Annotated in this window: 39 protein-coding genes and 1 pseudogene; 6 read left to right on the plus strand and 34 right to left on the minus strand. The window is 46.1% G+C overall.

Features of this window, described 5'->3' with window-relative positions; translation table 11 throughout:
* Positions 1 to 190: 190 nt before the first annotated feature.
* The 3 genes from GCU44_RS20285 to dnaK form a co-directional block, all read right to left on the minus strand.
* Positions 191 to 952 carry a DUF6733 family protein gene (locus GCU44_RS20285; protein ID WP_154859139.1) on the minus strand — a complete coding sequence of 254 codons (762 nt, stop codon included), beginning with the start codon at positions 950 to 952 and terminating at the stop codon, positions 191 to 193.
* A gap of 426 nt (positions 953 to 1378) precedes the next feature.
* Positions 1379 to 1753 (minus strand): co-chaperone GroES, encoded by a 375-nt coding sequence (locus GCU44_RS20290; protein WP_092174451.1) that lies wholly within the window; start codon positions 1751 to 1753, stop codon positions 1379 to 1381.
* Between the two features lie 111 nt (positions 1754 to 1864).
* Positions 1865 to 3796 (minus strand): molecular chaperone DnaK, encoded by a 1932-nt coding sequence (dnaK, locus tag GCU44_RS20295; RefSeq protein ID WP_154859141.1) that lies wholly within the window; start codon positions 3794 to 3796, stop codon positions 1865 to 1867.
* A gap of 195 nt (positions 3797 to 3991) precedes the next feature.
* On the opposite strand from dnaK, the gene GCU44_RS20300 reads away from it, so the two are divergent.
* Both GCU44_RS20300 and GCU44_RS20305 read left to right on the plus strand, forming a co-directional pair.
* On the plus strand, positions 3992 to 4792 hold the full coding sequence (locus GCU44_RS20300; protein ID WP_317175351.1) for an MOSC domain-containing protein: 801 nt from the start codon (positions 3992 to 3994) through the stop codon (positions 4790 to 4792).
* Between the two features lie 496 nt (positions 4793 to 5288).
* On the plus strand, positions 5289 to 9857 hold the full coding sequence (locus GCU44_RS20305) for a malectin domain-containing carbohydrate-binding protein (RefSeq protein ID WP_154859143.1): 4569 nt from the start codon (positions 5289 to 5291) through the stop codon (positions 9855 to 9857).
* A 99-nt stretch (positions 9858 to 9956) separates the two neighbouring features.
* Here GCU44_RS20305 and GCU44_RS20310 read toward each other — a convergent pair whose 3' ends face one another.
* The 6 genes from GCU44_RS20310 to GCU44_RS20335 all read right to left on the minus strand — a co-directional run bounded on the left by GCU44_RS20310 (position 9957) and on the right by GCU44_RS20335 (position 14029).
* Positions 9957 to 10286 (minus strand): nucleotide pyrophosphohydrolase, encoded by a 330-nt coding sequence (locus GCU44_RS20310; protein WP_092174443.1) that lies wholly within the window; start codon positions 10284 to 10286, stop codon positions 9957 to 9959.
* Between the two features lie 5 nt (positions 10287 to 10291).
* Positions 10292 to 11827, minus strand: a complete 1536-nt coding sequence (locus tag GCU44_RS20315) for an ATP-binding cassette domain-containing protein (RefSeq protein WP_154859145.1) — start codon at positions 11825 to 11827, stop codon at positions 10292 to 10294.
* 63 nt (positions 11828 to 11890) lie between these two features.
* A complete protein-coding gene (gene dtd, locus GCU44_RS20320; RefSeq protein ID WP_154859147.1) occupies positions 11891 to 12343 on the minus strand; it encodes a D-aminoacyl-tRNA deacylase in 453 nt (150 codons plus the stop codon).
* The gene (locus GCU44_RS20325; protein ID WP_154859149.1) at positions 12340 to 13062 is read right to left on the minus strand and encodes a Rossmann-fold NAD(P)-binding domain-containing protein; all 723 of its coding nucleotides are present in this window, start codon (positions 13060 to 13062) and stop codon (positions 12340 to 12342) included. The genes dtd and GCU44_RS20325 overlap by 4 nt, the downstream gene beginning before the upstream one ends.
* Positions 13059 to 13475, minus strand: coding sequence for a YkvA family protein (locus GCU44_RS20330; protein WP_092174433.1), 417 nt, complete (start codon positions 13473 to 13475; stop codon positions 13059 to 13061). Before GCU44_RS20330 ends, GCU44_RS20325 begins: the two co-directional genes overlap by 4 nt.
* 32 nt (positions 13476 to 13507) lie before the next feature.
* A complete protein-coding gene (locus GCU44_RS20335) occupies positions 13508 to 14029 on the minus strand; it encodes a DUF7935 family protein (RefSeq protein ID WP_154859151.1) in 522 nt (173 codons plus the stop codon).
* 110 nt (positions 14030 to 14139) lie between these two features.
* Between GCU44_RS20335 and GCU44_RS20340 the strand changes: the two genes are divergently transcribed.
* The gene (locus GCU44_RS20340) at positions 14140 to 14454 is read left to right on the plus strand and encodes a HesB/IscA family protein (RefSeq protein WP_154859153.1); all 315 of its coding nucleotides are present in this window, start codon (positions 14140 to 14142) and stop codon (positions 14452 to 14454) included.
* A gap of 31 nt (positions 14455 to 14485) precedes the next feature.
* Here GCU44_RS20340 and GCU44_RS20345 read toward each other — a convergent pair whose 3' ends face one another.
* Genes GCU44_RS20345 through GCU44_RS20360 form a run of 4 tightly spaced genes read right to left on the minus strand, consistent with a single transcriptional unit; the run spans position 14486 to position 17113 of the window.
* A complete protein-coding gene (locus GCU44_RS20345; RefSeq protein WP_092174425.1) occupies positions 14486 to 14947 on the minus strand; it encodes a DUF4268 domain-containing protein in 462 nt (153 codons plus the stop codon).
* A 12-nt stretch (positions 14948 to 14959) separates the two neighbouring features.
* Positions 14960 to 15325, minus strand: coding sequence for a dihydroneopterin aldolase (gene folB / locus GCU44_RS20350; protein ID WP_154859155.1), 366 nt, complete (start codon positions 15323 to 15325; stop codon positions 14960 to 14962).
* A complete protein-coding gene (locus GCU44_RS20355; RefSeq protein ID WP_154859157.1) occupies positions 15325 to 16161 on the minus strand; it encodes a DivIVA domain-containing protein in 837 nt (278 codons plus the stop codon). Before GCU44_RS20355 ends, folB begins: the two co-directional genes overlap by 1 nt.
* Positions 16162 to 16198: 37 nt before the next feature.
* Positions 16199 to 17113 carry a WD40 repeat domain-containing protein gene (locus tag GCU44_RS20360; protein WP_154859159.1) on the minus strand — a complete coding sequence of 305 codons (915 nt, stop codon included), beginning with the start codon at positions 17111 to 17113 and terminating at the stop codon, positions 16199 to 16201.
* Positions 17114 to 17156: 43 nt separating this feature from the next.
* Between GCU44_RS20360 and GCU44_RS20365 the strand changes: the two genes are divergently transcribed.
* Both GCU44_RS20365 and GCU44_RS20370 read left to right on the plus strand, forming a co-directional pair.
* Positions 17157 to 17786 carry a 4'-phosphopantetheinyl transferase family protein gene (locus GCU44_RS20365; protein ID WP_092174418.1) on the plus strand — a complete coding sequence of 210 codons (630 nt, stop codon included), beginning with the start codon at positions 17157 to 17159 and terminating at the stop codon, positions 17784 to 17786.
* A 39-nt stretch (positions 17787 to 17825) separates the two neighbouring features.
* Entirely contained in the window at positions 17826 to 18404 is a 579-nt protein-coding gene (locus GCU44_RS20370) for a redoxin family protein (protein WP_092174416.1), read from the plus strand.
* Here GCU44_RS20370 and GCU44_RS20375 read toward each other — a convergent pair.
* Together GCU44_RS20375 and GCU44_RS20380 are read right to left on the minus strand one after the other, a co-directional pair.
* A complete protein-coding gene (locus tag GCU44_RS20375; protein ID WP_092174413.1) occupies positions 18401 to 19249 on the minus strand; it encodes a transglutaminase-like domain-containing protein in 849 nt (282 codons plus the stop codon). The two genes, GCU44_RS20370 and GCU44_RS20375, sit on opposite strands and share 4 nt — an antisense overlap.
* A gap of 114 nt (positions 19250 to 19363) precedes the next feature.
* Positions 19364 to 20164 (minus strand): N-acetylmuramoyl-L-alanine amidase family protein, encoded by an 801-nt coding sequence (locus GCU44_RS20380; RefSeq protein ID WP_092174410.1) that lies wholly within the window; start codon positions 20162 to 20164, stop codon positions 19364 to 19366.
* 63 nt (positions 20165 to 20227) lie between these two features.
* Between GCU44_RS20380 and GCU44_RS20385 the strand changes: the two genes are divergently transcribed.
* A complete protein-coding gene (locus tag GCU44_RS20385) occupies positions 20228 to 22993 on the plus strand; it encodes a putative LPS assembly protein LptD (protein WP_394366504.1) in 2766 nt (921 codons plus the stop codon).
* A gap of 215 nt (positions 22994 to 23208) precedes the next feature.
* On the opposite strand, the gene GCU44_RS20390 is transcribed toward GCU44_RS20385, so the two are convergent.
* The 19 genes and pseudogenes from GCU44_RS20390 to GCU44_RS20480 all read right to left on the minus strand — a co-directional run bounded on the left by GCU44_RS20390 (position 23209) and on the right by GCU44_RS20480 (position 45104).
* Positions 23209 to 24426 carry an arginine deiminase gene (locus tag GCU44_RS20390; RefSeq protein WP_092174408.1) on the minus strand — a complete coding sequence of 406 codons (1218 nt, stop codon included), beginning with the start codon at positions 24424 to 24426 and terminating at the stop codon, positions 23209 to 23211.
* A 60-nt stretch (positions 24427 to 24486) separates the two neighbouring features.
* Entirely contained in the window at positions 24487 to 25335 is an 849-nt protein-coding gene (locus GCU44_RS20395; RefSeq protein ID WP_154859161.1) for a prephenate dehydrogenase, read from the minus strand.
* A gap of 1 nt (position 25336) precedes the next feature.
* Positions 25337 to 26491, minus strand: a complete 1155-nt coding sequence (locus GCU44_RS20400) for a pyridoxal phosphate-dependent aminotransferase (RefSeq protein ID WP_154859162.1) — start codon at positions 26489 to 26491, stop codon at positions 25337 to 25339.
* Positions 26488 to 27318, minus strand: coding sequence for a prephenate dehydratase (locus tag GCU44_RS20405; protein ID WP_154859164.1), 831 nt, complete (start codon positions 27316 to 27318; stop codon positions 26488 to 26490). The genes GCU44_RS20400 and GCU44_RS20405 overlap by 4 nt, the downstream gene beginning before the upstream one ends.
* Before the next feature lie 69 nt (positions 27319 to 27387).
* A complete protein-coding gene (locus GCU44_RS20410; RefSeq protein WP_154859166.1) occupies positions 27388 to 28626 on the minus strand; it encodes a 3-phosphoshikimate 1-carboxyvinyltransferase in 1239 nt (412 codons plus the stop codon).
* Positions 28627 to 28665: 39 nt separating this feature from the next.
* Positions 28666 to 29703 carry a 3-dehydroquinate synthase gene (gene aroB / locus GCU44_RS20415; RefSeq protein ID WP_154859168.1) on the minus strand — a complete coding sequence of 346 codons (1038 nt, stop codon included), beginning with the start codon at positions 29701 to 29703 and terminating at the stop codon, positions 28666 to 28668.
* A gap of 159 nt (positions 29704 to 29862) precedes the next feature.
* Positions 29863 to 30969, minus strand: a complete 1107-nt coding sequence (locus GCU44_RS20420; protein WP_154859170.1) for a chorismate mutase — start codon at positions 30967 to 30969, stop codon at positions 29863 to 29865.
* A gap of 194 nt (positions 30970 to 31163) precedes the next feature.
* A complete protein-coding gene (locus GCU44_RS20425) occupies positions 31164 to 31307 on the minus strand; it encodes a hypothetical protein (protein WP_154859172.1) in 144 nt (47 codons plus the stop codon).
* A gap of 14 nt (positions 31308 to 31321) precedes the next feature.
* Positions 31322 to 32407, minus strand: a complete 1086-nt coding sequence (locus tag GCU44_RS20430; protein WP_154859174.1) for a hypothetical protein — start codon at positions 32405 to 32407, stop codon at positions 31322 to 31324.
* A gap of 313 nt (positions 32408 to 32720) precedes the next feature.
* Positions 32721 to 33779: a hypothetical protein gene (locus GCU44_RS20435; RefSeq protein WP_154859176.1), complete on the minus strand. Its 1059-nt coding sequence runs from the start codon at positions 33777 to 33779 to the stop codon at positions 32721 to 32723.
* Positions 33780 to 34359: 580 nt separating this feature from the next.
* A complete protein-coding gene (locus GCU44_RS20440; protein WP_154859178.1) occupies positions 34360 to 37047 on the minus strand; it encodes an AAA family ATPase in 2688 nt (895 codons plus the stop codon).
* A gap of 3 nt (positions 37048 to 37050) precedes the next feature.
* Positions 37051 to 38229: a metallophosphoesterase family protein gene (locus GCU44_RS20445; protein WP_154859180.1), complete on the minus strand. Its 1179-nt coding sequence runs from the start codon at positions 38227 to 38229 to the stop codon at positions 37051 to 37053.
* Between the two features lie 321 nt (positions 38230 to 38550).
* A pseudogene (locus tag GCU44_RS20450) lies at positions 38551 to 39012 on the minus strand (IS1595 family transposase); the annotation flags it as partial.
* A 267-nt stretch (positions 39013 to 39279) separates the two neighbouring features.
* Complete coding sequence (locus tag GCU44_RS20455; protein WP_154859182.1) at positions 39280 to 40134, minus strand: Fic family protein; 855 nt, start codon at positions 40132 to 40134, stop codon at positions 39280 to 39282.
* Positions 40131 to 41114: a virulence RhuM family protein gene (locus tag GCU44_RS20460; protein WP_154859184.1), complete on the minus strand. Its 984-nt coding sequence runs from the start codon at positions 41112 to 41114 to the stop codon at positions 40131 to 40133. Before GCU44_RS20460 ends, GCU44_RS20455 begins: the two co-directional genes overlap by 4 nt.
* A gap of 151 nt (positions 41115 to 41265) precedes the next feature.
* Positions 41266 to 41595 (minus strand): hypothetical protein, encoded by a 330-nt coding sequence (locus GCU44_RS20465; protein WP_154859186.1) that lies wholly within the window; start codon positions 41593 to 41595, stop codon positions 41266 to 41268.
* 18 nt (positions 41596 to 41613) lie between these two features.
* Positions 41614 to 41925 carry a hypothetical protein gene (locus GCU44_RS20470; RefSeq protein WP_154859188.1) on the minus strand — a complete coding sequence of 104 codons (312 nt, stop codon included), beginning with the start codon at positions 41923 to 41925 and terminating at the stop codon, positions 41614 to 41616.
* Between the two features lie 29 nt (positions 41926 to 41954).
* The gene (locus GCU44_RS20475; RefSeq protein WP_154859190.1) at positions 41955 to 44111 is read right to left on the minus strand and encodes an ATP-binding protein; all 2157 of its coding nucleotides are present in this window, start codon (positions 44109 to 44111) and stop codon (positions 41955 to 41957) included.
* 3 nt (positions 44112 to 44114) lie between these two features.
* Positions 44115 to 45104 carry a type II toxin-antitoxin system HipA family toxin gene (locus GCU44_RS20480; protein WP_241685048.1) on the minus strand — a complete coding sequence of 330 codons (990 nt, stop codon included), beginning with the start codon at positions 45102 to 45104 and terminating at the stop codon, positions 44115 to 44117.
* Positions 45105 to 45272 lie beyond the last annotated feature (168 nt).

Genomic DNA, 45272 nt, shown 5'->3' on the forward strand with positions numbered 1-45272 from the left:
TTTAGCAACGTTAAAATACAAAAAAGAAAACCCCGGAAAAAGCCTAAAAGTGACTATTTTCGGGGTTTTTAAATTAAATTACCTCTATTTAATTCATTGAATATCAGTTTTTTAGGGATTCAGAAAGAAGCCCTAAAAAAAGGAGACCGGTAATCAGTCTCCTTTTTTTATGGCTTTTTCTTTTTCGGTATTAGAAGCTAAGACCGGTAGTAACTTTAAAGAACGAATCGTTTCCTTCTACCAGGTCGCCACCAGCAGACAGTCGCGCGAACGCTTTTCCATTAGGATCTGCAAACTGGATGTAGGGGCCTAACCACTGATAAACGTCTGTGGATTCGGATACGTTAGATCCACCGGAGTTGATCAGGTGTTCGTAATGAAGGCCGAGGGAAAAGAAATCGGAAGCCTTCACACCGAAGTTGGTCCAATAGTGGATGTAAGCCAGGGTTGTTCCGCCAGTAGGCGCCTCGTTTCGAAGCGGAGAGTACAGTCCGAAATAGATCTCGCCTTCTGTTTTTGCCTTATCCAAACCAATGGTCAGGTTAGGAACAATACCATCCCCGAAAATACTGGGTCCAGCTGTGCCTGAAGACAGCAAGTTACCACCGGTAACACCGATTTGCGGATTGACGCTCAATCCATCGGCTACATCGAAGTTCATACCTACACCGAATTCGGTCCAGTTACCCCAGCCACCGCCGGATCCCTGTACACCTCCTGTACCTCCGGACCAAAGGATGCCATAGAACGTAAACGCAGAGGTTTCACTGACCGCGTAGGATCCGGCAAAGAATGGATAGAAACCGAAAAACTGATCAGAATTGACGGTGATTGTGAAGTCAAACTTGTCAGATGTTTCACTCTGAGCGGTTGCTGTACCTACAGCTACGACAAAAAACAATGAAAATGCGATAATGCCTTTCATTAAAGTTGGAATGTTGATTTTTCTCATGATTTTGATAATTAAGGTTAACTTTTAAACTAGAGGTAATTCGAAATTTAATTTCAAAATAACTAGGGTGTCATTTATGGTTTCAATATTACCCTATATTTATCAAATTTGCAAAAAAAAATTTATTTTTGGTTATTTTTTTTACCACATGTGAACTTTACTGCACATATAAAGAAAATTTCAGGGGTATTGTTAGATATAAATAAAATTAAAAAAATAATCATATACCAAGGATACAGTTGAATTTCGGGAGTTACAAGCTTATAAATCAGTATTATTTTTTGTTAATATTTAACTACACAAAATTTACTATTTTTACATTATAGTATCAATTTACACATAAACGAGTGAAAAAAATGAAAAAAAACAAAAAAGCCACCGTAGGAGGACCTACTGTGGCTTAAAATCAGGATAAGAAGAATAAAATTACAAATCTTCCTCTCGTTCCAGCATCAAAATGGCGTTTTGAGGAACGATGTAATACTTTTCTCCCTCGTAAATGACCTCAAAGGCCCCGTTCATAAGAAAAACAGCCAAATCGCCTTCTTTCGCTTGCAAAGGGATGTATTTTACATTTTCTGCATGGTCCTTCCAGGGTTCTTCTTCCGCTACAGGCAGGGGAATGGGGTATCCCGGACCTGCTTTCATGATGTACCCCTGCTGTACTTTTTCTTTTTCCCGAACTCCGGGCGGCAGGTATAGCCCACTGGATGTTTTTTGATCCGGTTTCTTTAGCTTGATCAACAGGCGGTCGCCCACGATAAGGAGCTTCTTTAACTTATTTTCAGAGGTCAGTTGCATATTGGTTTGTGATTAGCAAGAGGATATAGTACCGTGTAGTGTAAAAATAATGGCATCTCCACCCGGTGAAGACGCCATTATTTTATTGGTTACAAATTGATGGAAGAATGCTTATTTTTTATCTTCTTCATTTACTTCTTCGTAGTCGACATCGGATACGCCATCTCCGGAAGCGGAATCCGATGTGGAGGCGTCTCCGGTGGGGCCACCTTGGGCGGCACCGCCTTCTGCACCCTGAGATGCGTTGTACATCTCTTGAGAGGCCGCAGTCCAGGCGGTATTCAAGGCTTCCATTCCAGCATCAATGGCCGCAATATCCTGACTTTGGTGAGCCGCTTTCAGTTTTTCCAAGGCTTCATTTACTGCCGATTTATTACTATCGGACAGCTTGTCTCCAAATTCCTTCAACTGCTTCTCGGTTTGGAAGATAAGGCTGTCTGCCTGGTTGATCTTGTCGATCTTTTCCTTCTCCGCCTTATCTGTGGCCGCATTGGCCTCAGCCTCTTTCTTCATTCGATCGATTTCCTCCTGAGAGAGTCCGGAAGAAGCTTCAATTTTGATTTTTTGCTCTTTGCCGGTTCCCTTGTCTTTTGCAGACACATTTAGAATTCCGTTGGCATCAATATCGAAGGTCACCTCAATTTGAGGTACACCCCGCGGGGCCGGTGGAATATCCGTCAACTGGAACCTACCGATGGCCCGGTTGTCCTTGGCCATGGACCGTTCTCCTTGTAGCACGTGGATATCTACGGCAGGCTGATTGTCGGCAGCGGTGGAGAAAACTTCGGACTTTTTGGTAGGAATGGTGGTATTGGATTCGATCAATTTCGTAAACACACCCCCCATGGTCTCTATCCCGAGAGATAGCGGCGTTACGTCCAGAAGCAATACGTCTTTTACTTCTCCTGTCAGCACACCACCTTGTATGGCAGCTCCTATGGCCACAACTTCGTCCGGATTTACCCCTTTCGAAGGTTTCTTGCCGAAATACTTTTCAACCTCTTCCTGAATTTTCGGGATTCGGGTAGAGCCACCAACCAGGATCACCTCGTCTATATCGGAGGGAGAAAGGCCGGCATCTTTGATGGCTTTCCGTACGGGATCCATGGATCGTCGCACCAGATCATCGGAAAGCTGCTCAAATTTTGCTCGCGAAAGGTTGCGAACCAAGTGCTTTGGACCAGATTGTGTGGCGGTAATGTACGGCAGGTTGATCTCGGTACTGGATGAACTGGAAAGCTCAATCTTCGCTTTTTCTGCGGCTTCCTTCAATCGCTGTAGGGCCATGGGATCCTTTCTCAGATCGATCTCCTCTTCTGCTTTAAACTCGTCGGCTAGCCAGTTAATGATTACCTGATCAAAATCATCGCCTCCCAGATGCACATCGCCATTGGTTGATTTCACTTCGAATACACCATCGCCCAATTCCAGAACGGATATATCAAAGGTACCTCCACCCAGGTCATACACGGCAATTTTCATGTCCTGGTTTTTCTTATCCAGTCCATAGGCAAGGGCCGCGGCTGTTGGTTCGTTGATGATTCGTTTTACGTCAAGACCGGCAATTTGACCCGCTTCTTTGGTAGCCTGCCGTTCCGAATCGTTGAAATAAGCCGGCACGGTAATTACCGCCTCGGTCACTTCCTGCCCCAGGAAATCTTCTGCCGTGGACTTCATCTTCTGAAGAATCATCGCAGATAGCTCCTGTGGGGTGTAAGACCGATCGCCGATTTTAATGGCCACGGTATCATTGGAACCCTGATCCACTTTGTAGGACGCATGTTTACGTTCTTCCGAAATTTCGGAAAACTTTTTTCCCATGAATCGTTTCACAGAAGAAATGGTATTTGACGGGTTTGTAATGGCCTGCCTTTTGGCAGGATCCCCCACTTTCCTTTCTCCATTTCCGTTGTCCAAAAATGCCACGATAGAAGGGGTTGTCCTTCTACCTTCACTGTTTTGAATGACCACGGGCTCACTACCTTCCATTACGGCGACGCAAGAGTTGGTCGTACCCAAGTCTATACCAATAATTTTTCCCATAATTATATTTATTTTATCGTTTTCGTATGTGTTACGAAAACAAGAACAACAACCAATGTGCCAAGTGGATGAATGGGCTAATTAATGCCACATTGTCATAATTTGTGACAGCTTTCGGATTCGATTTGTCAGCATTTATCCGTAATTTAACCGACCCAGTTCACTGCTTCTCGGCGGTTTCAATCTGTCTTACTTATGAAAATTACCCTTTCCGGGCTGTACATTTACCCCATTAAATCCCTGGGAGGCATTTCCCTTTCCGGCAGTAAGGTTCACCAATCTGGCCTCCAGCACGACCGTCAATGGATGTTAGTGGATGCGCAGGGAACGTTTATGAGCCAGCGAAGCCTCCCCCACATGGCTTTGCTTCAGGTCTCTCTGTCAGAAGATGGTCTATACCTCACGCACAAACTGCAGAAAGGTTCTGGCCTACACATTCCCTTCTCTGCCGATACGGGCCGGTTGCTGGAGGTCCGCATCTGGGACGATTCGGTCGATGCCCTGGAGGTAGACCCCGCTGCCGACGAATGGTTTTCGGACATGCTCCATACGTCCTGCAAACTGGTAAAAATGAGTTCCAGCCATAAACGCTGGCTAAAAAAGAAATACCAGGTCAACCAAGAGCACGTAGGATTTGCCGATAGCATGCCCTTTCTTATCATCGGCCAGTCTTCTTTGGACGACCTAAATAAACGCCTCGATACTCCTGTACCCATGGACCGCTTTCGCCCGAATATGGTATTCACCGGAGGCCCTGCTTATGTTGAAGACGGCTGGGACCAATTTTTCCTAGGGTCGGTACCTTTTAAAATCACGAAGCCCTGTGCCCGTTGTGTGATGACTACGGTAGACCAACAACGGGGAACAAAAAATCGAGAGCCACTGTATACCCTGTCCAGGTACCGGAAACTGGGGAAAAAGGTCTTGTTTGGCCAAAATGGAATCGCGCTGGACGAGGGGTACATTACATGTGGAGACGCTATTCTACCCGTTTGATTAACTGTGTAGAAAGTATACACAGTGGGGGTGAAATTTCCAAAAAACGACTCCTTTTGTACACAGCTATTCCTCCCGGGAATTTCAAAATTTAAATTTTCTCGAAGGACTCGTAGTATTTTAAATACATTTTTCTTATTATTAGGCGCTGAAAATTAGGTACAAAACAATTTATCCTTGTTTTCGGTTAACCCAAAGTAGCAGTGCACAGGAGGGATGGGATATTCCATAAAAAACAATCCTTACCTTTGGCACGAATTTTAAGTGCTTGAGGCTGAAATAAACCAACTTAATTACCCAATTGGCTATTCATAATTCAGTATCCAAGCAATAAATAATCACATTATCGTAGGGGAGATTTTTGATGGAGTTTGATGGATTATTTCAAACTAAGTAAAAATCCTATGCATTTTTCCGAATGGTAAAAATGCATAGGATCATTATGTAAAAAAAATAAAACCTAGTACATACAAACACCAACTAAATTAACATTTACATGAATACAGTTTTATACCGATTAATCCTGTGTTGCACGATGTTTTTGGCCGGATTGCCTCTACATGCGGCCAATTATTACTTCTCCAGCGAAATAGGAGATGATTCTCGAAGCTTTTCCCAAGCTCGGAATGCAGCCACTCCCTGGAAATCAATTAATAAATTGAATGCCATCATGTCGAGCCTCAGTCCTGGTGATAAGGTTTTTTTTCGTAGAGGAGATACGTTCTATGGCACCATTCGCCTGAATCGGTCAGGGAATTCAGGCGCTCCCATTACATTTGGCGCCTACGGTTCCGGAGCCGACCCGATCCTAACCACCTTTGTACGGCTCTCCAATTGGCAATCTGTAGGGAATGGTGTTTACGAGGCGTCTGATAACCGTCTTCCCGGAAAACAGGTGAACATGGTTACCATCAACGACAATCCTCAGGAAATGGGCCGTTTTCCCAATTCTAACGCCTCTAACAAAGGCTACCTTACCTATGAAGACCACTCAGGCGGCCGCTCGATCACCGACTATCAGTTATCCTCCAGTCCCAACTGGACAGGGGCGGAGGTTGTGTTGCGAAAAGTTTTCTGGATTACCGACCGGCACACCATCACTTCCCATTCCGGAAGTACCCTAAACTTCGCATCCAATCCGGAAACCCGCTACGAGCCACAGGCTGGTTACGGGTATTTTATCCAGAACCACCCAGGTACGCTGGATCGCTACGGAGAATGGTATTACAATCCCTCAACCAGGAAAATGCGGGTGTATTTTGGGTCCAATCCGGGCAATACCCGAGTGGAAGCAAGCACCCTGGATTTTATCGTCGAAAAGACCGGTCAGGCACGTCACCTTGTGTTTGAAAATTTGCATTTCAAAGGTGCAAACCGAAATGCTTTTCAATTCGAAGGAGGGAATGACATAAAACTATCGAATTGCAAAATTGACGTTTCCGGGGAAGACGGCGTCTTTTTTGCGGGCGTATCAAACTTAGTGATTGAAAACTCTGCGGTGAACTATGCCAATAATGTAGGGATGAATCTTAAGATTTCGGACGACGCCATCATACGCGGAAACTCGATTCAAAATACGTATATGTTTCCTGGACATGGTCGGAGCGGCGACGGGGTCGGACTAGCGATATTCTCAGATGGAGACAACAACCTGATCGAATACAATGAGATTAAAAGAAGTGGATACATTGGTATTCGTTTTGGCGGGGACGATACCCATGTCAGGTATAATTTTATCGATGGCTTTTGTTATACAAAAAATGACGGAGGAGGTATTTATTCCTATCAGGGGAGATTCGATAACCACAAAAATAGAAAAATCACCAACAACATTATCATCAATGGAGTGGGTGTGCGAGAAGGTACACGCATCCGTAACTTCGTAGACAAACCTCAGGCAGAAGGAATTTACCTGGATGACAATGTGACCGACGTGGAGGTATCGGGAAATACCGTGGCACATATCACCTCAAAGGGAATTTACCTCCACAACACCAACAACATCCGCGTCATCAACAATACGGTGTATGACTCCGACAACCTGATCTTCCTACGAAATGACCTCATGGGAAACCCCCTCACCAACACCACCATCGAAAACAACAAACTGCTGGCCAAGGATGCCTCCCAAGATTTTGTGCACATCTACACCCTGTTTGATGATGTGGCGCAATTGGCAAATTTCAACAACAACCAGTATTCGGCCCCTTTTTCTGACAATTACCGGTTTCGGGTCCGATACAATATGAACTCCAGTAACGAAACGAGCAAATTCTTTGATCTAAGAGGATGGCAACGCGCGTATAGTAAGGACTGGAACTCGAAAACCGGTACGCAACTGGAGGATATGTACACTGTGACAAAACAAGTAGGGTCCACCCGGTATTCCAACGGCTCCTTTAACCAGAATGCAAACATGATCACCTGTAGCGACTGTTCTACGTCCTGGGATAATGGGAGATTGGATGGTGGTTCACTTAAGATCAGCACTACCGGTACAAGCCAAACAGTGATGAGTACGGGATCCCTTAAAAGGGGAAGCTACTATTTGCTGAAATTTAGCGCAGTTGCCGATAAAAATATTCCCATCGCTTTCTTTTTGCGCCAATCGGGTTCTCCCTGGTTCGAACTTTCGTTGAGACATAACGTCGGAGTAACCTGGCAACGAGGCGAAAACGAAGTGCTGATTCAATCGCTCTCTGATGCAGAAAATTCCCGACTAGTGATGGAAATAGGCACGGGTGAGGCCGGCACAGTTTGGATGGACAATCTCGAGTTTTACGAAGTAGAGGCTTCCGTCATACGTCCTGAGGAAAAGGTGCTCTTTGAGAAAAATCCTACCAAATCGGAACGGAGTTTTTCTGCATCCGGAGGCTTTGTGGGTTTGCTCAATGAACTTTTATCCACCACCCAAACCATCCCTCCCTACTCGTCTTTATTGATGCTAAAGACAGGCAGCGGGGTAATCGAACAAGACCCGTCTGAGCCAACCGTCACGCTGGTCAAACCAGAAAGTAATCAAACTGCTCAACAGGGAGCGACGATCCTACTTGAAGCAAGTGCTTCGGTTCAGAATGCAGCGATTTCCCGTGTTGATTTTTTCAACGGATCCACCAAATTAGGCACAGCAAACGCATCTCCCTATCAATTGGCCTGGGAAAATGTTCCTCAAGGCTCGTACAATCTATCTGCCGTTGCGGTCGCAGACAACGGGCTGCAGTCCACTTCTCCCGTTGTCAGCTTTTCGGTATCTGCTACAAGTAGTAGCCCGGAAAATTCTTCCTCGTCGTACTTCCTCAATGTAGGTACCGGAGAAGCTACCATCTGGAACGGATTATCCTTTGCGGGAGAGAATGCAACCAACAACTTCTTCAGCACGTCTGATACTTTTTCCGAAAGTAACGCCAGTACCCATCCCCTATTCCAGACAGAGCGACACGGACAAAGCTTTACGTATTCGATACCGGTTCCTAATGGGACCTATTATGTGTACACGCTACACAACGAGGTCTGGTTCGGAAATCAAGGGCCTACTGCACAAGAGGGACAGCGTGTTTTTGATATTCGTATCGAAAACAATACAGTGAAAGAAGATCTGGATTTGTTTAAAGAGAACGGAAATCAACCTCTTGTACTTGCCTTCGAGGGAACAACGGTAACGGATGGGATCTTAACAATTAACTTTACTGCCTCCATAAACAACGCAACTGTATCGGGGATTGTCGTCAGTGAAACTCCCATAACTATTCCCTCCGATGATACGGCTAATTCAGGTATTTCTAAGCAACCTGGATACGATGATTACCTGATGATTAATACCGGAAGCCGAGACGATATCAGTTTTGACGGAAAGGTGTTTGTCTCGGATTACAAGACCACGTATTTTACTGGTTTCTCTCCTAACTTCAACTTCACGGTACCTGGAGAGGCATTGTTTCAAACGGAACGGTATGCCAAGAACATGAACGTCCGCATACCGGTGGAAAATGGCACCTACCAGGTCAAAACGTACCACAATGAGCTCTGGTTTGGTACGTTTGGGCCTGCGGCTGCGAGTGGAAATCGGGTCTTTGACATCTCCATTGAGGGGGAATTAAAGAAGGATGATTTCGACATCTTCTCCGAAAACGGGAACATGCCTACGGTCCTTACTTTCAATAACATTGAAGTTACGGATGGGTTCCTGGAGCTTGCCCTTTCGGCAAGTAGTGGCGATGTAAGCATCTCCGGATTGTATATCGGAAAGGCCCGCAGCACGGGAACGACTCCAGCGAATAGCCAGCAGCCCGTATTTCTTAATGCCGGAACGTTCGACGACAAGACCTATAATGGTCAACTGCACATGGGAGATCGTAAAACCAACTACTTCAGCCCATCAAACATCAACGCAAATTACACAGTCAATGGGTCTGATCTATTCCTTACGGAAAGATTTTCTCGAAATCTGGAATACAGCATACCCGTGCAAAACGGAACGTATACGGTGATCACCTACCACAATGAATTGTGGTTCGGATCCTTCGGTCCGACAGCAAAAGCGGGCAATCGGGTTTTTGATATATCCATCGAAGGGAATCGTGTAAAGTCGAATTTTGATATTTTCCGTGAAAATGGGAATAATCCCACGACCCTGACCTTTACTTCCATCAACGTAGGGGACGGCATGTTGACTATATCCATGAATGCGAGCATTAACAATGCCACGGTAGCCGGTATTGCGGTAATTCCCGAGGGAAGTTCCTCCTCGTCTAATCTGCGGCTTGCGACCGACGGAACCATGCAGTCAACCCAGGAGGGGGGAATCACGCAGACCTTAGACACCAAGGTCTATCCGAATCCTGCCACCTACCAAACCACCTTGTCCATTGGTCAGGATGTGAGCGTGCGCGAAATCTACATTCAAAGTACTTCCGGAGCTTTGGTGAAAAGCATCGATCCGAAAGCTGCTTCCGATGGCTACGGATCCTATACGCTGCCTTTGGCGGGTATGCAATCCGGCGTGTACGTGGTGACCGTTTCGGATGGAGGAAACTGGGTCAAAAAGGTCAAACTCATTGTTCAATAACAATAACAGGCCACCTGATGGCAAACAAAAAAGCCGGACGTCCACATCGTCCGGCTTTTTTTTTATTTCTTACCCCTCCTTCGAATCGTACGTTTCCAATCAGGGTTTTAATTTCTTATTCGATAGGTGTCGGTCTTTATCCCGAAGTGTTTTTTTCTCAAAATTTTTTTCCAGCGCCTGAGTCAAATCCACCCCGGTCTGGTTTGCCAGACAAATGAGTACCCACAGCACATCGGCCATTTCGTCCCCAAGATCCTTGTCCCGGTCGCTTTCCTTAAACGACTGTTCTCCGTATTTTCTGGCCATGATACGGGCTACCTCTCCCACTTCTTCTGTCAAAATGGCCATATTCGTAAGTTCATTGAAATACCGAACACCTGTGGAATTGATCCAGGCATCGACTTTTTTTTGTGCTTCTGCTAAGGTCATTTGCTTTAGTTTTGGTACGTAATTTTTCCTTGGTTTAATTCGAGAACCCGGTCTACGCTTTCCGGAACGTCCGCATCGTAGTGGCTCACAAATAACAGCGACATGCCTGTATTTTCACAAAAGTAAGAAATGGTTTGCCGAAATCGTACCCGCTGTGCCTCGTCCATGCCTTGGGACGCTTCATCCAAAACCAAGAGCTGGGGACATTTGATCATCGCTCGGGCCAACAGGCAAAACCGTTGCTCATCCAAGCTGACGCGATGAAAATTTACCGATGCCAGGTGATCCAACTGAAACGCGGCCAACCATGCGTCTGCCAGGGCTTCCTGCGATGGATCGGTTTTTTTGAACAGGCCCATGGTGTCAAACAATCCCGACAACACCACCTTTTTACAGGTCTGATTGGATGGGAAATAACGACCCAGCTCCGGTGAAACAAACCCAGTGGGCTTCTTGATCTCCCAGATACTTTCCCCTGTACCCCGCTTCCGATCAAATAGTACGATATCGTTGGCATAGGCTTGCGGATTCTCTCCCAAAACCAAACTGATAAGCGTGGATTTACCCGCCCCGTTGTGACCCCGAATCAACCAGCGCTCTCCCGGACCCACCCGCCAGTTGATTCGATCCAGTAGCAACTTGTCCTGGTACCTTATACCTACCTCACGCATCGCTATTACTTCGCGAATCCCTGACTTGAAAAAAACTTTTTTCAACAATCCCTCAAACGCATCAAAGGCGCTTTCACCCTGCATGCGCAAGGTCTCTTCCTTCGCAAGTAAACGTTTGCGGTCGGTGACGACCTCCAGCCTTCCCTGACCCAACCAGCCAAAACGACTGATGGAAGGAGGAACCTCATCTGCAGTGCTTGTCAGGACCACTTGTATGCCAGATTGAATGATTACCTGTAGTATTTCGTCGAACTGTTGGCGGGTTTTTACATCCAGTCCCGTAAGGGGCATGTCCATTAAAAACAACCGGGGGTTTTTACGTAAGGCCATGGCCAGTGCCAGTCTCCTGGTTTCTCCATTCGATAATTTGATCAGGGATTTCTCCCGGAGCTCCTGAAGCCCAAAAAGCCCAACCACCCGATCCAGGGTCCAGGGACCGGTCGCTTTTACTTCCACCTGTGCCAGGTACCTGCCCACTGTTTCTGTATCCTCGGATTCCGAACTATTGAAACGCTGCTGGTAGTAAAAGTTTTGCTGACTGGATTTATTTCGAAAGGTGTATTCCTGCGACACAAAAGCAATTAGATCCCGGAAACTATTGATTTCACCTCGCTGGCTTTGGGCTTTTTGATAACTTTCCGCAAAGGGTCTGGCAATCCGTCCTGCCACCAGGGATGTACGGCCCAAAAGCGTTTCCAGAAATGCCGTCCGCTCCTTTCCTGAACCGCCTGCTATCACCCAGGACTCTCCCTTTCTTATTCTGAAATCCAATTGCCGAAAGAGCGCTTTGCCCGAATACATGACCGTAGCCTGTTCAATTACTAAAAAATCTTCAGAGGCTTTTTCGGTAGTAATCCGATTTTCTTCCATTACTTCTACACGGTTTTAATCGATTTTTCCCGGCGCAGGACTCCCAACGCGTCGGTTTGGATGCTAGACCTTATTTTTGGAATCAATGATAATGGTTACCGGGCCGTCATTTATCAACGATACCTGCATGTTGGCGCCAAAAACTCCACATTTTACCGGCTTCCCAAGCTGTTGGGATAATTCGTCAATACAGGCTTCGTAGAGCGGAATCGCCACGTCAGGTTTTGCTGCTTTAATATAGGAGGGTCTATTTCCTTTTTTTGTGCTTGCATGTAGGGTAAACTGACTGATAAGCAGCAACTCTCCCGCCACGTCCAGCAGGCTTTTGTTCATGACGCCAGCCTCATCAGGAAAAACTCGCATGTGTACGATTTTCCGACTGATCCAGTCCAGGTCTTCCCTTGTATCGGCATCTTCGATGCCCAGCAGAATTAGCAAACCGGTCCCGATCGAGGCTTTCTCCTGCCCCGAAATCGCCACAGCTGCCTCGGAAACGCGCTGAATCACTGCAATCATGAGCTCATTTCGTGCATTTCGGAAGAGGGAATGGTTTCATTTCCGGAAAGGGTTGGCTCCCGATCCTTTACAACCATGGCCCTGGCCACCTGGGACCCATAAATGGGCTTGTATTTTTTGAACAGTCCCAAAAATGTAAGCCCCTTCATCAAAACTTTTCCCACTTCCTCCCCAAGGCGATTTTCACTACGCTCTCCCAGGAGCAGGGAAGGCTGAAAAATGCCCAGATAAGTAAAATCCATTCGTTTTAGGTCGTTTTCGACGACTCCTTTTACCTTGTTGTAAAAAACTCCAGAGCCAGCATCCGCTCCAAGCGCGCTGACATAGAAAAATCGTTTTGCGCCAAAATGCAGCACCATGCGTGCAAAACCAATCACGAAATCATGGTCTACCTGAAAGAATTTTTCCTTTGACCCAGCATTTTTAATGGTGGTACCCAGGGAGCAGAATGCAGATAGCGTTGCCTCCTCAGTCTCCAGGCTTTTAATAAGGGGCTGAAACTGACCGCTAGTATTTTGTAAGCGGATGGATTCTTGTAGATTCACTTTTTCTAACCGGTTAAAGTCTACGGTCACCTGAACAAATTTGGCGTGCTTTAGGGCCAAGTCGCGTCTACCAAAGGAAATCACCCAATCGTAGTCCGGGTTTTGGAAGAGCTGGTGGAGCAGTTGCATGCCTACCAGACCGGATGAGCCGGCTACCAGTGCTACCTTAGTCATAGCTGCCTTTCCCTTTCCCAATCCAGAAACCGCTCAATATCGGATTGAAGACTTTTGAAAATGGCCAATAACACCGTAATGTCATCAACGTAGCCGACGAAAGGTATAAAATCCGGAACCAAATCTGTTGGCAAAGCAAAATAAAATAAGCCGAGAACCAGCAATCCCAGGGAACGATTAGAGAGCCCGGAATATTGCTTATTTACGTGGGCCCGAATCATCCGGATAAAAACTTCCACCTGGTATTTCACCTGGGCAAAGGTGGGATTTTGGGAAAGCTCTTTCCACTTGAGGCTGGCTTTTTCCAGCAAATAACGTAACTTTTCCTCCGTCGCCGCGATGTGCATGGCCCGGTTCAGGTAAATCGACTTTGCCTTCTCGAAGAAGCCGTGCTCTTGTTTGTCTCTGTTCATGCCTAATTGCTACGATTGGTATGGTACGGGTTTTAGTAATAGATGCGGACTTCGTCCTTAATTCGCTTTAGCGCAAGGACGACAATGTCCTGTTCTTGTTCCAGCGATAGCTGGAAAATTGTCTTCGCCAGGTCCAGGCTTTTTTCGTTTCCATCCACTTGCTGATAGGACCGATTGATCAGCGAAAGTGTCTGCTCTACAGCCGTCCGCACCGATTCCCAGGTTTCATCCGAAAAATAGACCTGCTGGGAAAGGTTGTGATTGAATTCATTCCGTATTTCTTCTACCAATCTACTGTGCAGTTCTCCCGCCGTAAACCCCGGTTCATTGATCCTTCGAATCAAATTATTGGGAGAAATACGCTCCATTAGCAAGCACAACCGTTCCGCCGCCTGTAACCGAAGTGGGAGTAACAATTCGGTGTTCTTGGTTTTGATGTCTACCCACTTCATTTCTTTCTCCTTCTTCAAAAATGATACCGTAATGATAAACATCCCATAGATAACCAGACCGGCAGGAAGAACGATGCTCAAAAGTTGTATCAAGTATTCCATCGAAAATGTGTTTGCGGTACAATATCTAAAATAATGTCAATTTATGCTATGCCAAAAGGCTTTTCTCTCCTAATTTTGAACCATTCTTCAACACAGGACCTTTTTTGTACATGCAGATACCGGTCAATATCACTTCCAAAGCATTGGAGGAAATAAGAAATATCATTAACACCAAAAATATCCCCGAAAATTATGCACTGCGGGTTGGCGTCAAAGGCGGCGGGTGTGGGGGAGTTTCCTATGCGTTGGGTTTTGACCAGCAAAAGGAGGGTGACCAGCAATTTGACGTAGAGGGACTAATGGTCTTGATCGAAAAGAAACACGTGATGTTTCTGATGGGCATGCAAGTAGATTTCCACGAAAGTAACGAGGCCCGTGGCTTCGTCTTCAGCAATCCCAACATCCCGAAGCGGCACGATGCCTGAGTCCTTTTTGATTGGACGCTTTTCGTGCGGCTCAGCACAATCCCTCAAAACCATACTTTGCCTGAGACCAAAACCCATCCAACGCAATCATCCGTGGCTTTAAAAAAGAAATAATCCGCGGCCAATGCTCCCGGTTCAGGACGTTTACTCCCTCCAATTCTTTCCTAACCGAATATTCCGAAATGGACGTCTCATTCGACGGGGCCGACAGCCATACCCAGGATTCTCCAAGTTCGTTTTGGAATAGCGGTCGAAGGGCCTGTAATTGCTCAAAATACAATTCTCCCAACAGAGGGTCCGGATGCTGGATTTCGATGGAAATAGAAGCCCTCGATCTGTCTGCTTGCATTCGAAAGTACAAATGACGTACGCCGGTTCGGTAGTTTTGCCAATTTACCCGGCCGCCATCCGCCGAGGGAACGGGCTTCATGTACGCGCCAAATACCGTCCAAAACTCCTGTGTAAGCTTGCTTGCCTGATTCCTGGAATACATGAGGTACCCGTTTCAGCTGTAATCCTGGGGGTAATTTACCTCCACCACTGAGTAATTCACCACGCCACCTATGGCGGGATTGTGCTTTTTTATTACGACGCAGATATGGGCGGTGTCCGGGTAAACCTTTAAAATATCCTGAATCATCAGGTGTGCCAGGTGTTCCAATAATTTGACAGGAACCTGCATGTGCGCCTTTGCTATCTGATACAACTTGTAATAGTCCACGGTTTTTTTCAGATCATCGTGTAGCATGGCCTGCCGAAAGTCCGTTTCCACGTGCAAATCTACAGTAAAACGGTTCCCTAATTTTTTTTCTTCTGAAAAAACGCCATGATAGGCATGAAATTCAATGCCCTCCAAAGATACCTTGCCCATCAGTCAAATTGATCAAAAAATGATCCGGATTGTTTTTTTCCCGGACTTTCTTCCGGCTTTTTTTCGCTCGGGTGATCCGAAGCTTCTGCCTGAATGTCAGGGGAGGGCGCTTGTTTATCATCAAGACCGATCTCCGGCGGTAGGTCAGTGGAGGACTCGGCTGACAGGGGTTGTTGCCAGGTATAAGTCGTGTCTGAAGCTGCCTCATCCGATTCCTGGCGGAATGCCTTTTTTGGCTCCCTGCTCAGGGAAGCATAAAAGGAATCTTTTCGCTGCAAATCTTTGACCATTCGGGTATGAGCCCCGGCGTCGATTTCGGAAAACCCCTCCTGTACAGCTTTTACATTCTCCAGGGTTTCGCTCGCGGTCTTTTTTAGGTTTTTCAATAGATAGTCCCGTTGCGCCTGCAGTTTCTCGTAATTATCGACTAACAATTGCACGTCTTCTTTTAGGTCTTCAATGATCGTTTTGGCCTGTGATTCTGCCTGATCCACCATGTTTCGCGCTTTGGTTTTCGACTCCGCATGCAATGCATCTGCATTCATCTGGGCTTCTTTGAGGATGAGTTCGGCAGTTTTATTGGCCTGCTCAATGATGCTCGCTCCGGTATCTTCCGCAGTTTTAAGGGTTTTAAAAAGGGATTGTTCGACTTCCCTAAGTTTGGATGCCTCCTTCTCGGCTTGTTCGTACCTCGCCTTGAGGGCATTCTTTTCTTCCACCAGTTTTTCCCATTCCTGGGAAAGATAGCTCAAAAATGCCGTTACTTCCTCTTTGTCATAACCCCTGAAATTTTTTTCAAAGGTCTTTTGGCGAATATCCAAGGGTGTTATTTTCATTTCTCTGTGGTTAAATCCGGTGAATAACTGGCGAGCTTCAATGATTAATGTGTATATCCCAGACCGATACGGTACGGTCATCACTGACGGCGACCACCTGATCGTTGTAAGCGGTCCAGATTATTTTATTAATCGACGTACCATGCCCCGCATGTCTGGCTTTATCGATTACCTTCAGCAATTTGAATTCCGAGGCATCCCAAAGCTTTATTGATTTGTCCATGCTACAAGTTACAAAAAACCTTCCGTCTTCCCGAAAAGATAGGTAATTGATGGCATACATGTGCGCGGCGACGCTGGACTGCTGGCTGAAATCGGTAGTGTCCCAAAATTTCAACAGCGCATCCCGCCCCCCACTGATCAGGGTTTTGCCGTCTGGAGAATAACCAAGCGCGAATACCGAATTGCTGTGTCCTTCGAGTAGCGCCACGGGCTTCCAATCCTGCCAGGCAAATACTTTTACCTGATTATCACTGGCTCCTACACTGAATTGTTGACGAAAAGGGTCTACTGACAAGACGCGAAGGGATTTTTCGCTAATCTTCAAATGCCTTACCAGAGACTTTTCTTCGATATTCACCACTACCAGCACCCCATCTCCTGTAGCCACAAGGAGTAGATCGCCAATCACCTTCAAATCAAAAATGGCATTGGAAGTGATTTTTAGCGACCACACTTCCTTTTTGGTATCCAGGTCAATTGCGTGTATCCCTTCAAAATTCTGCCCAATAAAAAGCAGGTTTCGCTTTTTATCAACGGCCAACGCATAAACAGAATTAGGTAATTTGGCAAGTAATACCCCGTCTTTGGGTTGGCGAAGGTCCCAGGCTACCACCATCCCATCCCCTGAGCCGGTATAAAAGTGATGGGCAGAAACCCCGCCGGAAAGTGCATAAATCGAATGGTTGTGACCGCGTAACGTGTTCAGTTTATTTACTTGAATTTTTACCATATATTGCAACTTACTTGAATCACCCAGCTCATTTTGAGTAACCATGCAAACAAAAATAGAAAAAATTAACCCTTTATCTGCTTTTGCTGTAAACAATATTCATGAATCCGATACCCTCCCCATTGACTTTTTAAGCTTTCGTGAAAAACTTTCTTTGGCGACGATCAGTCATCCAAGGAAACGAATGGAATGGAAAGGTGCACGATTGGCTATTAAAGCCGCTCTGGAAAGTATCCAACTTCCCTACCCGGGATTTTACAAGGATTCTCATGGAAAGTCCCATGCAATGGATGGTTTCGGCTTTGTATCACTCACCCACCATGGGGACCTGGCAGCAGCAATTTACCACAAAGAAATGCCCGTAGGAATCGATTTGGAGCGGGTCAGGGAGAAAACCGTGCCCCTGGGACCCAAATACCTGGATCGTAAAGAAATGGACTTTTTAGGAAATGATCCTTTTCTCTATTCCCTGGCCTGGTCGGTAAAGGAAACCATCTTTAAATGCCAGGGAAGAAAGGGAATCAGCCTGCGGCAAAACATCCTGTTGCAACCCTTTACCGCTACGGATACGGTAATCAAGGGAAGAATATACGGAACCGATTTTGCGGACCACCACTATGCTGTACAAGTCATTTCGGAAAATGATGTGATTCTTACCTATACCGTGTGGTGATTTTTTCTATCTTTGTTAGCTAAACAGACAGCTTGTGCCATGCGCTACGGTGGGTGTTTTATTGTGTTCTTTCTTTGGACCTGTGCGGTCTACGGGCAAAAAATAACCAATCTGGAGTTGGTAGATGCCTTCACCGGGCAACCGTTTTCTACATCCAAACACAGTACGGCAAAAACCATGGTATTTGTATTTACCAGCTTGAACTGCCCCTATGCCAAATTGTATGAAGACAGAATTTTGGCCCTTCATCAAAAATATGGAAGCAATCACCTGGTGTTTGCGCTGGTGAACCCACACTCCTGGATGGAAGCAGAATCCCAGGAACAAATGCAACAACTTCGCTGGGCCAGGGACGCAGGCATCCCCTTTCTTATGGACCCGGACCAGGAATTTACGCGCATGTGCGGTGTCGGAAAAATCCCGGAAGCTGTCGTGATTTCCTCTGGTCCCACGGGCTATTCCATTGCCTACAAAGGAGCCATTGATAATAACGCCCAATCTGCAGAAAGCGTTTCGGTTTCTTACCTGGACAATGCCATTCAAGACATCCTCGAACGCAGAAGGCCTGGGCCCGCCGTAACCCGTGCAGTGGGCTGCACCATCCGGATCAGGCATTAATCTTCACTCAGGATGGTCAAGAGCTTTTTTATTTCCTTGCTTTTGTCAACCTCACCGATTTTATCAAATGCAAATACCAGGTTCCGCAGCATCCGTTGAATGATGTCAATCGTTTCGCAGGGTTCGTAAAAGGCGGGCTGAGGGTCCATCTTCAGGTGTTCCAGGTAATTGTTAATGTCCTGCCTCGTAAAAATCAGCCCTTTATTGAACGCATTGATGTAAAAGTTGAATTTTCCGGATTTATAGGTCAGTACAAACAAATTAGGCAGGTTAACTCCATAAATGGGGAGACCTAGCTTTCCGGCCACCAACAGGTACACCGAACAAAGGCTAATGGGGTTGCCCTTCCTCGTCTCCAAAACGGTCTTGATCATGCTGTTACCCGGACTATGAAAGTTTTTTGTGTTGGCCGAAAATTTCAAGTCATTAAACAGAACATTGTTAATCAACTTGATTTTATCGTATACCGAAAGTTCGTTTTTATAGTTGGTCCATACCTGAAAGTAAATTTGTTGCATGGTGGCATTCAACTGTTCGTACTCCAGTTCCGGGTACAAATACGTGTTGATGATCCACAGCCCTTCGAGCAGTTCCCGTTCTTCCGAGTTTTTCCAATGTGCAAGCCGCTGGTGTAGCAAATTAATCTGCAACTCATGTACCAGCTCTTCGATTTCCTTTTGCACTTCTGGATTGAACGAACTCTCCCATTTGTTTTCCAAAAAAGGGATGACCTCGTTGCCCAGAGAAATGATTTTTCCCCGCACATGTGCTTTTATCTCCTGGTCGGAATCATCCAACAGGGAAACCAGTGCATCTAATTCTCTATCTGTCAACTGACCGTCCATTTAGTATCCTTCTAACGTTGTACGCTGAGTTAAATTTACCATTATTATCTAAAACTCCCGAAAAGGTACGCCACAACTTCCTCTCAACAGCGCTTACACGAACCCCTCCATCTCCTAAATCGATTCGATTTCCTCTTTGTACGCCTTGATGGCCCTGAAAATGCCGGAAGCCACGTAGGTCTGACCCGTTTTACTGGTCAGATACCGCTCCTCGCTACTATTGGACAGAAATCCCGCCTCCACCAACACGCTCGGCATACTGGTGGTCCACAACACGTAAAAGGGTGCTTGCTTCACCCCTCTGGAGTGTCGGTTGACCCGGGTTGAAAAGTCCGTTTCTATCTTTTCTGCCAGAGACAGGCTATTGGCAAAATACGCTTTTTGCATGAGGTTAAACATCATGTAGGACTCCGGAGACTGCGGGTCAAAACCCTCGTAATTTTCCTGGTAATCGTCCTCCAACAGAATTACTGCATTCTCTCGCTTCACGATTTCAAAATTTGCATTGAAATTTTTGTTTCCCATAACAAAGGTTTCTGTACCATGGACCCTGGGCGAGGTAGTCGCATTGCAGTGAATAGAGATAAACAGATCGGCCCGGTTGCGGTTCGCAATATTGGCTCGCTCCTTCAACTCAATAAATTTATCGGTAGTGCGTGTGTAAATGACTTCCACTTCCGGGAGTAATTCCTCCACGTATCCTCCTACTTTCAATGCCAGAGCCAATACCACGTCCTTCTCCCGGGAGGTCTTCCCAATCGTCCCCGGGTCTTTCCCACCGTGACCCGCGTCAATAACTATCCTGCGTAACTTAAACTCCGTTTTTTTCTCCCCAGCCGCAGTAAACGCCGATAAAACAAAGGTGAGGGAGAGCAGGGAAATTAAAAGAATATTTTTCAACTTGGTTCGTTTCATAAACGTTAATAACCTTAACTTTACGCAAAATTTAGAAATTTTTAAAGCAAACAGAAATAATCGGTGCATTATCTTACCCGCGCTTTTCTTTCCCTTTGTACATGTACGCTTTTTGGGCCGGCAGTGTTTGGGCAGGAAACCGGAAAAAGCAGGGCTGCCGAGCGGGAGCTTACCGCCCCGGATACGCTGATTACACCCATCCAGGAAGTGGACGAGCTCCCCAGCCTTCCCGACAGCATCCTGCAGATTTCCCCGGAAGAACTGGATTCTGCGATACAGCAAGAAATCGGAGACATCACCACCACGATCAATTATTACGCCGAAGACAGTATTGTTTCCGATTTTCGCCAAAATAAGGTGTTTTTGTACAAAGGCGCCTGGTTTGAATACGGCAATATTCGTTTGGATGCGGACTACATCATTATCGACTGGGAAAATTCAGAACTGTATGCTTCCGGACTGGAGGACAGTACAGGGGTGGTGCAGGGCACGCCCGTCTTCAAGGAAGGCAACAGCATTTATGAAATTCGCCGGCACATGCGCTATAATTTCGAAAGCCAAAAAGCCCTCATCTCGGACGTGGTCACCCAACAGGACGAAGGCCTGCTTCGCGGAGAAACGGTGAAAAAAACAAAAGATGGATCGGTATACCTCAACAAAGGCTTTTATACCACCTGCGATTTGGTAGAACCTCACTGGCATATTTCCTCCTCCAAAATCAAGTCCGTTCGCGGCAAGCACGTGATTTCCGGACCGTTTAATTTGTATTTCAACAACATACCCACCCCACTGGGACTTCCTTTTGGGGTCATTCCCGATACACCGGAAGAAAAAACGTCCGGCATCATTTTTCCTTCCTATGGCGAAGAACAACGACGCGGCTTTTTCCTGCGAGACTTCGGGTATTATTTTGCTTTCAGTGATTACATACACACCCGGGTGACGGGCGAAATTTTCTCCAAAGGAGGGTATGGATTGAAGACGGCATCCGTCTATAACAAACGCTACCGATTCAAGGGAGGGCTGAATATCGACTACCAAAAATTTCAAAGCCCGGAAACAGCCGAGCAACCCCTGGAATACGACGCCTTTTGGTTTCGCTGGAACCACAACCCGGAAACCCGCGGCAATTCCCGCTTTTCTGCATCGGCCAACTTTGGCACAAAATCCTACAACGATAACATCCTGAATCCAGGCAACTTTCAACAAAACCAGCAGTCGGATTTCTCTTCCAATATTTCCTACAGCAAAACCTTCACCGGCACGCCCTTTAGCATGTCGGCGAACCTCCGTCATTCCCAAAATCAGGTAACCGATGAGGTAAACCTGTTGCTTCCAGACGTTGCCGTAAACATGAACCGGCAAAACCCGTTCCGCAACATCCGGTTCGAACCCCTGAAAACCCTAAACATCGCCTGGAATTTCAATGCACAAAACTCGATCAACAACCGAATCACTCCGGAGCTAGGCGTGGATCCCGACCTGCAGCAGCAAGTCGAGGAACTTGGGCAGCCGACAGCGCCCGATGTGCTTCCCTTTACCTTTGCGAATCTCCCGCAGCTACTACGGGACGCTGACAACGGTTTCCGGCATACGGTACCCATTTCCTCTAACTTCAGCCTCTTCCGCTTTTTTACCGGAACCGCCTCCATGAACTTTACCGAAATCTGGTACCTGGACCGGATCAACTATTACTACAACCCGGCAGAAGAGCGCCTGGACCGCATCTTGGAAAGTGGGTTTAATCGAATCAATTATTACAACTCCTCATTTAACCTTGCCACAAATATTTACGGATTTTACACCTTTAAGAAGGGGTCAAAAATTGAAGCCATCCGGCACCACATGCAGCCCACGTTTGGTTTTACCAGCACCCCGGATTTCTCGGACCCGCGCTTTGGATACTACCAGGAAGTGCAGACGAATAGCGATGGGCGGATTCAACGCCTGTCCCGGTACCAGGGGTTTATCTACGGTGGAGCCCCTATGGGTGAAGCCAAGGCGCTGAGCATCAACATCCGAAATGTGGTGGAAGCCAAGGTGCGTACGGAAAGCGATACGGCAGAAGTCGACACAAAAAAGGTACCCATTCTTCAGACGTTAAACGTGTCCACCAGCTACAACTTTGCTGTAGATTCGTTTAACCTCGCGCCCGTGAATTTCAATACCCGTACTTCCTTGTTTGACAAACGGCTATCGGTAAACCTCAGCGCTAATTTTGACCCTTATGCCACACAGACCTTTACGAACGGGGAACGACAAGTAACCCGGCGGGTGAATGCATTTGCATGGAAACGCGGACAAGGCCTCGGTACCATCCGTCGTGCTTCCCTGAATCTCAATGGCAGCATCAACCCCAGCAAAACAGAACAGTCGCCCGCAGAGGTTCGGGACGAACTCACCAACGAATTTCTGAATCAGGGGGGGCAAATGAATGATTTTGTCGAAAATGAAATAAATCGCATCGCCAATGACCCCAGCCAATACATCGACTGGTCCATACCCTGGAACATGAACTTCAGCTACAACCTCAGCTATAATAAAGCCGCTTCGGGTACGACAAACATCACCCAGGCGATAAACGTCTCCGGAGACCTTAGCCTTTCCGATAAATGGAAAATCAATTTTAATTCCGGCTACGATGTGGCCGCTGCCCGAATCACCCAAACCATGATCGGCATCGCCCGTGACCTCCATTGCTGGCAGATGAATGTAAACTGGGTACCTTTTGGCAGGTTCACTTCCTACAATATCGATATACGGGTAAAATCCAATATTCTACGCGACTTGAAAGTGTCCAGGCGAAGGTCCTTCTTTGATAGCTTCTAATCGCACCTGCCGGGCAATCCTTTGGGTAAGAACTGACCAATTCGCTCAAAAAGTACCGGGCCCGGCGCAGGAATGCCGACATACGCATACAGTCACTTCCCTTCTACCAAAGGCCCTATACACGGAGTTACTGTGCCAAATCTGATCCAAACGCCGATTCCGGCGGATCGAAAGGGAAAAAAGAAGTGGAATGTTACGTGAAAAGATGGCTGGAACTACCCTGCCGAATTTCTGCTGATCGGCATGCTCATGCAGCGGGGCCCTCCCAGCCCCCTGGATAATTCGGAAGAGGGCATTTCCAGTACCTCTACTCCAAGCTCCCGCAGCGCCCGATTGGTGTGCTTGTTGCGGTTGTAGGAAATCACTTTTCCCGGAGCGATGGTAAACACATTGGCCCCATCAAACCACTGCTCGCGCAGCGCATATTCCTGGTTTACTTTATCGGTTCCGATTACCTCCAAATCAGGAATCTCCCGCTTCAAAATCTCACGGAGCTGCTCCTTTACGTGATGCCGCTTAATATGCACCTCGGTGCCCCCGTCTTCTTTTCGGGTATACAGGGAGATTTTCTGCACGGATTGTATGGCGTCCGGATAGGTGAGCACCTTGTTTTGGTCCAATATGGTAAAAACAGTATCCAAGTGCATGAAGTTACGCTTCTTGGGCAGGTGTACCTCGTACACCCGATCGATACTACCGGAAGAGATTAGCGTTTTTGCTACGTGGTAAATCGCTTTCTCTTCGGTTCGCTCCGAGAATCCGATGGCCACAGCCTTTTCATTCAAAATGATTACATCGCCTCCTTCCAGTGAGGCGGGATTGTTGTGGCTTACTGGCGGGTAACACTTTTTGACCCTTTCCTTAAAGAGCGGATGATTTTCAAAAATCAGCCGAACCATATTCGCCTCTCGTTGCCGCTCGGGAAGGCGCATGGCAGAAAAAAGCATCCCTCCAGGTACAATGGCGGCGGTATCTCGCTGAAAGTACAGGTTGGGACAGGGTGGAATTAAAAAAGCCACGTCCAGCAGGTCTGCCAGGGAACGGCTACTGAGCTTACCGCGTACTTCGTGTACCTTTATCCCGGAAATCAAAGCCTGTACACATTCCGAAACCGACAATACGCCGAGCAGATCCTCCGTAAGGTGATCCAATCGGGATGCGGCCAGGGCTTCTTGCATCAATTGCCGCAAAAGCTGGCTATCGGTCAAAATCTCTGAGAGCAAATGCTCGAAAAAATATACCCTTGCCCCGCAGCAGTCCTGAATCAAGGTGGTAAACACATCGTGCTCCCGTTGCATCTCCTCCAGGTACGGAACGTCTTCAAATAATAGCAACTTTTTATTGTAGGGTGTCAGCCGGTCGATCTCTTTTCCCGGCCGGTGCACCAAAACCTCCCGAAGGGTTCCGTATTCTGAATCAATCATCAATTGCATACTATTAAATCTACAAAAAAATTACCATACTAGTATCTAATTGAAAAATTATACCTGGAATTAATCCCTTAAATCCAAAATATCCCTGATTTTATTGGCTTCGGTCATCTCCTGGTGTAAGCCTTCGGCATCCCCCTGTGCCAGTAGATTCCGAAAGTGGGACAGGTGTTCAAGGTAGCTGTCCAGGGCCTCCAATACGTTTTTTTTGTTTTCAAAAAATATAGGTGCCCACATATCCGGGGAACTTTTGGCGAGGCGCACGGTGGATGCAAAGCCGCTACCCGCCATGTCAAAGATGTTTTTTTCATCACGGGTCTTGTCCAAAACCGTTTTTCCCAGCACGAAGGAGGATACATGCGAAAGGTGCGACACAAAAGCCAGGTGCAAGTCATGATCGACGGGATCCATAAAGCGAAGCTTCATATTGAGCGCCTCAAAGACCTCGTAGGCCAATCCCTTCAGCTGCACGTCAGTCTTTTCCATCTCGCATAGGATCAAAACCTTACCGTCAAAGAGTTTCTCTTCAGCAGCCTGAGGGCCGGAATTTTCGGTGCCAGCAATGGGATGAACCGCCAGGTATTGTGATCGCTTGGGATGAGCGGCCATTTGCCGGCAAAGCTGATCTTTGGTGGAACCAAAATCCATAACCAGGGTGTCCGGACCTACCTGGCCCAGCGTTTGGTCCAGCAAGGCATACAAACTATCCACGGGGGTAGCCAGGACCACCAGTGAGGTATCACTATCTGGCCGTTCACGTTTTTCTCCAATCAAACCCATCTGAAGCGCTGTCTCCAAATGGAGCGGATTTTTATCGAATCCTGTTAGTTTCCAGTCCGGCCGGGATTTTTTCAATGCAAGCGCAAAGGATCCACCCAATAGTCCCAGCCCGATGATGTGTACTTTTTTCATATTAGTCGTATTTTACCAACCTGTTCAATGCTTCTTTTATCTGTTGTTCGTCCACGCAGAGGGAAAACCGAACGTATGCCGCTCCGCCACTTCCAAAGATCTCTCCCGGCGTGATGAAAATATCCTTTTCGTACAACAGCCGGTCTACCAGATCGATGGCCTTTGTACCTGAGGGCACCTTTGCCCAAACAAACATTCCTACCCCACCTTCAGCTACCTGCAAACCCAGCATGGAGGCCATCTCCAACACCAGGTATTTACGGGCTTTGTAAATGGCATTGGTGGATGTAATCCAGGATTTATCCAGGCTCAGGGCGCTGATGGCTCCTTCCTGAATACCCAAAAACATGCCCGAATCCATGTTGCTCTTTACCCGCAAAACGGCCTGCAGGTAATCCTGTCTGCCTGCCAACATGCCGACCCTCCAGCCAGGAATGTTGAACGTCTTGCTCAGGGAATTCAGTTCAAGTGCATGGTTTTTTGCTTCCGGCAACTCCAGAATGCTCATGGGCTGTTCGTTCAGGATAAAACTGTAGGGGTTATCGTGAACCAGCAGAATATCGTTTCTTCGCACAAAATTCAGCAGCTTTGCGAAGAGTTCTTTGCTCCCGGGCGCTCCGGTTGGCATGTGGGGATAGTTCACCCACATCAGCTTCACCCGCGAAAGGTCCCGGTTTTCCAGCGCTTCCCAATCGGGCTCCCACTGCGTACCTTCCAACAAGTCAAAATAGACGGGATGCGCATGAAGCAGCCGGGTCACCGAGGTATAGGTGGGATATCCCGGATTGGGAACCAGCACTTCATCTCCTTCGTTCAAAAACGCCATCGAAACGTGCATGATGCCTTCCTTCGACCCCATCAGGGGAAGAATTTCGGATTGTGGGTCCAGCGGAACCCCGTAATTTCTGGCATAAAAGTCAGCCATGGCCTTCCGCAAGCGCGGAATACCCTGGTAGGATTGGTACCCATGCGCGTCCGGGAGATCGGCGGTCCGTTTGAGCGCCTCGGTCACCCGGCGATCGGGAGGCAAATCCGGACTTCCAATCCCCATATTGATGATGGGCTTTCCAGCTTCCCGAAGTTGCTGCACTTCTTTGAGCTTTTTGGAGAAGTAATATTCCTGAACTTCCCCCAAGCGGTCTGAATATCCTTTCATCCTTTTCTGTTTTGGTAAGCCCCCAATAGTTTAACCGTTCCGTACTTCTTCTCAATCAGGTCCAACGCCTCCTCAAATTTGGATTCGTCGGCAATCAGGGTATCGATAAAAAAAGTATACTCCCAGGGTTTACTCATCACGGGAATGGATTGAATCTTGGTCAGATCCAGGTCGTAGGCACTCATCAGTGTGAGTAATTTTGCCAGAGCGCCTTTTTCGTTGCGAATGGTAATCTTCAGGCTGGCTTTGGACGGAGAGGCCTCCCTTACCGGTTGTTCCTTCTGCAGGATAATGAATCGGGTAAAGTTATTGGCGACTGTCTGTATGTCTTTCGCCAGGATTTCCAATCCGTAATACTCGGCGGCTTTGCTGCTGGCTACCGCGGCCAGTCCCGTTAGTTGCTGCTCTGCGATAATTTTAGCCACATAAGCTGTATCGACATCATCCACTGCTCGAATCGCCGGGTGTTGCGCAAAAAACTGCTTGCATTGCAGCAGGGCCATGGGGTGTGACCTGGCTTCCCGAATATCCGACAGTTGCTGCCCGGGAAGCGCCATGAGATTATGGGAGATGGGCAGGTAGTGCTCATCCACCACGTACAGGTGATGCCGGTCAATGATATCGTAATTGGGCAATATGGCGCCGGCAATGGAGTTTTCGATCGCCATTACGGCGTAGTCCACCGTGCCGTTCTCGACACTTTTCGCCACTTCCTCGAAGGTATGGTAGCCGACCGGTTCGATCTCCGCACCAAAATATTGCTGTGCCACCTGGTGATGGAACGAACCCAGCACACCCTGTATGGCTATTTTTAACTTTTTCTTCAAAACCAGTTCGTTTTATTAGCTTATTAAAACCCACCTTTCCCGCACGATGCTTGTTCCTTTCGGATACCGTCACCCTCCACGCTGGTCTGTATACACCACTGTTAGCCCGAGTAATTCACAATGCTTCCAAAAGCTGGGGTACGATTTGTTCACCACCGAAGGATCCACGATACAGAGCTGTGTCCGCGTGAGCAAGGGCATGAATGCCATGGCCATCCGGTGATCGTCGTACGTATCAATTACTACCTTGTCCGGGATGGCGCTTGCCGGAACCAGGGTAAATATACCACTTTTTCGCTCTTCCAGTCTCGCTCCAATTTTTGCCAATTCCTGCTGCAAGGCATAGATGCGGTCCGTTTCCTTGATTCGCAAACTTTCCAACCCGCTGAAATCGGAAGTTTGGCCCGTCAGGGCACAGGTTACCGCTACCGTTTGGGCCAAGTCCGGACAATGGGTAAAATCAAATGCAGGTACCCCAAGTACTGCAGTTTTTTGCAAGCGGACCCCTCCTGGCTCAAAGGTGCTTTTTACACCCAACTGGGTCATGATTTCGACAATGCGGGCATCTCCCTGCAGGCTATCCGCCTTCAATCCTTCCAAAAATAACTCACCGGAATCGGCAGCTGCCAACAGGCTAAACCAATAGCTGGCACCGGACCAATCGCTTTCGACGGAAAAGGAGGTGGGCTGGTAGTGCTGGGGAGCTATCTGAATCCGATTTCCCTCAAAAAGCGCCTGTACGCCAAACGCTTTCATTAACTCCAGGGTCATGGTAATGTAGGTCACCGAACCGACTTTCCCGCTAAGGTTTAGCGTCAAGCCCTCCGGTAGCAAGGGCGCGTTCATGAGCAATGCCGAAATGTACTGACTGCTCACATCTCCCCGGATAGTTATTTCGGCCGATTTTTGCCCGTCAAATCCGTTGATCTGTAAGGGAGGGTATCCTTCCTGCTTTAGGTAATCGATATCCGCACCGATTTCACGCAACGCATCCACCAAGATACCAATCGGTCGCTCGCACATCCGGGGGGTACCTGTCAGTATTTTCTTCTTATTATTCAACGCAGCATAGGCCGTCAGGAAACGCATGGTAGTGCCGGCATCCAACACGTCGTACACCTCTGGATCCTCCCGGAGCAATCGGATCATTGTCTGCGTATCTCTGGCCTCAGCCAGGTTGGAAAGACGGTTTTCGCCGGAGGTCAGCGCATCAATGATGAGTACCCGGTTACTTTCGCTCTTGGAAGAAGGAAGGGGGATACGGATGTTACCAAAGGTATTTTTTACCGGTAATTCGATGGTATTCATGGTGCAATTGCAGTCTATTAAAGTTTGTTGGCAGGGTGATCAGTCGGCCAAACTGTTGTAGTACGCTAGCGCTTCGATCACAGCTTCTTTTCCAACGACGATGTTGAAGTCGCAGGACCCGATTCGTTTCAACAAGGAAAAGTTCAGGGCCTCTCCATCATTTTTCTTGTCCTGAAAACAACGCTTGATGATGGCATTGAAATCGGCATCCGCGATGGAGGTTTTTCCAAACACCGCCAGCAATTTTTGCTGGATGGTGTCCAGGTCCGCGGCGGGCATGCGTAAAAACTTGTGGGACAAATACGCTTCCGTAATCATACCGATAGCGATGGCTTCGCCATGCAGCAAATGGTACGGGGTATCCAGGTAATGGGATTCGATGGCGTGGCCAATGGTATGACCAAAATTAAGAATTTTTCTCAGTCCGTCCTCCTTCGGATCTTTGTCGACTACTTCCCGCTTGATACCCACCGAAACCGCAATGATATCCTTCCAGTGCTGGCGTTGCCAGTTTTCTGTTTTTAAACTGTAAAAATAATTCTCGTTCCGGATCAGTCCATGCTTGAGCACCTCTGCATAGCCCGACCGCAATTCGGCTTCGGGTAGGGTCTGCAAAAACTCATCGCTAATCAACACGCCTTCCGGCTGATTGAAAACGCCGATGTGATTTTTAAATCCATTGAAATCAATGCCCAATTTGCCCCCCACACTGGCATCCACCTGGGAAAGTAGCGTGGTGGGAATATTGACAAAGCGAATACCTCGCTTGTAGGTGCTGGCGCAAAAGCCCCCCATATCTCCGGTTACTCCCCCTCCCAGATTGAGGATAAGGGTTTTTCTGTCAAAATTAGCATCCGTCATCCATTGCCAGATGTCCCGGCAGGTGTCCAGGTTTTTATGCACCTCCCCTGCTTCAAAGGCATGCATGGCATGCTCCGGAAGCGCTGCTGAAACAATGGGGTAGCAATGGTTGATGGTTTGACTGTCCATAAGTACCCCCAATTTCGAGTATTTTTTGGTAGTTAGGTAGCGGGGCAAGTCCAGCGAAATATCGGAAGAAAAGAGTAGTGTGTCCAAGGTTGGATTTTTTTGGTAAAGGTAAAAATTAAACCCGTCTTATTCATGGAAAAGTTGCCTGCAGATTTTCAGACCGGCAAAGGCATCCCACCGGCATTGGCCTGCTTCCAACAGCAGCTACCGGTCTCTCTTTTCGATGGAATAAAACGGGTTTAACCGTCAAACAGACTTTCCTGAAGGTAATCCTTCTCTGAGTTTTTTCTCCTGTCGTTTTACGGATTCTTCGTGAATGCAATAAAGCAATTCCTTCATAAACTTCTCGCTAAGGTTTTTCTCCACGCCCTTCTGCGTTCGTGAATCCATGACGTGCTTCCAGCGATCTGCCTGAAAAACGGTCAGGTTGTGTTCCCGCTTATGGGCCCCGATCTGATCGATGATGGAAAAGCGTTCGGCCAACAAATCCATCAATTGGTCATCCAGATGGTCTACGGCATTTCTCAAGTCCTGGAGTTTTTCGGAAGGATGCTCGGCTTGGAGCGTGTGCTTGAAATCAATCTGATCCAGGATTTCCCGCAATTGACGGGGGGTCACCTGCTGCTTGGCATCACTCCAGGCATTGTCCGGGTCGTGGTGCGTTTCGATCATCAGGCCATCCAGTCCAAAATTGATTGCCCGCTGCGCGGTTTCCAGAATCCCTGTTCTGTTTCCTACGATGTGACTCGGATCGTTGATCACCTGCATGCCTTTCCACAGTCGTTTCAAATGGATTGGCATGGACCAATTGGGCTTGTTTCGGAATTTTTTATCGTAGGCGTCGCTGAATCCCCGGTGAATTGCAGCCAACTTGTTTACGCCTACTGCTTGCAAACGCTCCAGGGCGCCTCTCCAAAGCTCCAGGTCTGGATTCATGGGGTTTTTTACCATCACGGGAATGTCCACTCCTTTCAGGGCATCGGCGATCTCCTGTACAGCAAAGGGGTTTACCGTGGTACGGGCGCCTATCCATAGAATATCGACTCCGTGCTTCAGTGCAGATTCCACGTGTGCCGTATTCCCTACCTCTGTGGTAATGGGGATGTTTAGGTGGTGGCGTACGATTTCCATCCATTTCAGTCCGTCCTCGCCGATCCCTTCGAAACTCCCGGGTCGGGTTCTTGGTTTCCAGATACCTGCCCGGAATACGTCCGGAACGGCATTGGCTTCTTTCATGTCCAGGCAAACCTTTTCGATTTGCTCCGGGGTCTCCGCACTACAAGGTCCGGCGATGATGAGGTGCTCCCTGTCCAGGCCCAAGCCCCAGTCTTTCGTTTGTAAGTGATTTTCCATTTTGATTTGAGGTTAAATAAAAAAGCCCGACTCTCTCGAATCGGGCTTCCTGTTTGTTTATCTTTTGTTATTTTTTCTCAAGACAATACGCAGCTCCGATTCGGCCGTAGGGACGAAAGTAAAAGTAAAAGAAGCTAAAGTAGGTAGCTGCGAATTTTTTCATGCATCAAATGTAAACTTTCCCCTAGTAAAAATCAAACAGTTATTCCTTTTTTTACCCAAAAAATTTCAATTTCCCGCTGCTCTTCCGCACGAACTCCTGAAATAGCGGTCTCGGTTACCTCCGTAATAACAGGTAATAAAGACTCTTGGTTTGTTTTTTTTGGATGATTTGCCATTCCGGTAAGATCGCTTACGAAAGTCCTAAATACTTGTTTATGTCCGCATGACCGACCTGCAGTGCCGTCGGCTTCACTGAAATAGAGAACACCTTCTTTCGGTTGCGTATCGACAATTGATCGCGAATTTCGGGATAGTTCTTCAGGACTTGTGTCATTTTTTTTGCCATCCGGGACTTGAGTGTCATCAGCCTGCTTCTTAGTTTACCAGTACTTCTCTCATCAAGCAGCCGTTTGCGAAGCTCGTCCAAACTTCCTGTACTTGCAAAGAACTTAAAGTAAATCTCTATAAATTCCTGGAGTTTGGCGTCCTCCATTAGTTGCTGATAGCTGAGTCCTTCCCGGTATTTCAATAGCATCAGGTAAAAAACCTTTTCATAGCCATTCGAAATGGGCAACAGGAGCTTCACCTGCCCAAAGCAAAGCCGAAAGTCCAGTTCTTCGTTGATGCAAAGATCGTAGGCAAGCACCCCAAAGATCTCCCCCCAATCCGCCGGAAAAAGTTCCTGCTTGATGGCTTCCATACTGGCTTTGGTGGCCATCAGATAAGCCATTGCTCCGGCCTTATCGCCAGCGGTAATGGCGATTTCCTGTACGCAATTTTGACAGATATCGGCCGATTTAAGTTTAAACAGCACCTCCGATTTGTCAATCGTAAAATCAAACATGCAGCCGATGCTAGGAAAATGATACCGCTCCGAGGGGGATTTCGAAGAGAAATAGCGCATGGCTGTCACCATGGCAAGCACATGATAAGCAACGGCATACGTAGGATCGGGTAGGTCAAATTGCTCCCAGCCCGAGCACTGCACAAAGGCTACCGAAGGATCGTCCGAATCAAAGGAGGCAAACCAATTGTTTTCGTTGCTTCCCCCAACAAGAAACAGGTAGCAGCGCTCTTCGTTTCCAACTTGAGCGTCCCCTTTACAATCCCTGCCTACGGCAAACAAATCCTTCCAGGTCCAGTATTCCCTGTAGGGAATCACTGCCTCTATCCGACGCAACTCCGCCGTTCCTTCAAAAAAGGGAGCTAAAAACTCGACGATTTGACCGGCAAGTGATTCGGTGCTTGCATCGGACAGGAGGTAAACTTGTATCATTTCAACCCGGGTTTAAAACGCAAAAAGGCAGCCACGGAAAAAAGCTTCCTGACTTAAGTTCATCTTCGGAAACACAACCGTTCCCCGTTAGAAAGTAGCAACTATTTTCGTTATTCTCAATCGAATGTATCGTGTCGGGTGCCAAGGGAATTCAACTGCCACTTTTTGTAAACCATTTGTACGCGACTTATAAAACCGGCCTTTTGCTGGTCAAAGACAGTCCCAATCACCGGCTTTCGGCGAGTTACCAAGCCGGAACCTGAAAAAAACACGTCCCGACCTGCCAATATTCGGTCCGGTTAGTCGCGCTTCATCAAGCAGTATCCTGCACGTCCATCCTGTCTAGCTGTATCAACAGCCTTGCCCCCCTGCGTTGAATGCGCAACGCATCGCTTACTTCGGGAAAATGCGCCAACGCTATCCGCACTTTATCGTTTATTCTGGAAACCAGCGAGTAGAGGTTTCTTCTGTAAACGCCCCGGCTGATTTCTTCCTCCAGTTGGTTTCGCAGGTACTGCTTGCTCGCATTGCTCACAAAATAACGGTGGTAGGTATCCACGTATTCACTCAGGTAACGGGGCAATGCAAGGTCTGCGTAGCTCAAGCCATTCTTGTACTTGAGCAGCATGCGGTACAGGACAGCCCCTTTTCCTCTGCCAACCGAAAACGGAATCGACTCGCCGTTGACCTCAAGGAGCATGGACAGGTCGTAAAGAACCGTCAGCCTGAGCCGGGGTTGCTCAAAGTAGGCTCCTAACTCCAGGCCAAACAGGGCTTGTCGCACCGAGTCCAGCACCGATTTCACCCCATTCAGGTAAACCAAGGCTTCCGGCTGCCGGAAAGACCGCGCTGCAATTTGCTCAACGCAGGCCTTACAGATGTAGGCCGCTTTCAATTTATGGATGACTTCGTCCTTTTTTTCCGTTAGGTCAAACATGCACCCAATGCTCTTTTCGTGAAAAAACCCGTAGGGATCGGATGTATCATCCCCAAAAAACTTCATGGCTGTCAGAATGGTAAACAGGTGGTACAGAATGGCCTGTTTGGGCAAAGCGACGCCCAGTCGTTCCCAACCGGAACATTGGACAAACCCTACCCGGGGCTGCTGTACATCAAATGCGCAAAACCAATTGTACAGATTCAATCCCTCAAAGAGAAAAACAAAATACGCGTCTTCCTCCTGATCCATCAGCTGATGCCTGGCCTGCCTGCCCACCTCAAACAAGCTGTCCCAGGTCCAGATATCCTGGGGATCTTCCAATGTGCCCCACAGGCGAAACTGAATGGAATCCGGGAAAAAATCCGGCATGGTATGCACAATCACTTCGCATAAATGCAGGGAAGGGACATCGGAAATCAGGTAGACCGTCATGGTTTTTATCGTAGGCTTTTTGCTAAAAAAAACTGCCCACTCGCTACCCGCCAGTGCATGTCAGCCACTGCCGCAACCAAAAGCCGGAGCCCGGGACAGCGGAATACTAGTAAAAAACGAACGGAATACCGATGGCGAAAAGCACCTGGTAAATAAACGGTTATTTTTTGATACAGACCGCGCTCACCTGCCATGGTATTTTCCAAGTACGTATCGTCAATAAGCAACGTACGATGTTTCCATTAGACCCTGTAACCGCCTACAAACACCCCACCCCGTTTCAGCTTTCAGGCCCGGTAGTACACCAGGACAAATTAGTTGGTACCAAATTGCCGGTAGACACAAAAATAGCTCTGGTACCTTCTAGAGCAAGGACATCCCTGTGCCCCGGAAGTCCGCAACAGGCTATCGGCCCATTGACCCTTCCAACGATCTTGCGGTGCTGGTACCGCTTTTATCAATTTGCACCATTCGATTTAAGACCGTTTACCCGGATACGTTGCCATTTGCTTGTAAGGGGCAATTGCAACCATTAAAACATGATCAACTCCCTCAAATTGGTGGGGCACCTCACAATCACCTATTGAAGTACAAGCTCAGTGGCCCCCAGGCTTCGGTAGTCTTTGGAATTACAACTCAATAAAATTACCTGTAGTCCATTCTCCGAGGCACGAAATAGCATATTATGTAGCGAATTGAGACGTTCTGGATCAGAGAAACCAAACGCATCATCAAAGACTATGGGCAAGTTTCCTCCGTAAGCAGGAGCCAGAATTTCCGCCATAGCAAGTCGTACGGCTGCCGCTACCTGTTCTTTGGTTCCTCCACTTAATTTATCGAACGCCAATCGGCCTAAATCCCTGTAGTTTGCTCGATAGATGTCCAAGCCAGTGAATTGACCCCGATCATCCGAATTGACGGCGATTTCCAGCTCCGTGCCGAAGATAAAGGAAAGATACGTTTTTACTTTTTCAGCAAAGGGCTGTGCATAATTTTTGGTCAATTCGTCTTTTTCCTGTCTAAAGAGCTCATCCAACAGCTTGATGGCGTTTGCCTCATTTTGATAGCCCTCGAAAACCGCCTGATGGTATTCATGCCTCGCAAAATCAGATTGGAGTTTTTGGTAGCTATCGCTATCCCCGTTATTGCTTAGCTTAAGCTTTTCTTCTAATCTTACCACGGAAAACTCCAACTCTCGTAACGTAGCTGACTTGGCGCCTATCGCATGCTCAGTTCGTTCAAAATCTGTTCTTAGTTTTTCCGGTTCAAGTTTTTCAATGGAAGCCTTCACTTGCTCGCAGGCCTTTTCTACGGCTTCTTTTTCAGCTCGTATTTTTTGGATTTGTTCGTCAGTATTTCCGGCTTGCGACCGTAGCAGGTTCAGTTTGGCTTTTTCTTCAGTAAGCGTACCTAGACTGGTAGTATATCTCCCAAAAACTACCGCTCGACCTTCTTCTAACCGGTTATAGGATTCTTCCTTCTGATCAATCTGGTTTTTTAACGCGTCTATTTTCTGAACCAGGTCTGATACTATTTCCTCCACTTCTTGAAGTTCCCTGGACGAATTTTGCTCATTCAATACGTCCAAGCTTTGATCGTTTGTGACAAGGTTCGCTTTTCTGATCGTGAGTTGCGACAGGGTAGAGCGAATCTCCTGAAGCTGATGCTCTTCCTCTTCAGCCTTTTTCAAAGTTGATAGTTTGTCTTTTGCTGTCTGGATACGTTTTTGCAGATATTCCCGTTCGACTATTACTTTGTCAATTTGCCCCTTATCCTGCTTTCCAAGTTTTCGTTTAAGATCTTCGAACTTTTGCCCGGCATTTTTTTCCTCTTCTGTTGCTAGTTGAAGGCTTTTGCCTCCACCAGGGAGGATTTTTAGCATGGGGCTTCCTTCGATTTCAAGGATCGTTTCTTCCGTTAGCAGCCGTTTATCGCTCAGTTTTTCACCTTGAATCGAGAGAGTATGATTCGAAGTCAATAGTTCTATTTCTGTCGCTATGGACTTTAAAATCTCCCGTTTAGACCTAAGGTTAGCCTCCAGCTCATTCCAGGTATCCAAATCTTTTCTTTCTATTTGCGGCAGATTTCCCAGCTTTTTCAGAAATTCTGATTTTTCATTTTCCAGACTTCTGATCTTATCCAATGACTTTTTGACGATCTGCTCCTCACTGGACTTCTGATGAATGGTGTTCACAAGATGTAGAAACTCTTTTTTGATGGCTTCTTTTTGCTTTTGGTCTTCCAGACCCTTTCGATTGTTTTTTGCTTCTTGAATGTGTGCTTTCAGTGCTTTCAATTCGTTTTCCTTCTTCTCGTACTCATTTTTTAAAGGAGCCAACTGATCTTCCAGCGCCACAATCGCCTCACGCAATTCTTTGATAGTATTGATGCGATCCCGGAGCTCACTTTCATGTTCCGCGTGCTTTTCCAGTTTTTGTTTTTCTTCGGCAAGGGCCACTTCCAATTGATTGAGCATGTCCATTTGAGAGCGATAGGTATCTCGCGCTATCCCCATATCCGCTAGGTCTTGTTTGAGCTGCGTGAGTTGTTCAGATTTAGCGCTAAAGCTTTTGATATCCTCCTCCATCTCCGCGATTTTGTCCTTTGTCTTTTGAAGATCTTCTTCACTCTTTGAAAGTTGCTCGTAAATGGTTTTTATGGTCGAACCTGCTTTGTACTTCCCGTTGCTTGTAAAGAGCGCATGGTATTTAGTGGAAAAATGAGTGGCGACTCGCTGATCTTTTTCAGATGCTAGCGCTACCATGACTCCGGCGTCCTGAAGTTGGTTGAGCATTTTTTCTTGCTGTGTCGCCATGATCCCACTTGGGTTGTCTCCGGATGTACCTTGCCATACCCAAAGATGGGCCCATTCGCCCTTCGCCTGGCTGTGTGTCGATGTATTTGCGCTCGAGGCAAGTAATTCATCCAGTTTTTCTTCAGCTTTGGCCCCTGTCAGTGTTTGCATACTGGCTGAGGAAATCGTACAACCGGCACCCTTCAAAAATGCCTTTTTTACTACATAAGCGGTATTGCCAAAATCCAGTTCTAATTCAACCGATGGCCCGTCTTGGGTGTAGAGCGACTGCAGGTCTCGTAATTGTTGAGAATTGCCGGAATGCTTGTAAAACAAAGCCGCGTGAATGGCCTCGGCAATGGTGCTCTTTCCTGCTTCATTGGGACCGCCTATTAAGTTGAGCTTTTCATTAAATGCTAAGGATAGCTCGCGATGCTTCTTGAAATTAGTCACTTTAATGGTGCGGATAATCATGGCTTAGAGGGCTTTGCTGGTGAAATACAATTGCTTTAAGGCTTCTCGGGCAACGGTTTCTTCTACTCCGCCTTTTTGAATGATGAAGTTTAGCTTATCGGCGACTCTTGCGATCAACGGATCTTGACTGGCGATTCGGAGTTGATCCAACTCCTCCTCTCGGGGTTCGAGCAGCACCCTGTTGGCAAGTTTGATACGAATCAGCCGTGACTGATAGGTTTCCAGACTTTTTTGAAGCCTATCCATCGCTTCTAATCCAAGACTGCCCGTCAATTCCAACTTTAGTAAGTCCTGATTTACGCGATTACCCACCCATACATTCATGGCCGATTCAAATTCCGGGAAGGCCGTGTCGCTGGTAAAATGAAAGGATTGAACCTGCCAGGAAGCAGAGGAAGTATTCAGTCGCTGAACTGTTGGAATTATTCCCCGTTCTGCCGTTACCAGGAGAATATTGCCCTGGTCATGCCGCTCTCCTTTTGGAAAGCGATCCGGCTCGGGCGTCCCGGAATACCAGCTTTTATCGTTGATTTTTTTCGTGCCGTGCCAGTCTCCCAAGGCAAGGTAATCCAAATTATCGTCCAGGGGGAGTCTGGATAAATCCAATAGGTTGGCAGCGGAAGAACCAAACTCCTCCTCATCCTCAAATTTCTCTGCTCCAAAATCGGCTACCGAACCATGGGCAAGGACAATCCGTGGTTTGTCTCCCAGTCCCGTATAAATGGAAGCATCCCGAAGCCACTGACTGAGGTCCGTGTTTTCTTTATTTCTCAAGAGGGGGCAGGGCAAAAGGATCGCCTGATCTAATTCGATGGGTTTGGCTTCCAGTAGGAGCTGTAGATTGGGAGCCAGTGCTTGTTGCTCTTGTCGATAATATGCCTGATGCCAAACGGTTCCCGGTGCTGCGTGGTCGTGATTTCCCGGGATAACGTAGACCGGCACCGGGATTTTTCCGATCGCTTGCAGGGTTTCCGAAACCAGCGCCTTGGTAGGAGTGACCGAATCCCAGAGATCTCCCGCAACTACGACAAAATCCACTCCTTCTTCGGAGGCAATTTCCCCTATTTTCAGGATGGCCTGTAGTCGGAGGTTGGAAAGATTTACTTGCTTCGTTGGGTCAGAGAGGGAAGCAAACGGCTTTCCGATTTGCCAGTCTGCGCTGTGAATAAAGGTAGTCTTCATCGGTTTTTCGTTGATAGTGAGGGATCAAGCCGGGTGTCGTGATAGCGCTTCCGTACGAAGCGAAATTTTGGGTATCCGGCTGCAAAACTACTAAAAAGAGATTTTCCTATCGATTTTTGCAAGCTTGCACTTTCATGATTTCGGTGCTTTACTCCTTCATCAGCCAAATACTGCATCTTTTTATCAGCTACTTGGTATAAGAGTAAGTTTCGTACCTGCATTAGTTCTTATTTTCAACTCTTCAATATCTCCGGACTCCTTTCCTTATACATCCCCATGTCTGAAATGTAGCGGTACTTCAAGTTTCTGATCTTTTTATATACCTCTTCCCCGCTTGCTCTGGCTGCGGATTTTGGCTTTGGTAGACTTTCCCATGAAAGCTTCGTCGTATTCCACCAAATCCTCCAGGCTGTACCGTTCATCCCGTTGCCCCATCACTTTACGGAGTTTGTGGTACATCCTGAAAACTGGTTCATAGCGTTTCATTCCCAGCTGTCGCTGGAGTTCGGATGCACTGAACCCTTTCTTGGTTGCGGTGATGAAAGTAATGGTCGTCATCCAGGTCCTGATTGATAGATTACTGCTCTGCATAACTGTACCACTCTTGATACTGGTCCTGAATCCGCAGGAAGCACATTGAAATGAAAGCTTGTTTTCAAGCCAATAATGCTTGATTCCAGTACATTTCTTACAGATGATTCCTTGCTGCATCCTTTGTACTTTGATGTATTCAATACAGGAAGCCTCGTCCGGAAACCGATTAATGAAATTGATGATGTTCATGGTCAAAACCATTTATTTTGACCTAATTTATAATGAGTTAAACCCGTACTAAAGCAATTGACACCAACTGTCAAAAAGTACTTATTGGGTTACTGGTGACTTTGCGGATATTCCTACTTTTTAAATACCTTTTAGACTTTTGCAAGCTTGCATTTTAGTTTTAAAATTAGCTCAAATCATTCTTGCTTTTCTCTTTCTCTCATCGAATTTATCCAAAGCCAAGCGTTCCCTTGATCATTCTTCATAGTAATAGGAATAGTCGATTCCTTACATAAACATCTCCCGGTCATTGATTTCGGAGGTTAGTGCCGATTCTATCAGGTGCATCAAGACACCGCTGTCCACTGTGCTGATGACCATGGCATTCATGTAGTTTCCTTTCTTGATTTTGCTCCAATCCATACATTTTTTCAGCTGTTTTTTCAGGATTAGATCCAGCCAAATTCGTGTACTTCTACCATTACCTTCCATAGAGGGATGGGCCTTATTCATTTCCGAATACTTGGAGATGATCTCTTCCAGTGTGGTTTGTGGCATGGCATCGATTTGCTGCAAGGTGCTCTTTAAGTGCTGGGCATACACAAAACGATAGCCGCCTTTGGAGATGCTTTTTTCCCGGATCTGACCTGCAAACGCATACAAGCCACCAAACAGATAGGCATGGATTTTTTGAAGACCCCTGGTGGTACGCACTTCAAATTCATTAATAAGATTACTTTCAAAAAGGGGATAGGCCTTTTTTTTGCTTTGTCCATCCAAGCTGGTGTCGCTGTAGAGAAACCAGTCTAAAAACTTGCTGGCTCTATTATTAGGGAAATGTTTGGCCAGCTCACTAATCCCATGGCTATCCAAAGTGTCTGTCAGGTATTTTTTACCATCCGCAGCGGTTAATTTCAGTCTGTGAGTGCCACTCACGAACTGAACATCTGCTTTGAGCAATTTCCTTTTGAGCCAGCGCCAATAGTTCCCTGCTTTGGTATAATCCGGCTCATCGTTTAAGATACCAACCACATCCACCACACTAAACCACCACTTAGCCTGAGCCTCACCCCAAGCGGCCCGTACCTCACGCCTCCCTGTCCGGTAGGCAGGGTCATCAAAAAAACGGATGGATAGTTTCATTTCTTAAGCTTTTTGATGATCCTATCAAAATCACTTTCATAATTTTTATCCTGAATCACCCGAAACTTATCATACTCCGCAGCTGCCTTGAGTTTGGCTTCCAGCATACTCACTTTGCCTTTATCTTTTAAGATTGGATAGTCTGAGAGCTCCAAGAAGCGATCGAGAAAAGAAGCCCATTGTTGCATATTGAATGCCATACCGCGTTGTGCATTGTTTTCGGCCAAGTCTAAATAAGCCGACACTAGTCTGTTCAATTCTGCGATGTGTTGATGATCCAAATAATTTTTGGCTAGTACCACATCGCTTTTCAGTATTTTACCATCTGGTGCCGCTTTCCAGGTTTTCAAGCCCATGTACAGCTTGGTGGCATCTGCTTCGGTATAGATGATTTCAGCTGCAGTTTTACCCGTAATGGCCCAATGGAGCTTGTTTTGTACGGCTGCAAAAAAATCCATGGTCTGTTGGCTCTCTTTATCGTAATCGGTGCTGAGGGCATAGAGGTCGGTGATTTTCTGATAAAAACGTCTTTCGCTGGCTCTGATCTCCCGGATGCGCTCGAGCAATTCATCAAAGTAATCCCGACCAAAGCTTTTGCCTTGCTTCAAGCGTTCATCATCCAATACAAAACCTTTGATGATAAATTCATTGAGGGTGGTGGTAGCCCATTTGCGAAAGTCCGTGGCTTGGATAGAATTGACCCGATACCCTACGGCCAATACGGCTTCTAAGCGGTAGAACTTAGTCTCATAGTTTTTACCGTCTTCGGCAGTTGTTTCCAAAATGGAAATAACTGAAGGCTCTTCCAACTCTCCACTATCAAAAATATTTTTAAGATGCTTGCTGACTGCAGGCACTTTGACACCAAACAACATGGACATCGCTTTTTGAGTCAACCAAAACGTACCTTTTTCAAAATATACAGAGACCTGCACCTTTTTTTCGGCTACTTGGTATAAGAGTAAGTTTCGTACTTGCATCAGTTTTTAATTTTCAACTCTCCAATATCACCTTCAATATCTCCGGACTCCTTTCCTTAAACATTCCTATGCGCTTCACCACCTCATTTTCAGGATCAGACTGTTTGATTTACTCTCTTTGATTACTTTTCAATGAAAGGTCCCCTCATTTTCACAAGGAACTGCCTCCTATAAACAGTTTTCCGCGACTTGTAATTACATACTGTTGATTGGGATCGTTTGCTTGTTCCAGAGTGTAGCCTAGCAATCTATTGTCCTTTAATGGTTTTATGTAATCGTCCCGAAAGCGTTCCTTGCTCCTATAACCTAACTTACCTGCTAATTCTTCCAAAGACATTGGAATAAGTGTCAGCAATAAGACGCTCAATAAAATCCTTGCACGTTTTTTTAAGAGCTCCCCACTTTTTTCCGGCCAACTTCCCACTTTTTGGAGTTCATCGATCGTTAAGTCATTGTTTATCAATAATCTAATATTTGTCAACTCCCCACTTTTTTCTGCCTAAGTCCTCACTAAATGAATTGCGAGTTCATTCAAATCATCTATCGATTTAAATTTCAAATCCAGGGATAATTCTTGAAGTATCTTAACTCTATCTTCACCAAGTTGCTTTTCTGTCAGCTGAGCTAGGCCTAAGAGTACTTCAGATTTTGAACCCATCTTATGAAGAAGCATCGGAACAGTACTCTTAAAGGGTTCATCTTCGATAAATACAGGATGAGCGCCACCGGTATAGATCCCTACAAACTTGTTCATGTTGCGTACACCCGATCCTATTTCATCTGCCCAAGTAGCTTCTACATAATCTCCCAATCTTTAAGAACCTCTATTTTTTTTTAATTCTACACACCCCTTTTTGTTATAAACCTCTCTGATACTTTGTAGCCTCCGGCTCTCTTTGAACCTATATACTCAATAACTCCAAGTTGTTTCAGAAGAGAGATATGACGCTCTAAGGTTTTATAAGGCTTGTCCAGCTTTTCAGCGATTTCAGAAGCTCTAATGCTTTTTTCAGTCAAAATCAATGAAACTATTTGAATCATTGATTCCTTTACTCCATCGGTTATTCCCTCGATTAATCCCTCACTTATTCCCTCATCGATAACCTTTGTTATTCCCTCAGTTATTCCCTCAGTTATTCCCTCATATTGATGTTTAACATCTGGGAAAGACAATTCTAAAATGTTGTTTGTATTCTTCCACCTAGGAATCTTGAAACCTTCTTCTTTGCAATTTCTAATCATACGGAGTGTTCCAGTTCCCAGCATTTCAATTAAGCGGTTATAATAACACATTTGTGCAATGTCAGGATTTCGAAGTATAGAGTTGTGCTCTGATTTTAAATCACTGACAGTCATATTGTTTAGAAGCCCACCATAGTTGCTTATTACCAGTCTGTTTGAAAACAATTCTATGACTAAAAAAGATTGGATAGCACCATACTCTCTGTGTACAATCGCATTTAACAAACCTTCTCTTAATGCCTTTTCTGGATACAGCTTTTTTTCTTTTCTAAGAGCACCTTCAATCACATTTTCTTTGCCAATGTGGATATCAAAATCAGAAAAAATCTCCTTTACATTTTTAAATAGGTTGCCTTTATAAATTTTATTCTCCTTAAAGCTATCACCAGATTTCGAACCAGGATGAACCACTAATTTGATAATTGACTGCGGAATGAATTGGGTAGGATTTTTGCCAAACAATACCATACAAGCGTTGGTAATATTGCCATTGACAATTAAGCCACGGCTTATCAAAAATTGTTCTGGAGAAGTGAAATTATCATTGAAACTATAATTTTTATATGCCCTGATTGAATTTTCAATTTCCCTTAAATCTAAATCATCAAGGTACGCTCCCAATACCGACCGCCGCTCCCATCTCTGCTCTGATTCGACCTGTTGGTCCAAGAGTGCAGAAATTGATTTCCCTGAGCTTGTTCGTGTTTGAGAACCCTGCCTTACATAAATTGTATTTTTAAAGTAATATGGCTTGTTAGAACCCTCCCAAACGGAGGTTTTTACCGGATTTTCAAGAGCCGTTTTGTACAGTTCTCTAATCATACTGGTAAGCATGTCCTCTGAATAGTAGCCAAACTCATGATCACTACCGTACCAAGCCATGAGGTTGGAAGTTTTAATATCAGCAGCCAGTTGATTAAATACCGGCTCTATCTGATCTTTAAGGTTTGGGTGGTTTTCCCAGTCCTGAAAAAAGGATTGCAAGCGGTTAATATCCGCAGAGCGTTGTAGCTTTAATTTATTGTAACTATCTGTCTTTAATGGTTTATCAATTAATGCAGTGAGTACATTATATTTCACCTTACGAGCCAGTTCTACTATATTCTCACGGTTAAGGTCTTGGCAATTGGTGTCCAATAAAAAGTTAAACCATCCCATTACCTCCTGATCCAATTCCAACTCAACTAGAGATTTCACCGCTTTATTAAAAGCCTTTTCATCGGTTGCCAGAGTCAAGCATTTTCCCATGCAACTATTTTTATCGGCAACGGAGTGGACGTCGAGCGTAATAGAGATTAAGCCCAGTTTTAGGTTTCCTTTATTGAAATGACTACTATCTAAAATACGAGCCAGTTTCTTTTGATTGGTTTTGGTTTTTAAAACTTTTTCATAGCGTTTTACAAGTCGATTATTCTCTGAAGTATCCAGAAGCCCATGTTCTGAAATGAATTCTGAAACAAAATCCAAACGCAATTCATGATTCGCTTTTAATAAATCTAATAAAGGGTATTTTTTGATCTCCTTCTCATTGGGCTTAGGAAATGGATGATATAAAAATATTTCTTTGCCCTTTAGCTCCATTTCGAGCTGATACTTTAGCTCAAAGTAATTTTGAGCTACCGGAATAACCTGAATACCTGATGCTTCAATTTCTTGTAATTCATCCTTAAAGGAACCATCTGCATCAAAATAGAATACCAAGTTCTTACGCTTATCCTGACCTAATATATTTTTAATTTTTTCTACTATCCCCATTTCTTACAAAATATTCAGGTTTTGATGTATTCTTTCCTTTAAATCAGTTCTAACGCCTGCTTGTTTTGCGTAGTCATTCCACGATTTAATGATCAAATTAATTTCATCTATTATTCTTTCTCCCTTCTTAATATTGTTGTCTTTAGCTATGGTCATGAGATCAGCTTTGGTTATTGCCAACCTTTTTCCATTTACGCTTAAGGTTTGCTTGTTTACCCAATGATTGGTTGCATCAAATGAGAAACACAAATCATAAGCAGGAGCCAATCGCCAAGCTTCACCTTTTTTTAAGATGAATGAAAAGTTTTTGGTATGATCATCGTAGTTGGTAGCCAATACATTAAACACCATTCTACGAAACATTTCTTCTGCTTCGGGATAGGTTAAACGCAACAAACGCATGGTTTGAAATACTTGTTCGTAGCTGTAACCATCCATATCGTTGAAGTTGTAATGCTGTAAGCCACACAATGATTGGATATGATGCTTGGTATTACCTTCCCTGTCAAAGCGTTTGGTCATAAAATGTGCACGACCATTTTCCTCTAGCAGCTCACATTCGCTAATGGTAATTCCGCATTCCTTTGCCATTAAATAATAGGCATACTCCACACGGCCCCAGCCTGAACTTTCTCCAAATTGTTCACCACTAACACCATCTAATTTTAGTAACCAATGTTCAAACCCCTTGGGCACGTTCCCTTGGCCCGATCGCACTTCTTTGGTTTTTTGGTTGTAAGCAATTACCGCCTTAGGGCGGGCACCGCCTGCTGAGGTTCCTATCTTCAAAATCTCCATCATGGCCTTTTCTTCGTGTTTACCGATATTGGTTAAGAAGGCCTCTCGCTCATTGAGCATCCTTTTTGCTACATCAACCAAACTGTCAAGCTCTAGAGAAAAACTGCTTTTGTTTGTTTTAATTTGGGCCGGTTCAAACTCTAAGGCCCCCATTCCCCTTGAGCCTATAAAGCATAATTTCTCAACCGGATTCATACTGTTATCGGGACGTCCTTGTTGGGCCAGCCAAATATTAATTAGCCTGTTACCATATTTATCTGGTAGTCAATGCTATTAAGTTAAGAAAAAAATGGCCTCTTGAGACAAAATAAGCCGATTTTCCTTATGAAAACCGGCCTACTTTAGGTAAATTATGTTGTCTTA

It is taken from the genome of Cyclobacterium xiamenense, from assembly GCF_009467825.1.
GTDB classification, from domain to species: Bacteria; Bacteroidota; Bacteroidia; order Cytophagales; family Cyclobacteriaceae; genus Cyclobacterium; species Cyclobacterium xiamenense.

Coding starts and splice junctions, on each gene's coding strand:
- GCU44_RS20285 (WP_154859139.1), bottom strand. CDS start 952: ATGAGAAAAATCAACATTCCAACTTTAATGAAAGGCATTATCGCATTT.
- GCU44_RS20290 (WP_092174451.1), bottom strand. CDS start 1,753: ATGCAACTGACCTCTGAAAATAAGTTAAAGAAGCTCCTTATCGTGGGC.
- dnaK (WP_154859141.1), bottom strand. CDS start 3,796: ATGGGAAAAATTATTGGTATAGACTTGGGTACGACCAACTCTTGCGTC.
- GCU44_RS20300 (WP_317175351.1), top strand. CDS start 3,992: ATGAAAATTACCCTTTCCGGGCTGTACATTTACCCCATTAAATCCCTG.
- GCU44_RS20305 (WP_154859143.1), top strand. CDS start 5,289: ATGAATACAGTTTTATACCGATTAATCCTGTGTTGCACGATGTTTTTG.
- GCU44_RS20310 (WP_092174443.1), bottom strand. CDS start 10,286: ATGACCTTAGCAGAAGCACAAAAAAAAGTCGATGCCTGGATCAATTCC.
- GCU44_RS20315 (WP_154859145.1), bottom strand. CDS start 11,827: ATGGAAGAAAATCGGATTACTACCGAAAAAGCCTCTGAAGATTTTTTA.
- dtd (WP_154859147.1), bottom strand. CDS start 12,343: ATGATTGCAGTGATTCAGCGCGTTTCCGAGGCAGCTGTGGCGATTTCG.
- GCU44_RS20325 (WP_154859149.1), bottom strand. CDS start 13,062: ATGACTAAGGTAGCACTGGTAGCCGGCTCATCCGGTCTGGTAGGCATG.
- GCU44_RS20330 (WP_092174433.1), bottom strand. CDS start 13,475: ATGAACAGAGACAAACAAGAGCACGGCTTCTTCGAGAAGGCAAAGTCG.
- GCU44_RS20335 (WP_154859151.1), bottom strand. CDS start 14,029: ATGGAATACTTGATACAACTTTTGAGCATCGTTCTTCCTGCCGGTCTG.
- GCU44_RS20340 (WP_154859153.1), top strand. CDS start 14,140: ATGCAGATACCGGTCAATATCACTTCCAAAGCATTGGAGGAAATAAGA.
- GCU44_RS20345 (WP_092174425.1), bottom strand. CDS start 14,947: ATGTATTCCAGGAATCAGGCAAGCAAGCTTACACAGGAGTTTTGGACG.
- folB (WP_154859155.1), bottom strand. CDS start 15,325: ATGGGCAAGGTATCTTTGGAGGGCATTGAATTTCATGCCTATCATGGC.
- GCU44_RS20355 (WP_154859157.1), bottom strand. CDS start 16,161: ATGAAAATAACACCCTTGGATATTCGCCAAAAGACCTTTGAAAAAAAT.
- GCU44_RS20360 (WP_154859159.1), bottom strand. CDS start 17,113: ATGGTAAAAATTCAAGTAAATAAACTGAACACGTTACGCGGTCACAAC.
- GCU44_RS20365 (WP_092174418.1), top strand. CDS start 17,157: ATGCAAACAAAAATAGAAAAAATTAACCCTTTATCTGCTTTTGCTGTA.
- GCU44_RS20370 (WP_092174416.1), top strand. CDS start 17,826: ATGCGCTACGGTGGGTGTTTTATTGTGTTCTTTCTTTGGACCTGTGCG.
- GCU44_RS20375 (WP_092174413.1), bottom strand. CDS start 19,249: ATGGACGGTCAGTTGACAGATAGAGAATTAGATGCACTGGTTTCCCTG.
- GCU44_RS20380 (WP_092174410.1), bottom strand. CDS start 20,164: ATGAAACGAACCAAGTTGAAAAATATTCTTTTAATTTCCCTGCTCTCC.
- GCU44_RS20390 (WP_092174408.1), bottom strand. CDS start 24,426: ATGCAATTGATGATTGATTCAGAATACGGAACCCTTCGGGAGGTTTTG.
- GCU44_RS20395 (WP_154859161.1), bottom strand. CDS start 25,335: ATGAAAAAAGTACACATCATCGGGCTGGGACTATTGGGTGGATCCTTT.
- GCU44_RS20400 (WP_154859162.1), bottom strand. CDS start 26,491: ATGAAAGGATATTCAGACCGCTTGGGGGAAGTTCAGGAATATTACTTC.
- GCU44_RS20410 (WP_154859166.1), bottom strand. CDS start 28,626: ATGAATACCATCGAATTACCGGTAAAAAATACCTTTGGTAACATCCGT.
- GCU44_RS20420 (WP_154859170.1), bottom strand. CDS start 30,969: ATGGAAAATCACTTACAAACGAAAGACTGGGGCTTGGGCCTGGACAGG.
- GCU44_RS20425 (WP_154859172.1), bottom strand. CDS start 31,307: ATGGCAAATCATCCAAAAAAAACAAACCAAGAGTCTTTATTACCTGTT.
- GCU44_RS20430 (WP_154859174.1), bottom strand. CDS start 32,407: ATGATACAAGTTTACCTCCTGTCCGATGCAAGCACCGAATCACTTGCC.
- GCU44_RS20435 (WP_154859176.1), bottom strand. CDS start 33,779: ATGACGGTCTACCTGATTTCCGATGTCCCTTCCCTGCATTTATGCGAA.
- GCU44_RS20440 (WP_154859178.1), bottom strand. CDS start 37,047: ATGATTATCCGCACCATTAAAGTGACTAATTTCAAGAAGCATCGCGAG.
- GCU44_RS20445 (WP_154859180.1), bottom strand. CDS start 38,229: ATGAAGACTACCTTTATTCACAGCGCAGACTGGCAAATCGGAAAGCCG.
- GCU44_RS20455 (WP_154859182.1), bottom strand. CDS start 40,134: ATGAAACTATCCATCCGTTTTTTTGATGACCCTGCCTACCGGACAGGG.
- GCU44_RS20460 (WP_154859184.1), bottom strand. CDS start 41,114: ATGCAAGTACGAAACTTACTCTTATACCAAGTAGCCGAAAAAAAGGTG.
- GCU44_RS20475 (WP_154859190.1), bottom strand. CDS start 44,111: ATGGGGATAGTAGAAAAAATTAAAAATATATTAGGTCAGGATAAGCGT.
- GCU44_RS20480 (WP_241685048.1), bottom strand. CDS start 45,104: ATGAATCCGGTTGAGAAATTATGCTTTATAGGCTCAAGGGGAATGGGG.